This is a genomic window from Rhodococcus shunpengi (genome assembly GCF_048381395.1).
GTDB lineage: Bacteria > Actinomycetota > Actinomycetes > Mycobacteriales > Mycobacteriaceae > Rhodococcus.
This window is the reverse complement of sequence record NZ_JBLWIU010000012.1, coordinates 320,414-377,877: the sequence shown is the minus strand read 5'-3', so window position 1 is coordinate 377,877 and position 57,464 is coordinate 320,414. Positions and strand designations below refer to the sequence as shown.

Annotated in this window: 51 protein-coding genes (2 of these 51 running past the window's edge); 27 read left to right on the top strand and 24 right to left on the bottom strand. The window is 68.5% G+C overall.

Features of this window, described 5'->3' with window-relative positions; all coding sequences use genetic code 11:
- The 4 genes from ACNJ7K_RS06965 to ACNJ7K_RS06950 form a co-directional block, all read left to right on the top strand.
- Nucleotides 1-465, top strand: the 3' portion of a protein-coding gene (locus tag ACNJ7K_RS06965) for a TetR/AcrR family transcriptional regulator (RefSeq protein WP_159417147.1). The gene continues 162 nt to the left of window position 1, outside the view; only the last 465 of its 627 coding nucleotides appear in the window; its start codon lies beyond the left edge, outside the window; the stop codon is at nt 463-465.
- Nucleotides 466-475: 10 nt separating this feature from the next.
- Complete coding sequence (locus ACNJ7K_RS06960) at nt 476-1,270, top strand: LLM class F420-dependent oxidoreductase (RefSeq protein WP_159417146.1); 795 nt, start codon at nt 476-478, stop codon at nt 1,268-1,270.
- Nucleotides 1,271-1,295: 25 nt separating this feature from the next.
- Complete coding sequence (locus ACNJ7K_RS06955; protein ID WP_487041407.1) at nt 1,296-2,528, top strand: alpha/beta fold hydrolase; 1,233 nt, start codon at nt 1,296-1,298, stop codon at nt 2,526-2,528.
- A 129-nt stretch (nt 2,529-2,657) separates the two neighbouring features.
- Complete coding sequence (locus ACNJ7K_RS06950; protein ID WP_487041406.1) at nt 2,658-4,736, top strand: PhoX family protein; 2,079 nt, start codon at nt 2,658-2,660, stop codon at nt 4,734-4,736.
- A 61-nt stretch (nt 4,737-4,797) separates the two neighbouring features.
- Here ACNJ7K_RS06950 and ggh read toward each other — a convergent pair whose 3' ends face one another.
- Together ggh and ACNJ7K_RS06940 are read right to left on the bottom strand one after the other, a co-directional pair.
- The gene (gene ggh / locus ACNJ7K_RS06945; protein ID WP_487041405.1) at nt 4,798-6,135 is read right to left on the bottom strand and encodes a glucosylglycerate hydrolase; all 1,338 of its coding nucleotides are present in this window, start codon (nt 6,133-6,135) and stop codon (nt 4,798-4,800) included.
- Nucleotides 6,136-6,240: 105 nt separating this feature from the next.
- Entirely contained in the window at nt 6,241-7,410 is a 1,170-nt protein-coding gene (locus tag ACNJ7K_RS06940; RefSeq protein ID WP_487041404.1) for an LLM class flavin-dependent oxidoreductase, read from the bottom strand.
- 166 nt (nt 7,411-7,576) lie between these two features.
- Here ACNJ7K_RS06940 and ACNJ7K_RS06935 point away from each other — a divergent pair, with 166 nt between their 5' ends.
- The 3 genes from ACNJ7K_RS06935 to ACNJ7K_RS06925 are packed head-to-tail and all read left to right on the top strand — an operon-like array spanning nt 7,577 to nt 10,867.
- The gene (locus ACNJ7K_RS06935; protein WP_487041403.1) at nt 7,577-8,893 is read left to right on the top strand and encodes an MFS transporter; all 1,317 of its coding nucleotides are present in this window, start codon (nt 7,577-7,579) and stop codon (nt 8,891-8,893) included.
- 34 nt (nt 8,894-8,927) lie between these two features.
- A complete protein-coding gene (locus tag ACNJ7K_RS06930) occupies nt 8,928-9,842 on the top strand; it encodes a spermidine synthase (protein ID WP_120280905.1) in 915 nt (304 codons plus the stop codon).
- Nucleotides 9,843-9,886: 44 nt separating this feature from the next.
- Complete coding sequence (locus ACNJ7K_RS06925) at nt 9,887-10,867, top strand: pirin family protein (protein WP_487041563.1); 981 nt, start codon at nt 9,887-9,889, stop codon at nt 10,865-10,867.
- Between the two features lie 47 nt (nt 10,868-10,914).
- On the opposite strand, the gene ACNJ7K_RS06920 is transcribed toward ACNJ7K_RS06925, so the two are convergent.
- Complete coding sequence (locus ACNJ7K_RS06920) at nt 10,915-11,205, bottom strand: putative quinol monooxygenase (RefSeq protein ID WP_487041402.1); 291 nt, start codon at nt 11,203-11,205, stop codon at nt 10,915-10,917.
- An 87-nt stretch (nt 11,206-11,292) separates the two neighbouring features.
- Here ACNJ7K_RS06920 and ACNJ7K_RS06915 point away from each other — a divergent pair, with 87 nt between their 5' ends.
- Nucleotides 11,293-11,913, top strand: a complete 621-nt coding sequence (locus tag ACNJ7K_RS06915) for a class I SAM-dependent methyltransferase (protein WP_487041401.1) — start codon at nt 11,293-11,295, stop codon at nt 11,911-11,913.
- Nucleotides 11,914-11,916: 3 nt separating this feature from the next.
- Here the strand turns inward: ACNJ7K_RS06915 and ACNJ7K_RS06910 are convergent, their stop codons facing one another.
- Both ACNJ7K_RS06910 and ACNJ7K_RS06905 read right to left on the bottom strand, forming a co-directional pair.
- Nucleotides 11,917-13,359 carry a flavin-containing monooxygenase gene (locus tag ACNJ7K_RS06910; protein ID WP_487041400.1) on the bottom strand — a complete coding sequence of 481 codons (1,443 nt, stop codon included), beginning with the start codon at nt 13,357-13,359 and terminating at the stop codon, nt 11,917-11,919.
- 3 nt (nt 13,360-13,362) lie between these two features.
- The gene (locus tag ACNJ7K_RS06905) at nt 13,363-14,373 is read right to left on the bottom strand and encodes a PHP domain-containing protein (RefSeq protein WP_487041399.1); all 1,011 of its coding nucleotides are present in this window, start codon (nt 14,371-14,373) and stop codon (nt 13,363-13,365) included.
- 40 nt (nt 14,374-14,413) lie between these two features.
- On the opposite strand from ACNJ7K_RS06905, the gene ACNJ7K_RS06900 reads away from it, so the two are divergent.
- Nucleotides 14,414-15,118, top strand: a complete 705-nt coding sequence (locus tag ACNJ7K_RS06900) for a SanA/YdcF family protein (protein WP_230789232.1) — start codon at nt 14,414-14,416, stop codon at nt 15,116-15,118.
- Nucleotides 15,119-15,128: 10 nt separating this feature from the next.
- Entirely contained in the window at nt 15,129-15,800 is a 672-nt protein-coding gene (locus ACNJ7K_RS06895; RefSeq protein ID WP_120283808.1) for an SDR family oxidoreductase, read from the top strand.
- Nucleotides 15,801-15,838: 38 nt separating this feature from the next.
- Here the strand turns inward: ACNJ7K_RS06895 and ACNJ7K_RS06890 are convergent, their stop codons facing one another.
- From ACNJ7K_RS06890 to ACNJ7K_RS06880, 3 genes are read right to left on the bottom strand one after another with little or no spacing between them, the layout of a single operon-like run.
- On the bottom strand, nt 15,839-16,900 hold the full coding sequence (locus ACNJ7K_RS06890) for a DUF6777 domain-containing protein (RefSeq protein ID WP_487041398.1): 1,062 nt from the start codon (nt 16,898-16,900) through the stop codon (nt 15,839-15,841).
- Between the two features lie 9 nt (nt 16,901-16,909).
- Complete coding sequence (locus tag ACNJ7K_RS06885; protein ID WP_487041397.1) at nt 16,910-17,917, bottom strand: alpha/beta fold hydrolase; 1,008 nt, start codon at nt 17,915-17,917, stop codon at nt 16,910-16,912.
- A complete protein-coding gene (locus ACNJ7K_RS06880) occupies nt 17,917-18,300 on the bottom strand; it encodes a nuclear transport factor 2 family protein (RefSeq protein WP_487041396.1) in 384 nt (127 codons plus the stop codon). Before ACNJ7K_RS06880 ends, ACNJ7K_RS06885 begins: the two co-directional genes overlap by 1 nt.
- A gap of 143 nt (nt 18,301-18,443) precedes the next feature.
- Here ACNJ7K_RS06880 and ACNJ7K_RS06875 point away from each other — a divergent pair, with 143 nt between their 5' ends.
- The 3 genes from ACNJ7K_RS06875 (at nt 18,444) to ACNJ7K_RS06865 (ending at nt 20,651) form a co-directional block, all read left to right on the top strand.
- Nucleotides 18,444-19,271: a lysophospholipase gene (locus tag ACNJ7K_RS06875; protein ID WP_487041395.1), complete on the top strand. Its 828-nt coding sequence runs from the start codon at nt 18,444-18,446 to the stop codon at nt 19,269-19,271.
- A gap of 64 nt (nt 19,272-19,335) precedes the next feature.
- Nucleotides 19,336-19,932, top strand: a complete 597-nt coding sequence (locus ACNJ7K_RS06870) for a CsbD family protein (RefSeq protein WP_487041394.1) — start codon at nt 19,336-19,338, stop codon at nt 19,930-19,932.
- Between the two features lie 59 nt (nt 19,933-19,991).
- Nucleotides 19,992-20,651 carry an IF2 family translation initiation factor gene (locus ACNJ7K_RS06865; RefSeq protein ID WP_159417131.1) on the top strand — a complete coding sequence of 220 codons (660 nt, stop codon included), beginning with the start codon at nt 19,992-19,994 and terminating at the stop codon, nt 20,649-20,651.
- Between the two features lie 95 nt (nt 20,652-20,746).
- On the opposite strand, the gene leuS is transcribed toward ACNJ7K_RS06865, so the two are convergent.
- Complete coding sequence (leuS, locus tag ACNJ7K_RS06860; RefSeq protein ID WP_487041393.1) at nt 20,747-23,614, bottom strand: leucine--tRNA ligase; 2,868 nt, start codon at nt 23,612-23,614, stop codon at nt 20,747-20,749.
- Between the two features lie 96 nt (nt 23,615-23,710).
- Here leuS and ACNJ7K_RS06855 point away from each other — a divergent pair, with 96 nt between their 5' ends.
- Nucleotides 23,711-24,115 (top strand): SdpI family protein, encoded by a 405-nt coding sequence (locus tag ACNJ7K_RS06855; protein WP_016691037.1) that lies wholly within the window; start codon nt 23,711-23,713, stop codon nt 24,113-24,115.
- A gap of 21 nt (nt 24,116-24,136) precedes the next feature.
- On the opposite strand, the gene ACNJ7K_RS06850 is transcribed toward ACNJ7K_RS06855, so the two are convergent.
- Nucleotides 24,137-24,790 carry a hemerythrin domain-containing protein gene (locus ACNJ7K_RS06850; protein WP_120280919.1) on the bottom strand — a complete coding sequence of 218 codons (654 nt, stop codon included), beginning with the start codon at nt 24,788-24,790 and terminating at the stop codon, nt 24,137-24,139.
- A gap of 101 nt (nt 24,791-24,891) precedes the next feature.
- Here ACNJ7K_RS06850 and ACNJ7K_RS06845 point away from each other — a divergent pair, with 101 nt between their 5' ends.
- Both ACNJ7K_RS06845 and ACNJ7K_RS06840 read left to right on the top strand, forming a co-directional pair.
- Nucleotides 24,892-26,097 carry a helix-turn-helix transcriptional regulator gene (locus ACNJ7K_RS06845; RefSeq protein ID WP_487041392.1) on the top strand — a complete coding sequence of 402 codons (1,206 nt, stop codon included), beginning with the start codon at nt 24,892-24,894 and terminating at the stop codon, nt 26,095-26,097.
- Between the two features lie 4 nt (nt 26,098-26,101).
- Complete coding sequence (locus tag ACNJ7K_RS06840; protein WP_487041391.1) at nt 26,102-27,055, top strand: DUF1648 domain-containing protein; 954 nt, start codon at nt 26,102-26,104, stop codon at nt 27,053-27,055.
- Nucleotides 27,056-27,079: 24 nt separating this feature from the next.
- On the opposite strand, the gene ACNJ7K_RS06835 is transcribed toward ACNJ7K_RS06840, so the two are convergent.
- Entirely contained in the window at nt 27,080-27,697 is a 618-nt protein-coding gene (locus ACNJ7K_RS06835) for a YqgE/AlgH family protein (protein ID WP_194293793.1), read from the bottom strand.
- Between the two features lie 13 nt (nt 27,698-27,710).
- Nucleotides 27,711-28,379 (bottom strand): TetR/AcrR family transcriptional regulator, encoded by a 669-nt coding sequence (locus ACNJ7K_RS06830; protein WP_487041562.1) that lies wholly within the window; start codon nt 28,377-28,379, stop codon nt 27,711-27,713.
- Between the two features lie 165 nt (nt 28,380-28,544).
- Here ACNJ7K_RS06830 and ACNJ7K_RS06825 point away from each other — a divergent pair, with 165 nt between their 5' ends.
- Both ACNJ7K_RS06825 and ACNJ7K_RS06820 read left to right on the top strand, forming a co-directional pair.
- The gene (locus ACNJ7K_RS06825; RefSeq protein ID WP_230789267.1) at nt 28,545-29,492 is read left to right on the top strand and encodes an NAD-dependent epimerase/dehydratase family protein; all 948 of its coding nucleotides are present in this window, start codon (nt 28,545-28,547) and stop codon (nt 29,490-29,492) included.
- 10 nt (nt 29,493-29,502) lie between these two features.
- On the top strand, nt 29,503-30,795 hold the full coding sequence (locus tag ACNJ7K_RS06820; protein ID WP_120280924.1) for an MFS transporter: 1,293 nt from the start codon (nt 29,503-29,505) through the stop codon (nt 30,793-30,795).
- A 46-nt stretch (nt 30,796-30,841) separates the two neighbouring features.
- Here the strand turns inward: ACNJ7K_RS06820 and ACNJ7K_RS06815 are convergent, their stop codons facing one another.
- The 6 genes from ACNJ7K_RS06815 to ACNJ7K_RS06790 form a co-directional block, all read right to left on the bottom strand.
- Complete coding sequence (locus ACNJ7K_RS06815) at nt 30,842-31,903, bottom strand: sulfate/molybdate ABC transporter ATP-binding protein (RefSeq protein ID WP_487041390.1); 1,062 nt, start codon at nt 31,901-31,903, stop codon at nt 30,842-30,844.
- Entirely contained in the window at nt 31,900-32,685 is a 786-nt protein-coding gene (locus ACNJ7K_RS06810; protein ID WP_159417123.1) for an ABC transporter permease, read from the bottom strand. Before ACNJ7K_RS06810 ends, ACNJ7K_RS06815 begins: the two co-directional genes overlap by 4 nt.
- Nucleotides 32,682-33,437 carry a molybdate ABC transporter substrate-binding protein gene (gene modA, locus ACNJ7K_RS06805; RefSeq protein WP_487041389.1) on the bottom strand — a complete coding sequence of 252 codons (756 nt, stop codon included), beginning with the start codon at nt 33,435-33,437 and terminating at the stop codon, nt 32,682-32,684. The genes ACNJ7K_RS06810 and modA overlap by 4 nt, the downstream gene beginning before the upstream one ends.
- Nucleotides 33,434-33,838 (bottom strand): TOBE domain-containing protein, encoded by a 405-nt coding sequence (locus ACNJ7K_RS06800; protein ID WP_487041388.1) that lies wholly within the window; start codon nt 33,836-33,838, stop codon nt 33,434-33,436. The genes modA and ACNJ7K_RS06800 overlap by 4 nt, the downstream gene beginning before the upstream one ends.
- A gap of 64 nt (nt 33,839-33,902) precedes the next feature.
- Nucleotides 33,903-37,964, bottom strand: a complete 4,062-nt coding sequence (locus tag ACNJ7K_RS06795; protein WP_230789282.1) for a bifunctional nitrate reductase/sulfite reductase flavoprotein subunit alpha — start codon at nt 37,962-37,964, stop codon at nt 33,903-33,905.
- A gap of 141 nt (nt 37,965-38,105) precedes the next feature.
- A complete protein-coding gene (locus ACNJ7K_RS06790; RefSeq protein WP_268654913.1) occupies nt 38,106-39,560 on the bottom strand; it encodes a CCA tRNA nucleotidyltransferase in 1,455 nt (484 codons plus the stop codon).
- Between the two features lie 75 nt (nt 39,561-39,635).
- On the opposite strand from ACNJ7K_RS06790, the gene ACNJ7K_RS06785 reads away from it, so the two are divergent.
- The 5 genes from ACNJ7K_RS06785 (at nt 39,636) to ACNJ7K_RS06765 (ending at nt 47,995) form a co-directional block, all read left to right on the top strand.
- Nucleotides 39,636-40,241: an NUDIX hydrolase gene (locus ACNJ7K_RS06785; RefSeq protein ID WP_033098068.1), complete on the top strand. Its 606-nt coding sequence runs from the start codon at nt 39,636-39,638 to the stop codon at nt 40,239-40,241.
- A complete protein-coding gene (locus ACNJ7K_RS06780) occupies nt 40,238-42,739 on the top strand; it encodes a DUF6049 family protein (RefSeq protein WP_159417119.1) in 2,502 nt (833 codons plus the stop codon). Before ACNJ7K_RS06785 ends, ACNJ7K_RS06780 begins: the two co-directional genes overlap by 4 nt.
- Nucleotides 42,736-46,554 carry a murein biosynthesis integral membrane protein MurJ gene (gene murJ / locus ACNJ7K_RS06775; RefSeq protein WP_159417118.1) on the top strand — a complete coding sequence of 1,273 codons (3,819 nt, stop codon included), beginning with the start codon at nt 42,736-42,738 and terminating at the stop codon, nt 46,552-46,554. Before ACNJ7K_RS06780 ends, murJ begins: the two co-directional genes overlap by 4 nt.
- A 142-nt stretch (nt 46,555-46,696) precedes the next feature.
- The gene (gene sigM / locus ACNJ7K_RS06770) at nt 46,697-47,245 is read left to right on the top strand and encodes an RNA polymerase sigma factor SigM (RefSeq protein ID WP_230789938.1); all 549 of its coding nucleotides are present in this window, start codon (nt 46,697-46,699) and stop codon (nt 47,243-47,245) included.
- A gap of 54 nt (nt 47,246-47,299) precedes the next feature.
- Complete coding sequence (locus ACNJ7K_RS06765) at nt 47,300-47,995, top strand: hypothetical protein (RefSeq protein WP_230789294.1); 696 nt, start codon at nt 47,300-47,302, stop codon at nt 47,993-47,995.
- A 24-nt stretch (nt 47,996-48,019) separates the two neighbouring features.
- Here the strand turns inward: ACNJ7K_RS06765 and ACNJ7K_RS06760 are convergent, their stop codons facing one another.
- Complete coding sequence (locus tag ACNJ7K_RS06760) at nt 48,020-48,571, bottom strand: TetR family transcriptional regulator (RefSeq protein WP_487041387.1); 552 nt, start codon at nt 48,569-48,571, stop codon at nt 48,020-48,022.
- 105 nt (nt 48,572-48,676) lie between these two features.
- On the opposite strand from ACNJ7K_RS06760, the gene ACNJ7K_RS06755 reads away from it, so the two are divergent.
- The 4 genes from ACNJ7K_RS06755 to ACNJ7K_RS06740 all read left to right on the top strand — a co-directional run bounded on the left by ACNJ7K_RS06755 (nt 48,677) and on the right by ACNJ7K_RS06740 (nt 52,732).
- Nucleotides 48,677-49,876: an NADH:flavin oxidoreductase gene (locus ACNJ7K_RS06755; RefSeq protein ID WP_120280934.1), complete on the top strand. Its 1,200-nt coding sequence runs from the start codon at nt 48,677-48,679 to the stop codon at nt 49,874-49,876.
- A 200-nt stretch (nt 49,877-50,076) separates the two neighbouring features.
- The gene (trxB, locus tag ACNJ7K_RS06750; RefSeq protein ID WP_120280935.1) at nt 50,077-51,042 is read left to right on the top strand and encodes a thioredoxin-disulfide reductase; all 966 of its coding nucleotides are present in this window, start codon (nt 50,077-50,079) and stop codon (nt 51,040-51,042) included.
- A 46-nt stretch (nt 51,043-51,088) separates the two neighbouring features.
- The gene (trxA, locus tag ACNJ7K_RS06745) at nt 51,089-51,418 is read left to right on the top strand and encodes a thioredoxin (protein ID WP_006550900.1); all 330 of its coding nucleotides are present in this window, start codon (nt 51,089-51,091) and stop codon (nt 51,416-51,418) included.
- 135 nt (nt 51,419-51,553) lie between these two features.
- Nucleotides 51,554-52,732 carry an N-acetylmuramoyl-L-alanine amidase gene (locus ACNJ7K_RS06740; protein ID WP_060652419.1) on the top strand — a complete coding sequence of 393 codons (1,179 nt, stop codon included), beginning with the start codon at nt 51,554-51,556 and terminating at the stop codon, nt 52,730-52,732.
- Between the two features lie 84 nt (nt 52,733-52,816).
- Here the strand turns inward: ACNJ7K_RS06740 and ACNJ7K_RS06735 are convergent, their stop codons facing one another.
- The 5 genes from ACNJ7K_RS06735 to ACNJ7K_RS06715 form a co-directional block, all read right to left on the bottom strand.
- Nucleotides 52,817-53,506 (bottom strand): GNAT family N-acetyltransferase, encoded by a 690-nt coding sequence (locus ACNJ7K_RS06735; protein ID WP_174246961.1) that lies wholly within the window; start codon nt 53,504-53,506, stop codon nt 52,817-52,819.
- A 58-nt stretch (nt 53,507-53,564) separates the two neighbouring features.
- A complete protein-coding gene (locus ACNJ7K_RS06730) occupies nt 53,565-54,812 on the bottom strand; it encodes a ParB/RepB/Spo0J family partition protein (RefSeq protein WP_487041386.1) in 1,248 nt (415 codons plus the stop codon).
- Nucleotides 54,809-55,780, bottom strand: a complete 972-nt coding sequence (locus ACNJ7K_RS06725) for a ParA family protein (RefSeq protein ID WP_016691064.1) — start codon at nt 55,778-55,780, stop codon at nt 54,809-54,811. The genes ACNJ7K_RS06730 and ACNJ7K_RS06725 overlap by 4 nt, the downstream gene beginning before the upstream one ends.
- A 625-nt stretch (nt 55,781-56,405) precedes the next feature.
- On the bottom strand, nt 56,406-57,086 hold the full coding sequence (gene rsmG / locus ACNJ7K_RS06720; RefSeq protein WP_174246960.1) for a 16S rRNA (guanine(527)-N(7))-methyltransferase RsmG: 681 nt from the start codon (nt 57,084-57,086) through the stop codon (nt 56,406-56,408).
- A 110-nt stretch (nt 57,087-57,196) separates the two neighbouring features.
- A protein-coding gene (locus tag ACNJ7K_RS06715; protein ID WP_120280938.1) for a Jag family protein crosses the window boundary here: on the bottom strand, nt 57,197-57,464 show its end. It continues 281 nt past the right edge of the window; the window shows 268 of its 549 coding nt (coding positions 282-549); the start codon falls outside the window, past its right edge — the gene reads right to left on this strand; its stop codon occupies nt 57,197-57,199.

Genomic DNA, 57,464 nt, shown 5'->3' with positions numbered 1-57,464 from the left:
GAGCTCCTCGACGACATCGCCGACGCCATCGGCGAATCGGTCGACGTCAGCGGGTTCGCCGAGGACGACTGGCAGGAAGCGCTCCGACGTTGGGCCCGCACCTACCGGGACGCGCTCGCCGCGCACCCGAACATGGTGCCCTTCCTCGCCGCGAGCCCCGGCACTCGGCCCGTCTCCCTCCAGGCGTCCGATGCCATCCACGGCGGCCTCACCCGCGCCGGCTGGCCGCCCCGCTTCGCGACGATGATCGGTGCCTCGATCAAGTACATCGTCATCGGCTCCGCGATCACCTCGTTCGCGGGCGGATTCGACGATCACATCGACACCTACAACGAGCGGTATCCGCATCTGTCGCAGGCGCATCGGCTCCGTGAGTACGCGGCCGAGATCGACGCCGAGAGCTTCGACCTCGTTCTCGAGTCCTTCCTGCGGGAACTCGGGCGACGATACGAGATGTTGCCTTAACGTGGATCCCATGACGCGCCCCCTTCGCATCGGACTCCAACTACAGCCCCAGCAGCAACCCGATTACGGGGTCATCCGCGACACCGTGCTCCGCGCCGAGGATGCCGGCGCCGACATCGTGTTCAACTGGGACCACTTCTACCCCCTCTACGGCGATCCCGACGGCGCGCACTTCGAATGCTGGACGATGCTCGGCGCATGGGCCGAACAGACCGAACAGGTGGAGATCGGCGCACTCGTCACCGGCGGCGGGTACCGAAACCCCGATCTGCTCGCCGACATGGCCCGCACCGTCGACCACATCAGCGGCGGGCGGCTCATCCTCGGCATCGGCGCGGGCTGGTTCGAGCGGGACTACGACGAGTACGGTTACGAATTCGGCACCAAGGGCTCCCGGCTCGCCCTGCTTGCCGAGTACATGCCTCGCATCGTCAACCGACTGGGCAAGCTGAACCCGCAGCCCACCCGGCACATTCCCATCCTCATCGGTGGCGGCGGCCCGAAGAAGACACTGCCGATGGTCGCGAAGTACGCCGACATCTGGCACAGCTTCGGTGAGCTGGAGACCCACGCCGAGAAGTCCGGGATCCTCGCGCAGCGCTGCGCCGAGACCGGTCGTCGCCCCGAGGACATCGAACGCTCCACCTCGTGGCCCGGTGCCGAGGCCGCACCGTCCTATGTCGATCTCGGTATCACGCAGTTCACTGTGGGTGTCGGTGGTCCCGACTACGACCTCACCGAACTGCGTGAAGCGATCGCATGGCGCGACGAGAACTCCGCACCGCCGCTGACAGGGCTCAGCTGATCATCGTCAGTATCATCGGTGGTGCATGTCGAACGCACCATGGTTACCGCCCTGCACCGCCGACGACTGGGACGACGGTCGTCGGCGGCGACGTCTCCGCGACACCCGCACCGGTCATCACTGGGTGCGGTTCGGCCGGTTCCGACGAGTCCTCGCGCGCACGGCCGTCGCGGCGCTCCCGCTCGTCGCCCTGTTCACCCAGTACTGGGCGTGGGACGTCGCGCCGGTCCGTGAGCGACTCGCTCTCACGCAGCCGCAACTACATCCGATCCACGACGCGGCGGCGCGGGAGGACCGCGACACGGCGGTCGTCGACCTCGTGGGCCTGGGCAATCTCGACGCGACCGAGACCGCCACGGCACTGCCCGCACTGAGCGAACTCGGGCAGGTGTGGGCGGTCGAGTACGACAACAGCGGTCTCGACACCGCCGTCGTCAGCCGCCTGATCCACGAACGTGCGGTATGGTCCGGGATCGAGAACATCGTGCTCACCGGGCACAGTATGGGTGGGATCATCGCTCTCGAGGTCGCCCAGCACCTGTATCAGGACACCCCACTCGAGGTCACCGGCGTCATTCTGGACTGCACTCCGCTGGACCTGCACGCTGTCCGGGCCGACGCACGTGACGCCGGCGAGGACCTGTTGCGTTGGATCGGCTGGCTGCCCGGCGCGCGGGAGAGCCGCAGCATGCGCATGCTCGTCGAGGTCGTCGCCCGCATGGACCGTTTCGTGCTCCCTTCGGACCGGTGGTACCGCCGTATCGACACCGAAGAGTTGCGCGACGTCGCGGTCGAGGTGCTCAACGACAAGATCTTCTCCACCGACGCCGCGAGCAACGGGCTGATCGAGTCGCAGTTCCGGGCGATCGTCGCCTCCGGTGCGATCGACAACCTGCGGGCGCTCGCCGACGAACGCGACGACAAGATCCGTCCCGCCATAGCGTTCCTCCGGCCACGGAATGCCATGGCCGACAACGTCGTCGACGTCGAGTACAGCCACCGCATCCTGATCGACCAGTCCGGCGGTGTCGACGGCACGCTGCTGGTGTCGAAACTCGATCGCACCGGACACGCCAATCCCATCCAGGCCCCTGCGGAATACAACACGGCGATCACGAACCGGGTGGTGCCCTTCGTCGACGGCAGGCCCGGCCGGGTCGAGGACGACGAGGAGGCGCCACCGGACGACGAGTTCTTCGATGACGACCGTCCCGAGGTCCGGCCGATCGTGGATCTCGACCGCATCGCTCCGGGCTGACCTCGGCCCGTTCTGTGACCGCCGTCTCACGGCCGCCGAATGCTCATCGGGTGTTCACCTTCTCGTTCCGTCCGACTCGCCTGACGCTCCTACGGTTCCGGCGTCGAACCGATTTCCGAGGAGAACGTTGTGGCCCGTAGAGTCCTGCCCTTGTTCGTCACGCACGACGGCATATCGTCGCGCTCGAACATCACGTGCAAGTACAAGTGCGGGGATGCCTGTTCGCACGCCGTCCCGAACACCTCCCGCGGTGAATATTTCGGCGACATCGTGCGCGCGGCCGTCTCGCGTCGCGGGGTCCTGCGGGGCGGTGCCATGGCCGTGCTCGCCGTCGGCGCCGGTGGCGTTCTGACGGCCTGTGCGGACGATTCCGCCGCGGCCGCCGGTAGTGACGCGGGGGCGGCAGGCGACCTCGGGCCGGTGCCCGACGGCACGAACTTCACAGCGGTCGCGCCGAACACCGATGACGCGGTGACGGTTCCGGAAGGATACGAGAACGACGTCGTCATCCGGTGGGGCGATCCGGTGCTGCCCGATGCACCGGCCTTCGACATCGGCAACCAGACGGCGACCGCGCAGGAGAAGCAGTTCGGGTTCAACAACGACTTCGCCGGTCTGCTCCCGGTGGACGGCCGACCCGACACCTACCTGCTCGTCGTCAATCACGAATACACCACCGAGCCCTTCATGTTCGCCGACTACGACGCGGACGACCCCACCGAGGAGCAGATACGCACCGGCATCGCCGGTCACGGACTGTCGGTCGTCCAGGTGAAGGGCGAGACCGGGACCGGCCGCCTGACACCGGAATTCGGCGAGTACAACCGTCGTATCACCGGAACCACCGAGTTCCTCCTCACCGGTCCGGCCGCGGGCAGCGACCTGCTGAAGACCACCGCCGACCCGACGGGCACGCGGGTCGCGGGGACGTTCAACAACTGCGCCGGCGGGCTCACGCCGTGGGGCACCGTGCTGTCGGGCGAGGAGAACTTCAACCAGTACTTCGCCAACGCCGAGAGTGTGACCGACCCCGTCGTCGCCGAACGTCTCGCCCGGTACGGACTCGAGGGCGCGGAAACCGAACGGAAGTGGGAACGATTCGACCGGCGCTTCGACATCGCCGCGGAACCCAACGAGGTCAACCGGTTCGGGTGGATCGTCGAGATCGATCCGTGGGACCCGAATTCGGTGCCCGTCAAGCACACCGCACTGGGACGGTTCAAGCACGAGGCGGCCACCGTCCACATCACCGACGACGGCACTGTCGTGTCGTACAGCGGTGACGACGAACGCTTCGACTACATGTACAAGTTCGTCTCGTCGCGGAAGATGCAACCCGGGAACTCGCGAGCGGCGATGCGGCACAACATGACCCTGCTCGACGCCGGCACGCTCTATGTCGCGAAGCTCAGTGGCGACCATCCGGACGAGATCGACGGATCCGGAACGCTTCCCGAGTCCGGCGAGTTCCGCGGCAGCGGCGAGTGGATCCCGCTGCTGCGCGCGAACGAGGACGGCAGCGCCGAGTCGCTGGTCGACGGCATGAGCGCCGAGGAGGTCGCGGTGTTCACCCGCCTCGCGGGCGACCGGGTGGGGGCGACGAAGATGGATCGCCCCGAGGACTTCGAACCGAATCCGGTCACCGGCAAGGTCTACGTCGCACTCACCAACAACACCAAGCGCGGCGTCGACGGCGCCGCCCCGGCCGACGAGGCGAATCCACGCGAGAACAACAAGAACGGTCAGGTCCTCGAGATCGACGACGACCATGCGGGTACGTCCTTCACGTGGACGCTGCTGCTCGTGTGCGGGGACCCGAACGAGGCCGACACCTATTTCGGCGGCTTCGACAAGTCGCAGGTCAGTCCGATCTCGTGCCCCGACAACCTGGCCTTCGATTCGTACGGCAACCTGTGGATCTCCACCGACGGCAATGCACTCGGCTCCAACGACGGATTGTTCAGCGTCGTCCTCGACGGACCGCGCCGCGGTGAGACGAAGCAGTTCCTCACCGTGCCGATCGGCGCCGAGACGTGCGGGCCGATCGTGCAGGACGGCCGGGTCGTGGTGTGCGTGCAGCATCCCGGGGAGACGGACGACGCGTCGTGGGCATCGCCGGCCTCGCACTGGCCCGACGGCGGCGACTCCCAGCCGCGTCCTGCCGTGGTCGCGGCGTGGAAGTCCGACGGCGGACGTATCGGGGTCTGACACCTCGTGCGTGGTTTCGGTGGCGCTCGCTACGGCGCTCGCTACCGGAACCACGCACAGGTCATCCGAGCCAGTCCAATACCGCTGCGGCGGTCCACGACTGCTGCATGCTGCCGAGCGGGTCGCCGGTGAACGGCTCGTAGTACTCGGCGAAGGTGCCGTCGCTCGCTTGCCGGAGTCCTTCCGCACGAAGCACGTTCGCGCGTTCGGCCCAGCCGCGACGGGCGAACGCCCACGAGAACAGCCACGTCATCACGGGCCACACCGGTCCGCGCCAGTACTCGCGGGGACGGAAGTCGCCCGAGACGGGAGACGTCGACGGCGGTACCGCATAGCGAAGATCCGGATGCCCGCAGAATTTCGGCCCTTCGAAGGTGCGCAGCAGTGCCCGCTCGGTCTGCCGGTCGAGGCCACCGCACAGCAGCGGAGCGAACATCGCGAGAGTGTCGGTGGCGACCCACTTCCCGCTGCGCAGGTCGAAATCCTTCGCCGCGCCCGTCCGCGGATCGGTCGTGGCGATCACGCCCTTCCGGAACCGTTCGGCCCACGAATGCAGCTCGCGCACATCCGCGTTGGGACGGGAATGCTCCTCACCGATGGTCGCGAGCACCTCGCACGACAGCGAGAACACCGCGCTGACGAAGACGTCCTCGACCGCGAAGCTCATGGCCTTCGCGAGCACGCCGTCCTCGTAGCGCGCCGTCTTCATCTCCTCGAGCAACCACAGATAACGCGCGTATTCACGGTCGGTGGGTCGCTGGGTGGCGTCGGCGACGTGCTCGAGATCCTCGCGATGGAAGGGCGGCACCGGACCGGCGATGACGTTGGCGTACGCCGTATCCCAGCGCGGGGAGTTGTCCATGCCCGACTCCCACCCGTGGTACAGCGCGATACGGCCGTTGCCGTCGAGATCGCGCGCGTGCGCGAGCCAGCGGTGCCAGCGCACCAGATCCGCCCACCGGCGATCCAGGAACTCCTCGGCGACAGCACGTGTCGAGCGGCCGTGCCGTCGCGAATGCTCGAGGATGCGCTGCACGGCGATGGCGTGCACGGGAGGCTGGGTAATGCCCGAGGTCTGCACCTGGGCGGGTGCGTGCGCGGCCAGCTCGGAGACCGCCCAGCGCGCCGGGCCGGGGAAGTAGCCGTCGACACCGTTGGCGAAGACGATGTGCGGGATCATCCCGTTCTTCCACTGCGCCGAGAGCAGGGTGTCGAGTTCGACCACCGCCCGTTCGACACTGAGCGGCGCGAGCCCCACGGCGACGAACGCCGCATCCCAACTCCACATGTGTGGATAAAGCTTGGGAGCGGCACTCGTCATGGTGCCCAGGTCGTTCCCACGCAACAGGTACGCCGCGCGTGCGGCGAGCTGTGTGGACGTGAATCCTCGGTCCGGCATGGCCCCCATTCTCTGCGCTGCGGACGGATCCGCACGACGAGGGCCGCAGCTGTAACAGCGCCGACACATTTCGTGCCGGCGCTGTACCGAGCTGACGGATGGTGGTCAGTGAGCCGAGGGCAGGAAGGCCGTCGAACCCGACAGGTCGCCCGCTCGACGGGAGGCCGGTGCGAGCAGGCCACGACGCTCGAGGATCGGGCGCACGCCCTCACCGAAGCGGTAGGCCTCCTCGAGATGCGGGTGGCCCGACAGCACGAAGTGGTCGAGACCGATCTCGGCGTACTCGGCGATACGGTCGGCGACCTCCTCGTGGGAACCCACGAGCGCGGTGCCCGCGCCACCACGGACCAGACCGACACCCGCCCACAGGTTGGGGGCGACCTCGAGGCTGCGGGCGTCCTTGCTCGCGGCGTAGGCGCTGCCGCCACCGTGCAACTCGACCATCCGTCGCTGACCTTCGGAACCGGAACGGGCCAGACTCTGCTGGGCCTTCTCGATCGTCGCGGGGTCGAGCGCGGAGAGCAGGCGATCGGCCTCGGCCCAGGCCTCCTCGGAGGTGTCGCGGCTGATGACGTGCAGGCGGATGCCGTAGTCCAGGGTGCGGCCCTGGATGTCGGCGAGGCCGCGGATCCACGCGATCTTGTCGGCGACGGCAGCCGGCGGCTCACCCCACGTGAGGTAGGTGTCGCAGAACTGCGACGCGACGGTGCCCGCGGCGGGAGAGGACCCGCCGAAGAAGAGCGGCGGCACCGGATCGGGGATGCGCTGGAGTTGGGCGTTCCGAACCTGGATGTACTCGCCCTCGAAGTCGACCGGGCCGTTGCCCGCCCACAGGCGCTTGATCACGTCGAGGTATTCGCCGCAGCGCGCGTAGCGCTGATTCTTGTCGAGGAAGTCGCCGAAGGTGCGCTGTTCGTGGTCCTCTCCGCCGGTGACGACGTTGAGGAGCAGGCGTCCCTGCGACTGCCACTGGAAGGTCGCGGCCATCTGCGCGGCCAGCGTGGGGCTGATGAGCCCGGGGCGCAGTGCGACGAGGAACTTGAGGGTCTCGGTGGTGTCGATGAGCATCGCCGTCGTCAGCCACGCATCCTCGCACCACGCGCCGGTGGGGGTGAGGACCGATTCGAAGCCGCTCGACTCCGCAGCGGCGGCGATCTGGTTCAGGTAGCGCAGCGTCGCCGGACGATCGCCCGACATCGAACTGCCGTGGCCTCCTGCCATGAGGTTTCGCGAGTCGCCGTAAGTAGGCAGGAACCAGTGCATATGCAGAGACAAGACGAAGTCCTCGAGTCGACGACAGGCAAGCGTGATGTCCAGGAGAACAGCCCCGGAGGGTGCCCGGCAACATTTGCGATCAGCATGATCGGAACCCGTGCGTGAAGGCGGCGGGCGTGGTTAGCGTCGCCGGGTTGCACGCTGTCCACCACCGGGAATCGAGTCCATGACCACGCTGTCACAGCCCAGTTCCGCACCCGAGTCCGATCTCGATCGCCGCAAGAGACTACGCACTGTGGTCGCGGCGAGTCTGCTCGGTACGACGGTCGAGTGGTACGACTTCTTCCTGTACGCGACGGCCGCGAGCCTGGTGTTCAACCAGCTGTTCTTCCCCGACCAGAGTTCGTTCGTCGGCACGATGCTGGCCTTCGCGACCTTCGCCGTGGGTTTCGTGGTCCGCCCCATCGGCGGTGTCGTCTTCGGCCACATCGGTGACCGGATCGGACGCAAGAAGACCCTCGCGCTGACGATGTTCATCATGGGCGCCGCCACCGCGCTGATGGGCATCCTGCCCACGTATGCGCAGGTGGGTGTGGTCGCACCGATCCTGCTGCTCCTGCTGCGCATCCTGCAGGGCTTCGCTCTCGGTGGTGAATGGGCCGGGGCCGTCCTGCTCGCCGTCGAGCACAGCCCGGAGAAGAAGCGCGGCCTGTTCGGCAGCATCCCGCAGGTGGGCCTCGCGCTCGGTCTCGCGTTGGGCACCGCGGTCTTCGCGGCCCTGCAGGTGATCTTCGACGAGCAGCAGTTCCTGTCGTACGGCTGGCGGATCGCATTCCTGCTCAGCCTGGTCCTCGTCGCCGTCGGTTTCGTCGTGCGTCTGAAGGTCGACGAGACCCCTGCCTTCCGCGAGGTGCAGGAACTCGCGAAGAAGTCGTCGGCTCCGCTCGTGGACGTCTTCCGACCCGGCGTGCGTCGCAGCACCGTCCTCGGTCTGCTGTCGCGGTGGGGTGAGGGCGCGGCGTTCAACACGTGGGGTGTCTTCGCCATCACCTACGCCACCAACGACCTCGACTTCGCCAAGGTGCCGGTGCTCCTCGTCGTCACCCTCGCCGCGCTGGTCATGGCCGCGCTGCTCCCGGTGTCGGGCACGCTGGTCGACCGGTTCGGCGCGAAGCAGATCTACACCGTCGGCATCGCCGCCTACGGCATCGCGGTGTTCCCGACCTTCGCCCTGTTCGGCACGAACAACCTGTTCTGGTTCGCCGCCGCGATGATCCTCGTGTTCGGCGTCGTCCACGCCCTGTTCTACGGCGCGCAGGGAACGTTGTACGCGAGCCTGTACCCGGCGGAGATCCGCTACACGGGCCTGTCGGTCGTCTACCAGTTCTCCGGCGTCTACGCGTCGGGCATCACCCCGATGATCCTCACCGCGCTCATCGCCGTGGCCGGCGGTCCCTGGCTCGCCTGCGGTTATCTCGTCCTCACCTCCGTGATCAGCGTCGTGGCCACCTCGATGATGCGCAAGGAGGACCTCCGCCTCTGATCGGACACCGGGTGGCCGGTACTAGGCTCGTCGTATGAGCAGGCAACGAGGTGGCCGCGCCGCATCGTCGCCGCGCAAGGAGAAGACGGGTGCACCGGGCGGCCCGGTCGAGGGGTTGTACGACATCGACACGGGTACGTGCGAGCTCGTCAAGGACCGCTATCTCGCCGACGGATGGGTACTCGAGATCAACGGGGTGCCCAGTTCGCACATCGACCTGAGCGATCCGGCCCTGCTCGAGTTCGAGTACATGCGGTGGATCGCGATGCTCGTCGAGAGCAGGTTCGAACGCGACTCGAGATTGCGCGTGCTGCACCTCGGTGGGGGTGCGTGCACGATGGCGCGCTACTTCGCCGCGGTCTACCCCGACGCTCGGCAGGTCGTCGTCGAGATCGACGGCCGCCTCGCCGAACTCGTCCGCCACTGGTTCGATCTGCCCCGCGCCCCGTTGCTGCGCATCCGGGTGGGGGAGGCCCGCCAGGTCCTCACCTCGCTCTCCGACGCGAGCCGCGACGTGATCGTGCGGGATGTCTTCGCCTACAACCGCACTCCCGTCGCACTCACGACCCTCCAGTTCACTCAGCACGCCCGGCGCGTGCTCGCACCCGGTGGTGTCTACGTCGTCAACTGCGGCGACTTCCGCGACCTGACCGTCGCGAAACGCGAGGCCGCGACGATCGGTGAGGTCTTCGAACACACCGTGATCATCGCCGACCCCGCGATGCTCAAGGGACGTCGCTACGGCAACGTCGTCATCGCCGGCAGCGACCTGCCGCTCGGTGACTCCCCGGCCCTGGCCCGCGACCTGCTCGGCGGGGCCGTCCCCGCGCAGATCCGACTGGGTGACCAGGTCGAGAAGTTCGCCGCCGGGGCGCGCGTGCTCGACGACAGCGAGGCCATCACACCGCCCGGAACAAAGAGCACGGGCACGGAGTTGCACGGGTCATGACGTCAGCAGCCCCTACTCCGGTACTCCAGGTCTTCCGGCTCGGTATGCCCTGGCAGACGATCGATCCCTTCCTGTTCGTCGCACACCACGTCGACGCGTATCCGGCGGGCAACGACGAACTCGGACCCGACGCGTCGCTCGACGGCCGCCCGCTCGGCCAGGACTTCGGCAACCCTGCGGGCTGGAGCATGTACCACGGCACCACCGTCCCGGGATTCCCCGGCCACCCGCACCGCGGCTTCGAGACGGTCACCTTCGTCCGCTCGGGGTTCGTCGACCACTCCGATTCGGTGGGTGCGGCGGCGCGTTTCGGTGAGGGCGACACGCAGTGGCTCACCGCCGGCAACGGAATTGTCCACAGCGAGATGTTCCCTCTGCTGAACGAGGATTCGGACAATCCCCTCGAACTGTTCCAGATCTGGCTGAACCTGCCCGCCGAGTCGAAGACCGTCGACCCGCACTTCTCGATGCTGTGGAACGAGGACACCCCCACCGTGACGGTCGCGGACGAGGACGGGCACACCGCCTCCGTCCGCGTCATCGCCGGTGAACTCGACGACGCGACTCCGCCGCCGCCCCCGCCGAATTCGTGGGCGTCCCGACCCGGCACCGACGTGGCGATCTGGAACATCGACCTGTCGTCCGGTGCGCGCTGGGAACTGCCGGTCGCGCGCGGTGAGCAGACGCAGCGGGTCCTCTACGTGTACAACGGTTCCCCCGTGCGGATCGGCGATCGGACGATCGAGTCCGGGCACGGGGTCGTCGTCGACGCGTCGGTACCGGTGCACCTCACCGGCGGCGACGAGGGCACGCAGATCCTGATGCTGCAGGGTCGCCCGATCGGCGAACCCGTCGTCTCGTACGGCCCGTTCGTGCTCAACGACGAGGCGGGCGTCCGGCAGGCGTTCGAGGACTACCGCCGCACCGGATTCGGTGGATGGCCCTGGGACAGCGACGGTCCCGTGCACGAGCGCGACGCCGGCCGGTTCGCGCGGTATCCCGACGAGAAGCTCGAGCAACGCTGACCGCGTGCGCAGATCCTGTCGAGCTCCGGCGGGATCTGCGACGAGAACTACTCGTTCGACGGCAGCACATCCGGGACGAGGTATTCGGAGACCTCCATCGACCGAATCTCCCGGGTCTGATCGTCGCCGGGTCCGCTACCGCGGAAGTCGTCGAGCTGTGCCCGTGACTCCCACCGTTCGTAGATGCAGACGCGGTCGGGTTCGATCAGGTCTGCAGTGACGGCGAAGTCGAGGCAGCCCGGCGCTCTGCGGGCGGCCTCGACGACGGACCTGCAGGTCGCCAGATAGAACTCACGCCTGTCGGCGTCGACGGTGAGATGTCCTGCGACGATGATCATGAATCCCCTCCCGTGGTCACTGCCTCGTGGTGGGTAGGACCTGCGAACGGGGTCGAACTCATCGCGACACCGTCGTACCATGCCGAAGTGACCCAGCCCGGATACGATGCCCTCGCGGATCTGTACGTCGAGCTGTTCCCCGATCCGTACCTGACGCCCCTCGAACGCCACACCGTCGCCGCCTTCGCCGAGATGGTGCGGCAGAGCCCGGTGCAGGGTGTCGTGCTGGATGTGGGCTGCGGACCCGGATACGTGGCCGCGGACCTCGCCGAACGCGGACTCGACGTGATCGGCCTCGATCCCAGCACCGAGATGCTGCGCATCGCGCGAGGCGCACACTCCGCGCTGCGATTCGTCCGGGACGATGCACGACTCGGGTCCGACGAACTCCGCGAAGTGGTTCCGAGCGCGATCATCGCGCGGTGCAGCCTCATCCATGTTCCGCCGTCCGAGATCCCCGGGATCCTCGACGGGTGGGCGGAGAGGATTCCGTCCGGGGGCGTGGCGCTCGTCGCGGGCCAGACCACCGACACCCCCGGCGAAGTGATCGAGTTCGATCACGCGGTGGCGCCGGCGTGGCAGTGGCACCCTGATCGTCTCGCCGCGGTGTTGTCCGACGCCGGTTTCGACGAGGTGTGGCGGACGGTCAGCCGTCCCGACGCCGACCATCGCTTCCCCGACGTCCACCTGGCGGCGCGCCGACGCTGACGGTCAGGGCGTGAACTGCATCGATTCGTCGATACGCCCGAACCGCATGGTGGGCAGGTCGAGGAGATAGTTCTGCCGCATCAGCCACGGGCTGCGCGAACCCTGCTTGGGAAGAGCACTTTCCGCCCGGTGGATGTACCCGGCGTCGAGACCGAGCAGCGGACGGGTGCGACCGTCGCCCGAATATCTCGGCACCGCCGAGCGGTAGCCGTTGCGGCGCATGTACCGCAGTAACCGGCACACGTAGAGGGACGCGAGATCGGCACGCAGGGTCCACGAGGCGTTGGTGTAGCCGAGGCACATCGCGGCATTGGGCAGACCGTCGAGCATCATGCCGCGGTAGATGAACCGGGTCGAGAGGTCGATCTTCTCCCCGTCGACGACGAACTCGATTCCGCCGGCAGGAACCAGTTGCAGACCCGTTGCGGGGATCAGGATCTCGGCCTCGAGTTCGCGACCGGACTCGAGGCGGACGCTCTTCTCGGTGACGGTGTCGATCCGGTCGGTGACGATCTCGGCCTTCTCCGCACGCAGGGTGCGGAACAGGTCGGAGTCGGGGACCACGCACAGTCGCTGATCCCACGGGTCGTAGCGCGGTGAGAAGTGGGGATCGACCGGGATCCTGCCGCGCAGGCGACGTTCGGTGAGGGTGCGCAGCACGCCTTTCGCGGCCGAAGGGAACCGCTGACAGAACTGGTAGAAGCCGAGATTGACCACGACGTTCTTCGTCCGCACCGCGCGATGGGCCACCTTGTCCGGCAACAGGCGTCGTATCCGCGTCGCGATCGGGTCGCGCGCGGGCAGTGACATCACGTAGGTGGGGGAGCGCTGCAGCATCGTCACGTGCTCGGCCTTCTCCGCCAGGGCGGGCACGAGCGTGACGGCCGTGGCGCCGCTGCCGATCACCACGATCTTCTTCCCCTCGTAGTCGAGGTTCTCGGGCCAGAACTGCGGATGCACGACCGTGCCCGCGAAGTCCTGCAGGCCGGGGATGTCGGGGAGGTAACCGGACTCGTAGCTGTAGTAGCCGCTGCAGAGATAGAGGAAGGAGCAGGACATCTCGACCGTGCCCTGCCCGGTCGAGGCACGCACCGTCCACCGTGCGTCCGCGGACGACCAGGATGCGTCGATCACCTTGTGGCCGAATCGGATACGCTGGTCGATACCGAATTCGGCGGCGGTGTCTCGGATGTACTGCAGGATGTCGGGACCGTCGGCGATGGATTTCTCGCCCCGCCACGGGCGGAACGGGAAGCCGAGCGTGTACATGTCGCTGTCCGACCGGATCCCCGGATAGCGGAACAGATCCCACGTACCACCGATCGCGTCGCGACTCTCGAGGATGGCGTACCCGAGATCCGGGCACTGTGTCTGCAACCGGTAACCGGCATCGATGCCGGACAGTCCGGCTCCCACGATCAGTACGTCGACGTGTTCCACGCGCATCCCCTACCTGTCGGTCCACGCCAGCAGGTCGTCGACCTCCCAGGTGTTGATCACCTGTTCGGGTTCGACACCCCGCTCGACGGCACGTTCGCAACCGTACCCGAGCCAGTCGAGCTGCCCGGGTGCGTGCGCATCGGTGTCGATGGAGAACAGGCAGTCCGTCTCGAGCGCGAGGTCGATGAGACGCGACGGCGGGTCGCGGCGTTCGGGCCGGCAGTTGATCTCGACGGCGGTGTCGTGGTCGCGACACGCGGCGAAGACTTTTTCGGCGTCGAACTTCGACTCGGCACGGCTTCCGCGACCTCCGGCGACGAGCCGGCCGGTGCAGTGCCCGAGGACGTCGACGTGGGGATTCGCCGCCGCACGCAGCATGCGTTTCGTCATCGCCGACCGGTCGGCCCGCAGGTTCGAGTGCACGCTCGCGACGACGACATCGAGTTCGGCGAGCAGCCCTTCGTCCTGGTCGAGCGACCCGTCATCGAGGATGTCGACCTCGATACCCGCGAGAATCCGTGCACCACTGCTGTTCTCGTTGATCTCCGCGACGATGGCGAGCTGCGAGCGCAGCCGCTCCGCGGTGAGGCCGTTCGCGACCTTCAGGCGAGGGGAGTGGTCGGTGAGGGCGAAGTACTCGTGCCCGATCATCGTCGACGCGACACGGTGCATCTCGTCGATGGGGCTGCCGCCGTCGGACCAGTTCGAGTGGGTGTGCAGGTCGCCGCGCAGGGACTCGAGCAGATCGCGGCCGCCGCGTCCGATCGGGTCGGCCTCCTCGCGCAACTGCTCGAGATAGGCGGGTACTCCGTCGAACGACTCGCGGATGACGGTCGCGGTCTTCTTCCCGACGCCCGGCAGATCGGTCCACGAGTCGGTCTTCCGCAGCACCTCCCGCTTGGGGTCGCTCACCTCGGCGAGCACCTCCGCCGCGCGTCGATAGGCCTGCACACGGTAGGTGTCGGCGTGTTCACGTTCGAGCCAGAAGGCGACTTCGCGGAGTGCGTCGACGGGGTCCACCCCTCCATTGTGGCCGCCGGGCGTCCGTAATCTGGGACGCATGCTCGAATCCGTCCGGTCGTCGTCCCCCCTCGGTGCGGTCTCCGCACTGGTCGTCGGTGCGGTGTCCGCGCTGACACTCGTCTCCGCCCGCGTTGCGTCGGAGGCGAAGGACCTCATGTACGAGGTGGACGACGCGCCGCCCGCCCCGGTGGTGATCGTGCCGGGCGCGCGGGTGCACGAGGGCCGTCCGATGCGGGTGCTCCGTAGCCGCCTCGACATCGCGGTCGCGTTGATGGAACGGGGACGGGTGCAGGCCGTGCTCGTCTCGGGCGACGGGGCCGGAACCTCGGGCGACGAGATCGAGGCGATGATCGCGTATCTCGTCGAGCAGGGTGTGAACCGGGAACGGATCGTCGCCGATCCGTACGGTCTCGACACCTACGACACCGCCCGGCGCGCCGTGGCCACCTACGGCGTGCGGCAGGCACTGATCACGACCCAGGGCTTCCACCTTCCGCGCGCGGTGGCGTTGTGCCGGCGGGCGGGCATCGACATCGCCGGAGTCCGCGCCGCGAACGACGTGCGGCTGCGCACGCGGCTGAGGAATCTGGCGCGCGAGTACGTGCTGTCGCGACCCAAGGCGTTCCTCGAACTCCGGTTCCCGCGCGACCCGGCGGTGGAGACCCCACCGGACGACCGGCTCGCCGAGATCCTGGCCGGTCTCGAGCACGGTGCGGTGGCCGCCCCACCGTCTGCTTCCTAGGCTCGTGATCATGCGCCCCACAGCTCTCGTCACCGGAGGGGGTCGCGGTCTCGGCGCCGCGATCGCCCACGAACTCGCTCCCACCCACGATCTGCTCCTCGGCGGCCGACGTCGCGAGTCGCTCGATGCGATCCTCGAGGAACTGCCCGACGCCACACCGTGGCCCGTGGACCTGCTCGATCACGACGCCGTCGCCGCGGCCGCCGCCGACATCGACCGGCTCGACGTCCTCGTCCACAACGCCGGTGTCGCCGAACTGGGCACGATCGCCGACAGCGAGCCCCGGCAGTGGCGCGAGACGTTCGAGGCGAACGTCGTCGCCGTCGTCGCCCTGACGCAGGTGTTGCTGCCGGCCCTACGGGCCGCGAACGGCCACGTGGTGCTCATCAACTCGGGGGCGGGTCTGCGTGTTCGCCCCGGCTGGGGTGCCTATGCCGCGAGCAAGTTCGCACTGCGGGCGTTCGGCGACGCGCTGCGCGAGGAGGAACCCGCGCTGCGGGTCACCTCGATCCACCCGGGCCGGATCGACACCGACATGCAGCGCGCGATCGTCGCGTCGGAAGGTCGTGAGTACGACCCGTCGCAGTTCCTCAGCCCCGGCACAGTGGCGCGTGCGGTGCGGCAGGTCGTCGAGGCGCCGGTCGACGCCCACCCCACCGAGGTCGTTCTGCGTCCTCGCTGACAACTCGAAAGAGCTGACGGCTCGGAACGGCCGACGGCTCAGAAGGGCAGCGGAATCACCACCGGGGGAGCGCCCGGGATCTGGATCTGGATCTGCGGAGGCGGCGGCGCAGGAGCTCGCGGCGCCGGCGGAGGTGCCGGTGCCGGAGCCGGAGCCGGAGCCGGAGCGGGTTCCGGAGCCGGCGGCGGTGGCGGTGGCTCCGGAGCGGGCGGAGGCGGAGGCGGCGGTTCCGGGGGAGGAGGCGGTGGTGGTGCCGCGGCTTCCGGCACCGGAGCACGCCGCGGTGCGGGAACGGGTGCCTGCAGTGCCTCGGTCTCCGGGAGGGTTTCCTCCGTGGTCTCCGGTGCGGCCGGAGCCGTGGTCTTCGGCAGAGCCTCACCCACCGGCACGGGGACCATCGCGCCGGTCGTGATGTCGACGACCTCCAGCTCCCGCACGGCAGTCGCGGCGGGCTGGACGACGAACATCCGCTCGGCGTTCAGACCGGGCCATTTCGGGCCTTCGAGTTCGTCGTTGCCGGTGAGCACCGGCGCGGACAGGGGATTGCCGCGCACGCACCGCACGCGCGGAACACCGAGTTCGTCGACGAGGACGATCGTGCCGCGCTCGAGCAGCGACTGCACGGGCCGTGCCGCACCGTCGCGGTACTCGTGCATGGTCACCCGGGTGTCGGCGCGCAACAGGACCGCCGTGAGGGTGTCGGTGTAGCCACGGATGTCGGGCACGCCGAGGACACCGCGCCACGCTTCGGCCTTGGCCGGATCCTCCTCCAGATGAAGGACGAGTGCTTCGCGGTCGCACAGGGGCCGGTCGAGACTGCCCCCGTAGAGGGCGGGCCGATCGCCGGGAACGGCCGGAGCCCCGGCGGTGGCGGTGACCGGGTCGCCGCCGTCCTCGACGACTTCGGGGGGTGGGGGCGGCACCGCGACCGGCACCTGCGGCGGCACCAGACGCGGCGTCCACGGGTCGTCCTGCGCGGTCGCGACATGCAGTTGCACGGGCGTCGTCGTCTCGACCGAACCGCCCGACGAGCAGGCACCCGCCACCAGTGCCGTCAGGGCGAGTGCCAGACCGAATCCACGAACCGTGTCGCTGGCCACGCCGCCATGCTAGGTCGATGATCGCCGGTGAAAGTGCTGTTCGACGGTTCTCGTCGGTATCCGGATCCCGGAGAGGAAACGCAGGAGAAGGTCGTTCACCTCGTCGCGACGTTCCATCTGCACGAAATGCCCCGCGTCCTCGAGCAGGTGGACACCGCGCAGATCGGGGACGAAGGCACGCATCCGTTCGAGCGCCGACGACCCCGACATCGCGACGACGGGATCCCGGTCGCCCGCCACGAACAGCGTCGGTACCTGCACCTTCGCGCCCTCGTAGGGACGCGACGCCTCCCAGTTGGCGTCGTAGGCGCGGTACCAGGACAGACCTCCACCGAATCCGGTGCGGGCGAACTCGGCCGCGTAGTACGCGAGTTCGTCGTCGCCGAGCCAGTCCCACGGCAGCACGGGAGCGGTGGGCAGCACGTCGAGATATCCGCGTCCCTCGGACGGATGCGACCACACGTCGAGATAACGGTATCCGCCCGACAGCGCGAAGAACAACCGCTGCAGGAATTCGCGCGGGCGGGGATCGAGTTCCGCCTCCGCGACTCCCGGTTCCTGGAAGTAGTGGAGGTGGAGGAAGTGCTTGTCGGCGAGACCGCGGAAGATCTCGCTGGGTCGCGCGGGCATCCGGTCCGGCGAGTAGGGCACGGCGAGCAGGACGAGACCGGCGACGCGATCCGGATGTCGCAGCGCCGTCGTCCACGCGACGGGCGCACCGAAGTCGTGACCGACGACGACCGCGCTGTCGATCCCGAGGACGTCGAGCAGTCGGACGAGGCGATCGGCGACCGCGACGTTCGTGTACTCCTCGACCTTCCGCGGCCGGTCGGTCCGGCCGTAGCCTGGCATGTCGGGGGCGACGGCACGGTAGCCGGCGTCGACGAGCGGCGCGAACTGGTGCCGGTAGCTGTACCCCAGGCCGGGGAATCCGTGGCACATGACGACCGCGGGTCCGTCGCCCCGATCGTCGATGTTCCACGTGAAACCATCGACCTCGACGATGCGGCCGTCCATCAGGAGGCGGGGACGGTCTGCATGTCCTCCTGGCTCCAGAACGCCCTCATGCTCGTGATCCTCGCGTCGTCGTCGAAGGTCATCACGTCGACGACCTCCATGATCAGATCCTGCTCACCCAGGTGCGTGACCAGACGGAACACGAAAGCGGCGTTGCTCGCCGCAATCTTGAGGGTGATCAGCTCACCGGTCTGCGCGAGCGGTTCGACCACGCCGTAGAACTCGCGGATCTCGGCCTCGGTGGCGCGGACCGGCGTGCCGACCGGATCCTCGACCGTCGCGCCCGGCGCGTACAGGGCGAGGACATCGTCGACGGTGCCCGAGGCCACGGACTTCACATAGTTCTCGACGGTGGCGCGGATCGCGTCCCGACTCGGTGCCATGAGATCTCCTTCGTTCGAATCTGGAACACGTTTCAATTCGACGGTAGTGGGCCGGATCCGCGGATGCACTCGCGATTCCCACTCGGAAGACCCCGCGCCGGAGGACGATGACATCGCCATCACCCAGAACGATCGGAGACCCGATGATCGACGCTGTCGCCTTCACCCTCGACGGACACGCCGGCGCCCTCGCTGCCCGCACGTGGGTCGGTGAGACCCCCCGCTACGTGGTGCTGCTGTGCCACGGCTACGGCGAGCACTGCGGACGCTACGAGTACGTGGCCGCGCGCCTCGTCGCCGACGGCGCCGCCGTCTACGCGGTGGACCACATCGGTCACGGTCTCAGCGACGGCGAGCGCGTCCTCATCGACGACTTCGAGAAGGTGGTCGACGACTTCCGTCTGCTCGATCTCACGGCGCGCCGCGAGCATCCCGACCTGCCGGTCGTGCTCGTCGGACACTCGATGGGCGGCATGATCGCCGCCCGGTACGCGCAGCGATACGGCTCGGAACTGGCCGCGGTGGTTCTGTCCGGCCCGGTCCTCGGCAGGTGGGCGGCCGTCGACGCCCTGCTCACGGCCGAAGAGATCCCCGATACCCCCATCGATCCGTCCACCCTCTCCCGCGATCCCGAGGTGGGTCGCGCCTATGTGGCCGACCCGCTCGTCTGGCACGGCCCGTTCAAGCGCACCACCGTGCAGGCACTGAAGACCTGCATCGACACGATCACCGCCGCAGGTGCCATCGACGACGTGCCCGTGCTGTGGTTGCACGGCGAGGACGATCGACTGGTTCCCCTCGACGGCACCGCCACCGGATGGTCGTCGCTGGCAGGTCGCGGGTCGTCGTCGAAGACCTATCCCGAGGCACGGCACGAGATCTTCAACGAGACGAACCGGGACGAGGTCCTGGGCGATGTCGTCGACTTCGTCGGCGCGCACATCCGCCCTCTCGAGACTCCCGAGGATTGAAGCCGACCGCGTCTGGCTACCCCAAGCCATGGGGCCGTCCCCTTCGTGTCCCGTACGGAAGGAGATGACCGTGGTCGAAGACAGCCCATCCGACAGGGCTCGCCCTGGTCCGGCCGACAAGGCACGCCTCGGGTTGAAGCAGACCGTGTTCGGCAAGGCGAAGGAGGTCGCCGGCGCTCTGACCGGCAACGACTCCCTCACCACGGAAGGCCGTCTCGAGCAGGAGCAGGCCCGGCAGACCAGGAAGGCCGACACCCTCTCGCACATGGCCGAGGCCGAGAGCGACGAGGCGGTCGAGCAGCTCGACGCCGTCCGCGAGGCCGGACAGCAGGAACGCGAGGCCGTGCAGCAGCGGACCGACGCCGTCGAGTCGCAGGCCGAGCGGGAGGCACGGGTCCGCAAACAGGCCGCCGAGCTCGAACAAGAGGAGAACATCGTCCGAGGGCGATCCGACGCCGCCCGCGAGGCCACGGCCGCGGAACAGCGGGCACGCCGTGAGGAGAAGGAGCAGGTCACGGATGCCGCCGCAGAGGTCGCGGCCGCCGACGAGGACCACCGACGCGCCTCCCACGACGCCGAACGTGCACGCCTCCAGGCCGAAGAGGAACGTCGCAAGGCCGAAGCCCTCGAACGCACGCTGACCGACGAGCCGGATCACTGACGAACACCACCGACATTCCCTACCGGAGCTGTACCCCCATCGAAGTTGGAGATGCGCCCATGAACCTCGCCACTCTGCCCAAGAGCGTTCTGCGACTGCAGTACAAGATCGCCCGCTTCCCGCTGGGATTGATCGAGCAGCAGTTGCGGTTCCTGCCTACCGACGCCCCGCCGCGCCTGATGTACGAGCGGGGGCTGGGCATGCTGGACGGCATCGTCGGCAGCGTGCTCGACGACCAGGAGATCGCCACGCGCGGGGCACTCGCCACCGAACGTGCCGACGCGGTGAAGCGCGCGGAGAAGCTCGACGCTCAGGCCGCGGCCGAGAAGCGGGCGGCGGACGCCGAACTCCGCCGGACGCGTGAGCGGGCCGAGGCCGAGCAGGAAGCCGCACGACGCGACCGCGAGAAGGAGGTCCAGCAGGCCCGCGAACGCGCGCAGGAACGCGCGAAGCAGGCGGAGAAGGAAGCCGAGCAGAAGAAGGCCGCCGAGACCGCGAAGGCCGATCAGGAGGCCGCCGCGAAGCGCCGTGCCGCCGAGACGGCGAAGAAGAAGGACGAGGAGCGCATCCGCAAGGCCGAGGAGGAGGCCGCCGAGCCCGCCAAGATCTCCCTCAAGGATGCCGTCGCCAAGCAGCTCGAGGCGAAGGAGGCGGAGGAGCGCGCACACGATGCGGGCGAGGTCGCCGAGTTCGAGAAGATCGAACACAAGAACCCCTGAGCGAGAAGCACTCTCGGTGAAATCCGAGCGCACAGCACAGACGACGAGACCCCGGTGCATCCGGTGCACCGGGGTCTCGGCCGTCGGAAGTGTTGCTACTTCACGACATTGACCATCTTGCCGGGAACCACGATCACCTTGCGTGGTGCGGCACCGCCGAGCAGGTCGGCGATCTTCTCGTCCGCGAGCACAGCGGCCTCGATCGCGTCGGGCGTGGCGTCGGCCGGGACGGTGATGCGGCTGCGCACCTTGCCGTTGACCTGGATCGGGTACTCGACGCTGTCCTCGACGAGCCACTTCTCGTCGGCGACCGGGAACGGGCCGTGTGCAAGCGATTCGGTGTGTCCGAGACGCGACCACATCTCCTCGGCGAGGTGCGGGGCGACCGGGCCGAGCATGAGCACGAGCGGTTCGACGGCGCTGCGCGGCGCACCCGACGGGTACTGCTTCGTCAGGTGGTTCGTGTACTCGATGAGCTTGGCGATCGCCGTGTTGTCGCGCAGATGGGTGAAGTCGTCGGACACACCCGCGACCGTCTTGTTGAGCGCCCGCAGCGTGTCGTCGCCGGGGGTGTCGTCGGTGACGCGCAGCGCGCCGCTCTCCTCCTCGACGACCAGACGCCACACGCGCTGCAGGAAGCGGTGCGCGCCGACGACGTCCTTGGTCGCCCACGGACGCGACTGATCGAGCGGACCCATCGACATCTCGTAGACGCGCAGGGTGTCGGCGCCGTACTCGTCGAAGATCTGGTCGGGGCTGACGGAGTTCTTGAGCGACTTGCCCATCTTCCCGTACTCGCGAGCGACCTCCTGCTCACCGTCCGGGCCGGTCCAGTAGAACGTGCCGTCGCGCTCGACGACCTCCTCGGCCGGCACGTACACACCGCGCGAGTCGGTGTAGGCGTAGGCCTGGATGTAGCCCTGGTTGAACAGGCGACGGTACGGCTCCGAGGAGGTGACGTAGCCGAGGTCGAAGAGCACCTTGTGCCAGAACCGCGCGTACAGCAGGTGCAGCACCGCATGCTCGACACCGCCGACGTAGAGATCGACGCCACCCGGGTCGTTCGGACCGTGCAGTTCCGGCCGCGGGCCGGTCCAGTACGCCTCGTTCTCCTTGTCGCAGAAGGCTTCCGAATTGGTGGGGTCGATGTAGCGCAGCTGGTACCACGAGCTGCCGGCCCATTGCGGCATCACGTTGGTGTCGCGCGTGTAGCGCTTCAGGCCGTCGCCGAGATCGAGTTCGACGTTCATCCAGTCGACCGCCTTCGCGAGCGGCGGGGACGGTTCGGAATCGGCATCGTCCGGATCGAACGAGACCGGCGCGTAGTCCTCGACCTCCGGAAGTTCCACGGGCAGAGCGGATTCGGGCAGCGCATGGGCGCGTCCCTGCTCGTCGTAGACGATCGGGAAGGGCTCGCCCCAGTACCGCTGCCGCGCGAACAGCCAGTCGCGCAGCTTGTACTGGATGGTGCCGCGTCCGGCGCCGTCCTCTTCGAGTTTCGCGACGATCGTCTTCTTCGCCTCGGCGACGTCGAGACCGTCGAGCAGGCCGGAGTTCACCAGCACGCCGTCGCCGGTGTACGCCTCGGCGGTGACGTCGCCGCCGGAGATGACCTCGCGGACGGGCAGGCCGAAGGCGGTCGCGAACTCCCAGTCGCGCTGGTCGTGGCCGGGAACGGCCATGATCGCGCCGGTACCGTAGCCGGTGAGGACGTAGTCGGCGATGAAGATCGGCAGTCGCTCACCGTTGACCGGGTTCACGGCGTAGGCGCCGAGGAACACACCGGTCTTCTCCTTCGACTCCTGCCGCTCGAGATCGGACTTCGCGGCGATCGACGCGCGGTAGGCCGCGACCGCGGCAGCCGGATCGGCGGCGCCGCCGGTCCAGCGCTCGTCGACACCCTCGGGCCAGGACGCACCGACGATCCGGTCGACGAGTTCGTGCTCGGGAGCGAGGGTCACGTAGCTGGCACCGAACAGGGTGTCGGGCCGGGTCGTGAACACCTCGATCGCCGAATCGTGGTCGGCGACGGCGAACTTCACCTGAGCGCCGTGCGAGCGCCCGATCCAGTTGCGCTGCATGGACTTGACCTTGTCGGTCCAGTCCAGGTGCTCGAGATCGTCGATCAGGCGGTCGGAGTAGGCGGTGATCCGCATCATCCACTGGCGCAGGTTCTTCCGGAAGACCGGGAAGTTGCCGCGCTCGGAGCGGCCGTCGGCCGTGACCTCCTCGTTGGCGAGCACCGTGCCCAGGCCCGGGCACCAGTTGACGAGCGAATCCGACCGGTAGACCAGGCGGTACGAGTCGATGACGTCGGCGCGCTCACCCTCCGACAGCGACGCCCAGTCGCGTCCGTCCTCGAGCCGACGCGTGCCGTCGGCGAATTCGGCCTCGAGTTCGGAGATGCGACGTGCCCGGCCGGCCTCGCGGTCGTACCAGGCGTTGTAGATCGTCAGGAAGATCCACTGCGTCCAGCGGTAGAAGTCGACGTCGGTCGTCGCGACCGAGCGACGCTCGTCGTGCCCGAGACCGAGCCGGGAGAGCTGCCGCTTCATGTTCCCGATGTTGGCCTCGGTGGTCGTGCGCGGGTGCGTGCCCGTCTGCACGGCGTACTGCTCGGCCGGCAGGCCGAAGGCGTCGTAACCGAGGGTGTGCAGCACGTTGCGGCCCTGCATGCGGTTGAAGCGCGCGTACACGTCGGTGGCGATGTACCCGAGCGGGTGCCCCACGTGCAGGCCCGAACCCGAGGGGTACGGGAACATGTCCTGCACGAACAGCTTGTCGGAGGGCACCTCGCCCGCGAGATCGCCCACCGGATTGGGAGCGTGGAAGGTGCCGCGCTCGCGCCAGAGCTCCTGCCAGCGCTGCTCGATCCGCCCCGCGAGCTCGGCGGTGTACCGATGCTGCGGAGTGCTGCCGGGTTCGTGCTGGGAGGTCTGTTCGGGACGGGTCACGGTGATCACTATCTACTCGGCCGGGCGTGTGAGTGCTCCCACCAGGGTAGAACGTGCCCGCACCCGCGCAGACCGGTGGCACCACCGGCCGCGTATCCTGGTCGGGTGCTCATCGTCGCTGTCCTGCTCTTCGTGCTCGCTCTCGTCGTCGGCGCGGTGGGTGTCGCGGCACTGACCGGCAAGCTCCCGCGCAACCGCTGGGCCGGTGTGCGCACCCCCGACGCACTGCGTGACGACGAGGCGTTCGCCCTCGCCAACAAGGTCGCCGCACCCAGCATGCTCGGGTCCGCGGTGCTCCTCGCCCTCGGTGGAGTCGCGTCGCTGACGCTGCCCACCGTCGCCGGGATCATCGCGGTCGTCGTCACCGTGGTGGCCGCCCTGATCACCGCCGGAGCCGGCGGATCCGTCGCAGCGCGCGTCGCTGCGGCGACCAAGCCGGAGGAGACGGCCGGCTGCGGTACCTCGTGCGGCGCGTGCAGCCTGCGCGGGGCATGCGAGCCGACCGCCTGACGGTCCTCCCACCGGCAGTCCTCACGCCCAGCGGCGCTCCCGTGCGTAGCGCGGTGTCCACCAGAACCGGTTGAGCACCCGCACCGGTACCGGGAGACTCTTCAGCACTGTGGCCACGCTGTCCTTCGGTGCTCCCTCGAAGAGATAGGGCAGCATTTCGGAGACCTCGCGTTTGTCCAGTTGCCCGAACGCCCGCATCGAGATGTCGTGCCATTCCTCCTTGGTGATGGATTGTTCGATCAAGGGGAAAGCGTCCCGCTCCTCGTGCGCGAGATGAGCACCCAGCGACGTCACGAGACCGTCGAGCAGACCGCCGAGCCGCTCGGTCGCCGTCTCCCGGTCGTCGAGCACGGCCTCGATCTCCGCCAACGCCGGATCGATCACGGCGTGTTCGGCCTCCATCGCATCGAGCACCTCCATCGCCCCCGCATCGTGTGCGAGGCGTGGCCGCATGAACGGCCAGACGTAGGCGTCCTCGATGGAGTGGTGCGTGTGCAGTTCGGTGCTGAATCCGTGCCAGCCGAGGAGCAGCGCATCGTGCGTGCCGGGGTCGGCGGTCCGCCACTTCTGCGCGAAGTCGGCGAGACGTTCGGTGTCCCGGCGTAGAGCGGAGTGGATCAGATGCACGACCTCCAGATCCTCGGCGGACAACGGCGTGGCGTGAGTGGTGGTCATGGCGGGTACCTCGACTTCCGTTTGAATGTCCCCGTGTCCATGGAGCCTCGTCGCCGCGCGAAGTGTTCTCAATCCCACATTCGAGGGGGATACTGCGAAATATGCGCTCTGCGCAGCGATTGAGGGCAGGCATCCACGACGCAGTATCCGCGGCTGCGGACGGCACGCAGTTCCGCGAGAACGTGATGGACGTACTCGGCGCCTTCGTTCCGTACGACGGTGGTTGCCTGGCGCCCGTCGACCCTGCCGTCGTGGTCCCCACCGGCTTCACCACCCGTGGTCTCGACGACCCGATCGAGGTCCTCCGGTTGTCGATCGAGATCGAGTACGGCCCGGACCCCGATCCGGACAGTCTCTATGTGCTCCTCCATCGCCCATCCGGGATACGCCGCGTCGGGGAACCGGACGGTGACGGGACAGGACAGGGAAACCGCCGCTATCTCGAACTCGTGTCGCAACTGGGCATGGGACACGAGCTGCAGTTGGTCTTCCGGGACGGCGATCGTCGGTGCTGGGGTGTCGGAGAGCTGATGCGCGAACCGGGACGTGGCTTCACCGACGCCGAACTCGCGATGCTCGACGACGTGCTCGGCGACATCGCGAACGGCTTCCGCACCACACTCATCCGGGATGCATCGGCGCAGGCACTGATGCGGGACGCATCGGCGCAGGCACTGATGCGGGACGCATCGGCGCGGGTGCGACACTCGGAGGTCGCGAATGGGTGTCCGGGTCCGGCCGTGGTCGTGATCGGGGCGGACGACGACTTCGATTCCGTGACCGCCGCTGCGGCGGTCTGGTTCGAGCGGCTCGGCTGGGGCAGTCCCGTCCGGGGCCGTCTCGGGCCGGCGCACGTGGTCGCCCGCCAGGTCCGCAGGACACGACCCACCCCCGCGACGGTGCGCCTGCGCACCCTCGACGGCGAATGGGTGGTGCTGCGCGCCGCGATCTTCGACGGGACCGGTCGCGTCGTCATGACCTTCGAGCGGGCACGCCTGCCCGAGATCGTCACGTTGGTCACCGCCGCCTACGGTCTGACGCCACGCGAATCGGAGGTACTCGTCGAAGTGCTCTCCGGACGGTCGCGCAACGAGATCGCGAGGCGGTTGTTCATCAGCCCGTACACCGTGCAGGACCACCTGAAGAACATCTTCACCAAGACCGGTGTGAACAGCCGGCGCAGCCTCGTCTCGCGACTCGCGTGTACCGAGTACATGCCCCGGTTCGGTGGCGACCTGCGACCCGACGGATGGTTCGACGAGAGCGGAACGAGGACGGCACCGGTGGAGGCCCGCACCCTAGGCTGACCCCATGACGACGCGTCAGGTCGACCCCGTGGGTGCGCTGCTCGGACTGGTCGTTCCGTTGCTGTGTGCCGTGGCCGTACTCGTGCTCACCCGCTCGTGGATCCCACGATTGCCCGGGGAGATCGCCACGCACTGGTCGGGCACGACACCCGACGCGTTCGGATCACCTATGACCTCGGCGTGGACCGCCGCCCTGCTGATCGTGCTCGTCGGGGGCGGATGCTGCGCGATCGCCGCGCTCGCGCAGGCGCAACTGCTCATGCGTCGCTACATGCTCGCGATCGGTCTCGGGGTCACCGGCACGATCACCGCGCTGTTCCTGGCCGGTCTCGCGGGGCAGCTCGACACGACCGACGCCACGCAGGCCGCGTTGGAGGGTTGGCCGGCGGTGCTCGGCATGTGGGCGGGTATCGCGGTGGGCTGGTTCGGGGGACGGCTCCTGCGCGACGGCCGGGAACGGAAGACAGCGACAGTTGCTCCGGATCCGGCGCTGCCGCGCGGTCGCGCCGAGCTGCCCATCGTCGAGCAGGTGGGCACCGGTGCGGGCACGACGGCGGGACTGTCGCTGCTCGTCCTGATCCCCGCGCTCGTCGTGTGCGGTGCGACGCAGAGCTGGTGGCCGTTGGGTTTGATCGCGCCCGTCGCTCTGCTCGTGCTGGGTCTGCTGCGCTACACCGTGGTGGTCGACGCGGACGGGATCCGGGTGTCGAATCTGGCCACCGACGCGCTCGGATACGACCTCGACGAGATCGTCGGCGCGAAGGTCACCGAGACCCGCCCGTTCCAGGACTGGGGTGGCTGGGGGCTGCGGGCCAAGGGTGGCAAGCGGTACGGCCTGGTCACGCGCACCGGACCTGCCGTCGTGGTGACCACCGCCTCGGGACACGAATTCACCGTGACCGCAACGAGGGCCGAGGAGATGGCCGGCGCGCTCAACACTCTCGCCGACGCCCGCTGACCGGTCCCGGTCGCCCGAGGGGGCTCAGTTGCGTTCGACCTCGATGGGGTGGGTCGCGAGCAACGCCATCGGCAGTGGTTGCCGGCGCAGCACCCTCGCCCACACGTCGAGGTGCGCGGGGGCGAGCACATCGGTGGGCAGGGCCGAAACCACCATCCAGTCGTCATTGCGTAGTTCGCCGTCGAGCTGACCTGCGCTCCACCCCGCGTATCCCGCGAAGATCCGCACACCCTCGACGTAGTGGGCGATGTGCCCGGGATCGGCATCGAGGTCGATCATCACCACTCGGCCGTCGACGTGGCGGATGCCGGGGACGTCGGTGATGTCGGCCCCCACCCGCAGCGTGCCGAGGCACAGTGCCGAACTGCGGTGGACGGGACCGCCGACGAACAGGGTCTTCGGTTCGGCGGCGAGCCACGACCATTGCGGCAGCATCGCGTCGACGGAGGTGTCGCTGATGCGATTCAGGACGACACCGAAGCTGCCCGCATCGGTGTGCTCGATGATGTAGACGACGGTGCGGCGGAAGGTCGGCTCGGTGAGATCAGTGGCGGAGACGAGCAGGCTGCCGGCCCGCACCCTGGGTGTCGAGGGTGCGGTGCGGTCCTCGGGTTCGTCCTGATGCTGCGCCACATCAGCCATTCTGTCACCGCCGTCACCGGCGCGTGGGGTGGAACCCGACGGTCTGTGCCAACAAGGCGAGATGATGTTCGAACAGGACCTCGCGGTCCGGAAAAGTGTCGGGGCCGTACTGTCCGAAGACCTCGAAGCTCACGGACCCGAACAACGACGGCCACACCCAGAGACCGCGTGCCAGTACGGAATCCGGGGCGGTGAGGGAGAACTCGTCCCGGATCCGGCCCAGCGGTTCCCCCAGGCTCTCCGGAGGTGAGGCAGCGGCCGTGTCGTCCAATACACCCGCGGCGTAGGCCTCGTCCACGATCCGGGCCAGCCGCAGGACCACGCGGATACCGGGTGCGGTGGTGCGCTCGGCGGGGGCGGCGTAGCCGGGGACCGGGCTGCCGTACAGCAGCCCGTAGCGGGCCGGTTCGGCCAGCGCCCACGAGCGCACGGCACGGCCGAGGGTGAGGAACCGTTCGCGGTGGTCGGAGGGGTCGGCCGCGTCGACGGCACGGTCGACACTGTCGCCGAGTTCGTCGTAGGCGTCGACGACGAGCAGGGTGAGCAGCTCGTCGCGGCTCGAAACGTAGCGGTAGACGGCGGAGGAGACGACGCCCAGATCGCGGGCGACGGCACGCAGCGACAGCGCCGCCGCTCCGTGGGTGCCGAGATGCTCGCGGCCGATCCGGAGGATGTCGGCCATCGTCTGTGCGCGTGCGCGCGCCCGTGGTGTCGTCACCGGGCCATTCTGCCGTCGAACAGAGAGCACCGTCAACAAACGAGAGCACCGCTCTTGACAATCCCGGCTGCGCGGAGGATCGTCGAAGCCATCAGAGAGCAGTGCTCACTCTTTCCGAATCGAGGAATCATGTCGCATCTCCAGGTGGTCGCAGGAGCCGGACCCGTCGGCTGGACCGTCGCCGAACAACTTGCCGCACAAGGACATCGCGTGCGTGTCCTGACCCGATCGGGCAGCGGACCGGAAGGTGCGGGCATCGAACGCCTGCGTGTCGACGTCACGGACCCCGAGGCCGTGGCCGCAGCACTCGTCGACGAAGACGGACTAGTTGCCGACGCGGTGTACATGTGCGTCCACGGGTCGGCCTACCGCGCCGACGTATGGGCACGCGAACTCCCCATCGCCGAGCGGGTCGTTCTCGACGCCGCCGCGAACCTGTCGGAGAAGACGGTCGTCGTCTTCCCCGAGAGCCTCTACTCGTACAGCGAACCCGACCGGGCCATGACCGAGGACTCGCCCCGCGAGGCCGACACCGGCAAGCGCGGCATCCGGCGGCAGCTCCTCGCCGCCCGCGCCGCCCATCGTGCCCCGACGGTGAGCGTCGTGGCATCGGACTTCTTCGGTCCACGGGCACTGAACGCGATGGCCGGCGAACGCATGGTGCCCACCGTGCTCGCCGGCAACAAGGTGCGGGTACTCGGCTCGGCCGACCTCCCGCATTCGTTCACCTACGTTCCCGACCTGGCGGCGGCGATGATCGCGGCGGCGGGGGAGCCGGCCGTGTGGAACACCGTGATCCACGCACCCACCGGACCGGCCGTGACACAGCGTGAGATCGCCACCGCCTTCACGCGGGCTGCCGGCCTGCCCGCGCCCGCGGTGGGGACGATCCCGTCCTGGCTGGTGCGGGCCGGCGGCCACGTGAACCGGGACATGAAGGAACTCGCCGAGATGCTCTACCAGTTCGATGCCCCGTTCGTCATGGACTCGACCCGCACCGAACAGGTACTCGGCCTGTCGCCCACCCCGCTCGACGAGGCGGCCGCCCGCACGGTCGAATGGTGGCGGAGCCGATAGTGTCGTGCTTGTGCGAGACTCCGGGCAGCAGTCCAGGCAGCGGGCGTGGCGATCGACCGCGACCGCCCTGCGGAACTCGCCGGGTCTCGTACGACTGACGGGGGTGCGGTTCGCGAGCCAGTTCGGCGACGGACTGTTCCAGGCCGCACTCGGCGGGGCGATCCTGTTCAACCCCGAACGTCACACCGACCCGGTGACGATCGCGGCAGGCTTCGCGGTGCTGCTGTTGCCGTACTCGGTGATCGGTCCGTTCGCCGGCGCCCTGCTCGACCGGTGGGACCGGCGCCTCGTCCTCGTCTGGGCCAACGTGCTCCGCGGAGTGTTCATCGCGGCAGCCGCGGCCGTGTTGCTCCTCGGGGGACCGCAGACCCCGCTCATGCTGCTCGCGCTCGCCGCCGTCGGCGTGAGCAGATTCGTCCTGGCAGGCGTCTCGGCCTCGCTCCCACACGTGGTGGCCCAGTCGTGGCTCGTCCCGGTCAATTCCGTTCTGGCGACGGTCGGTTCGGGTGTCTCGGCGGTCGGGGCCGCCACGGCGGTCGCGACCATCGGATTCGTGGGCGCGGGCGACACCGGTTCCGGGACGGCCGTCCTTCTCGGCGTGAGCGGCTCGCTCGTCGGCGCGTTCGCCGCAGCGGGATTCGCCGCGAATGCGCTCGGCCCCGAGGGAATACGCCCCCGGACCGTGATCCGCACCGTTCTGGCGGGTCTGCGGACCGGTGCGGGAGCCGTCCTCGAAGCGCCGGGCGTGACGATCGCGATGCTCGGAATCGGCGCGCACCGCATCGTGTTCGGCATCGACACGCTCATCATGGTGCTCGTCCTGCGTGCCGAGGAGAATGGCTCCGACCTGCTCGCGGGATTCTCCGGATTCGGTGTCGCGGTCGCCTGCACCGCCGCCGGCATGCTCCTCGCAGCGGTGCTCGCACCGATCCTGATCCCGCGGCTGGGCCGGCCGCGCACCGTCACCGTCGGGTTGATCGCCGCCGCGATCGTGCAGTTCGCGTTCGTCACTACCGTGTCGGCCGGACCGTTGCTCGTCGCGGCCTTCCTGCTCGGCCTCGCCGGTCAGACCATCAAACTCACCGGCGACGCCGCGATGCAGATCGATATCGACGACGCGCGCCGAGGTCAGGTCTTCGCACTGCAGGACACCGTCTTCAACATCGCCTTCCTCGGCGCGATCGTCGTGGCAGCCTTCGTCATCGACCCGGACGGACGCACGCCCGAACTGGCCGTCGCCGGTGGGGTCGTCTACCTGGTCGGTCTCGTCGCCGTGCTCGCCGTGCGGCGCACACGGTACTGATCACGCACCCACAGCAGTAACGATCACGCGCTCAGCGCGGTAGCGATCACGCACTCAGCGCGGCCGGGTGGATCCCCACCTCCGTGGCCTTGACGACGAACCACACGGAGTCGCCCGGATGGAGGTCGAGGTCGGCGAGTGCCGCCGTCGTGATCTCCGCGGCGATACCCGTATCCGACCGCACGAGCACCGTCGACCCCTGCGCCTCGAGTTCCGCGATCCGCACCCGCAGGGCGTTGCGCGGGCTCCCGTGCGGGGCTTCGGTGTAGACGGCGACCGCCGACGGCGCGAAGACGGCGACGGCGGCCCTGCCCGGGACACAGTTGTCGTGGACCCGGCCGTGGACGAGACCGCCCGCGGATTCCAGCGCCTCCTGCCGCACGGTTCCGGTGACGAGATTGGTCCCCGCGATACGGGCGGCGAAGGCGCTGCGCGGTCGCGTCAGCACCCGGCGTACCGGCCCGTCCTCGACGATCCGACCGGCCTCGATCACGATCACCCGATCTGCGAGTGCGAGCACGTCCAGCGGGTCGTGGGTGACGAGCAGGGCCGTGCGCCCGCTGTCGCGCAGGACGCGTCGCAGCAACGACCGCAGCACCGGTGTCGCGGTGACGTCGAGCGCGGCCATCGGCTCGTCGAGCAGCAGCAGGTGCGGTTCGGCCGCGAGGGCACGCGCGAGTGCGACCCGCTGCGCCTGTCCACCCGATAATTCGTGCGGACGACGATCGGCGAGTTCTGCGGCATCGACCTCCCGCAGCCACCTGTCGGCGCGCGCACGGGCCTCACGCCGGCCCGCACCCGCACTGCGTGGTGCGAACTCGACGTTGCCCGCGACCGTCAGGTGCGGGAAGAGCAGCGCCTGCTGGGCGAGCAGCACCACCGATCGATCGTGCGGAGCCACGGCGACGCCCGTCGCAGTGTCGGTGAGGACGCGACCGGCGAGTTCCACGCGACCCGCATCGGGGCGCAGCAGACCGGACACCACACCCAGCAGCGTCGACTTGCCGGCTCCGTTGGGGCCGAGCACCGCGACGATCTCACCCCGCGCGACCTCGAGATCGACGTCGACGTCGCGTGTGGCGACCCGGGCCCGCACCGTCAGGCTCACAGCGGCCGGTCCTTCCGCCGCGAGTACACGGCCACGACGATCACGACGGCCACCAGGATCAGCACGAGCGACAGCGCGACGGCCGCGTCGGGATCGGTTTCCCGCTGCAGGTAGATCTCGAGCGGCAGCGTGCGCGTCACCCCCTGCAGGCTGCCGGCGAAGGTGAGGGTCGCGCCGAATTCACCCAGGGCACGGGCGAATGCGAGTACCGATCCGGAGACCAGGCCGGGCAGCACGAGGGGCAGGGTGATGCGCCGGAAGACCGTCGTGGGGCGCGCACCGAGTGTCGCCGCAACGTCCTCGTAGCGTGAACCCGCACTGCGCAGCGCGCCTTCGAGACTCGTGACGAGGAAAGGCAGTGCGACGAAGGTCTGCGCGAGCACGACCGCCGTGGTGGTGAAGGCGATGTGGATCCCGAGCGCGTCGAGGTGCTCTCCGATCAGTCCGCGACGGCCGAAGGTGTAGAGCAGGGCGATGCCACCAACGACCGGGGGGAGCACGAGTGGCAGCAGGACGAACCCGCGGACCACCGATATCCACCGGAAGCTACTGCGTGCCAGCACCATTGCGAGCGGTACGCCGAGCAGGATGCACAGGATCGTGGCGGCCGCGGAGGTGCGCAGGCTCAGGACGAGCGCGTCGAGGGACGCCGGGGATGTCACGAGCGAGGGGAAGGTCGTCCAGTCGACGGTGAGCAGCATCGACACCAGGGGCACGACGACGAACAGCAACCCGAGTGCCGCGGGGGCGAACAACCACCGGGGCAGTCCCGTCGCGGTCACGGTGCACCGAATCCTGCGTCGGCCAGGACGGCACGACCGTCCGTACCGGTGACGAAGCGCACGAAGGCGTCGGCGCGATCGGCATCGTAGGAATTCGACAATGCTGCAACGGGATAGATGTTGACGATCTTCGCGGCTTCCGGGACGGGGACGACGGCGACCTTCGCACCGGCCCCCATCGCGTCCGTGACGTAGACCAGACCGGCGTCGGCCTGACCGGAGGTGACCTTGCCGAGCACGTCGGTCACCGACGACTCCTCGGACACCGGCGCGAGTTCGACACCGGCGGTCTCCTCGAGCCGCTCGGTGGCCGCCCCGCACGGCACCTGGGGTGCGCACACGACCACAGTGAGACCGTCGCCGGTGAGATCGTCGAACGAGGTGATGTCCTTCGGGTTCCCCGGTTCGGTGACGATCGTGAGCGTGTTGGTCGCGAACGGGATCGGCTCACCGGCAACGAGTCCGGCGCCGACAGCGGCGTCCATCGTCCGGGTGTCGGCGGAGGCGAAGACGTCGGCCGGTGCACCCTGCTCGAGTTGGGTCTCGAGATCGGACGAACCGGCGAACGAGAATTCCACCGACACTCCGGGGTTCGCCTCCTCGAATCGTTCGGCGATCTCGGTGAACGGCGCCCGGAGCGAGGCCGCCGCATAGACGGTGAGGACATCCGAGTCGCCACCGCCGGTGCCGCACGACGTCAGTGCCGCAGCGGTGAGACCGGCAGCGAGCGCGGCGAGCGCCCGGCGCCTCATTCGATCGCTCCGGGTGTCTCGACGATGACGGTGGTCGCCTTGACGACGGCCACCCCGACACTGCCCGGCTCGAGACCGAGTTCGTTCACGGCCTCGGTGCTCATGAGCGAGACGATGCGGTGGGGACCGCACTGCATCTCCACCTGCGACATGACGGTGTCGGAGACGACGCGCGTGACCAGCCCGACGAAGCGGTTGCGGGCGGAGCTGCCCACGCCGAGCGGATCAGGACCGGCATCGGCCTGAGCGCGGGCGAACTCCGCCAGCTCACGACCGTCGACGGTCTTGCGTCCGGCGGAGTCCTTGCCGGCGCGCAGCAGCCCCTGGTCGATCCAGCGACGGACCGTGTCGTCGCTGACCCCCAGCAACGACGCGGCGTCGCGGATCCGGATCGAGGTCACGCGTGTCTCCGCAGATACGTCATGAACGACACGCTATATCCGCATCTGCGGACCGACAAGCAGATCAGTAGACGTCGCGAACGTATCGCTTGTCGGCGGCCATCTGCTCGACGTACGCCGCGGCGGCGTCGCGGTCGAGCCGTCCGTGCGCCTGCACCACCTCGCGCAGGGCTGCATCGACGTCCTTCGCCATACGTCCGGCGTCACCGCACACGTAGAAATGGGCACCGTTCTGCAGCCACTTCCACACCTGTGCGCCGTGCTCGCGCATCCGGTCCTGCACGTAGATCTTCTGCCGCTGGTCGCGCGAGAAGGCCAGTCCCAGTTCGGTGAGGAAGCCGTCGGCGTGCATCGACTCGATCTCGTCGCGGTAGAGATAGTCGGTCTCGGATCGCTGGTCGCCGAAGAACAACCAGTTGCGGCCCGTGTGCCCGGCCTCGCGACGGTCGTGGAGGAAACCGCGGAACGGTGCGATGCCCGTACCGGGGCCGACCATGATCATGTCGGTCTCGGGTGCCGGTGGCCGGAAGTGCTCGTTGCGCTGCACGAAGATCGGGATGTCCACGCCCTTGCTGTGATCGGCGAGGAACGACGAGCACACACCCGCCCGGGAGCGACCCTCGAATTCGTAGCGCACCACCGACACCGTCAGCTGCACCTCGCGCGGGTTCGTCTTCGGGCTCGACGAGATCGAGTACAGACGCGGACGCAGACGGCCGAGGAGGTCCTTCCATTCGTCCCAGGGCGCCTTGAACGGGTACTCGGCGATGACGTCCATCGCCTGCCGCCCGTACAGCCACTGCTGCAGCTCGATCTTGTTTCCCGGTCGCAGCAACTTCGCGAGTTCGGCACTGCCGCTCTGCTTCTGCACGAACCGGAGCAATTCCGGTGTCACTCGGGTGATGTCGAGGTGCCGGGTCGCGGCCTCGCGCAGCGGCACGGTGGGACGGTCGCCGAGTTCGACGGCGGTCTCCGGGTCGAGAGCGGTGACCTGCAACCATTCGTCGACGGCCTCCGGGCCGTTCGTCGGCATCACCCCGAGCGCGTCGCCGGCCTCGTATTCGAATGCGGGATCGAAGATCTCGAATCCGAACTGGCGCACGTCCTTCGCCGAACCCGCACCGCTCAGCGCGATGTTGCGGGTGATCCGGGTGACGAGCGGCGAGTTGCGGGTGTAGGCGGGGGCCGCGGGGGCCGGCGCGGCCGATGCGACCGGGGTCGTCGAGCCTCCCAACAGCGGTACGAGCGCGTCGAGCCAGCTCTGCGCGCGCTCGTCCTCTCCGGGTTCGCAGTCGACACGTTCGGTCAGGCGGGTTGCGCCGAGAGTGCTCAGACGGTCGTCGACACGGCGCCCGAAGCCGCAGAAATCGTCGTAACTCGAGTCACCGAAAGCCAGTACCGCGTAACGCGTTCCGTGCAGTTCGGGTGCGGTGTCCGCCGCGAGCGACCGCCAGAACGACCCGCCGTTGTCGGGTGGGTCGCCGTCGCCGAAGGTGCTCGTGACGACCACGAGGTCGTCGATGTCGGTCAGGGCGGTGACGTCGAGTTCGTTCAGTCCCGTCAGTCGCACGGCCCGACCGGCATCGCGGAGCCGTTGTGCGCAACTCGCCGCGAAGGATTCGGCATTACCCGTCTGCGATGCCCAGGCCACGACGACGGCCGGCCCGTCCGGCACCGCCTCGGTGGGCGTCGCGCCGGGAACCGGGGCCGAGTGCGCGTACATCCCGGCGAGCAGGCCGTCGACCCATGACCGCTTGTCGGCCGGGAACGGCGCGGTCGGCGGAAGGGTCGGCGCGGCAGTGATGTCCGCCGTCCTGAGTCCGGCGAGAAGGCCTGCGAGATAACCGCGTTCGATGTCGTCGAAGGTGGGTACGGGAATCGTCTCGAGTCCCAGCGCGGACTCGAGACGGTCGAGCACCGAACCGCTCTCGAGCACCGGTTCGACCGCACCCGCGACCTTCTCCACCGACACGGCGCAGACCTTGAATTCGGGCTGCAGGGATGCCGGGTCGACGGCGTCGTTCGTCACGGCGTTGATGGCGAGATCGTCGCCGAAGAGGTCGTTCCAGTGGAAGGGCGCGAAGCAGTTCCCGGGCAGCACCCGGTCGGTGACGACGGCCGGCAGCACGGCCCGGCCGCGCCGCGATGCGATCTCCACCCGGTCGCCGTCGACGATCGACAGTCGCTGTGCATCATCGGGATCGATCTCGACGAACGGTCCGGGATTCAGTTTGGTGAGTTTCTCGACCTTCCCGGTCTTGGTGAGAGTGTGCCACTGGTGCTGGACGCGTCCGGTGTTCAGGACGAAGGGGTGGTCGTCGTCCGGCATCTCCGCGGCAGGCATGTGCGGGCGCGGGAAGAAGCGGGCGCGGCCGTCGGGGGTCGCGAACGCCAGTCGCGGACGGGAACCGTCCTCGCGCGCCACCGGGGTCCGGCTCGTCCCGTCGTTGAGATAGCGGACGGGGTGCCGTGTCTCGGCCGACTCCGGCGGGCACGGCCACTGCACCGGACCTTCGCGCAGTCGGTCGTAGGTCATGCCGCGCAGGTCGTATCCGGTCTGCGGATTCGCGAATCCGGTGATCTCCTCGAAGATCTCCTGGGCACTCGAATAGTCGAAGGCGTCGCCGAAACCCATCCCCTGCGCGACCCGCGCGATGATCTCCCAGTCGGGCAGCGACTCGCCGGCGGGGTCGACGGCCTGCTGCAGGAGGTTGACGGTGCGGTCGGATCCGACGGTGACGTACTCGGATTCAGCCCAGAGGGCAGCGGGGAAAAGGACGTCTGCGTACGAAGCGGTTTCGGTCTCGCGGTAGACGTCCTGCACGATCACCAGCTCGGCCTTCTCGAGTGCCTCGAGAACGGTGGACCGATTCGCGATCGACGCGACGGGATTGGTGCAGATGATCCAGCACGCCTTGATCTCTCCGGCGGCCATCCGCTCGAACATGTCGACAGTGCCGGCGCCACCTTCGGTACGCAGCGTGCCGCGCGGCAGCGACCAGCGATCCTCGACGAACGCGCGGTCGTCGTCGGAGAGGACACTGCGCTGACCGGGCAGACCCGGTCCCATGTATCCCATCTCACGGCCACCCATCGCGTTGGGCTGGCCGGTGAGGGAGAACGGCCCGCTGCCGGTGCGGGAGATCGCCCCGGTCGCGAGGTGCAGATTGCAGATCGCGTTGGTGTTCCACGTGCCGTGGGTGCTCTGGTTGAGCCCCATCGTCCAGCAGCTCATCCACTCGCCGGCCTCGCCGATCCACTGCGCCGCGGTGCGGATGTCGGCCTCGGCCAGGCCGGTGACCTCGGCGACGACATGCGGTGGGTAGTCGGCGAGGAAGGACTCCATGGCGTCCCAGCCGTCGGTGTGCTCCTCGACGAAGACGCGGTCGACGTGCCCGTTCTCGACGATCAGGTGCAGCAGACCGTTGAGCAGTGCCAGGTCGGTGCCCGGAGTGATCTGCAGGAACAGGTCGGCCTTGTCGGCCGTCGCGCTGCGCCGCGGATCGACGACGATCAGCCGCGCTCCCGCCTTGACCCGATCCATCATGCGCAGGAACAGGATGGGATGGCAGTCGGCCATGTTGGAACCCGACACGAAGAAGACGTCGGCGTGGTCGAAGTCCTCGTACGAGCCGGGCGGGCCGTCGGAGCCGAGCGACTGCTTGTAGCCGGTCGCGGCGCCGGCCATGCACAGTCTCGAATTCGACTCCATGTGCGAGGTGCGCAGATATCCCTTCGCGAGTTTCGTCGCGACGTACTGGGCCTCGAGCGACATCTGTCCCGAGACGTAGAGGGCCACCGCGTCGGGGCCGTGGGCCGCGACGATGTCGCTCAGGCGCCGCGCGGTCTCGGCGATCGCCTCGTCGAGGGGGAGCGGGGCGACCTCGGCCGCCCGCTCGGAACGCATCCACGCCGTATCGAGCCGGCCCCCGGCCGCGAGCATCTCGGCGCTCGTCGCGCCCTTCGTGCACAACCGACCCCTGTTGGTCGGATGATCCTTGTCTCCGTATGCCCTCACTACGCGTCGGTCGCCCGTCTCCGGGTCGACGGCGACGTCGAGGAGCATCCCGCATCCCACACCGCAGTAGGAGCAGGTGGATTTCACCGTGGTGATCTCGTCCTGCATCCCGCAACTCCTAGACACCGTCTCGACTACGCCGGTGTCCATGCTGGAGAAGCGGTGTTGCGGTCGCGTCACCCGCGGTGAGCACGCGGTGACATCTGGCTCACGCCGCCGTCACGGCGATGTGAGATCGGACGTTCGGAGTCAGGCCTTCTGCTGCTGCGCCCACCATTCGAGCAACGCGGCCTCGGCCTCGTCGCGGTCGAGCGGGCCACGGTCGAGCCGCAGTTCCTTGAGGAAGTTCCACGCCTTGCCGACCGACGGACCTGCGGGAATACCCAGCAGTTCCATGATCGCGTTGCCGTCGAGGTCGGGCCGGACCTTGGCGAGATCCTCCTCCGCGGCGATCCGCTCGATCCGTTCCTCGAGACCGTCGTAGGTGGCCTGCAGTGCGGCGGCACGACGCTTGTTGCGGGTCGTGCAGTCGGCGCGCACCAGCTTGTGGAGTTTCGGCAGCAGCGGCCCGGCGTCGTGCACGTAACGGCGCACGGCCGAATCCGTCCACTGTCCCTTGCCGTAGCCGTGGAAGCGCAGGTGCAGGAAGACCAGGCGGCTGACGTCCTCGATCATCTGCTTCGAGTACTTGAGCGCGCGCATGCGCTTGCGCACGAGCTTCGCCCCGACCACCTCGTGGTGATGGAAGCTGACGCCGCCCTGCGGCTCGTTGCGTTTGGTGTCGGGCTTGCCGATGTCGTGCAGCAGCGCGGCCCACCGCAGGACGAGATCGGGATCGCCGTCCTCGAGGTCGATGGCCTGCTTCAGGACGGTCAGCGAGTGCCAGTACACGTCCTTGTGCTGGTGGTGCTCGTCGATCTCGAGCTTCATCGCGGGGATCTCGGGGATCACCCGCTGCGCGAGACCGGTCTCGACCATCGTGTCGATGCCCTCGATCGGATAGTCGCCGAGGATCAGCTTGTCGAGCTCGGCCTGCACCCGCTCGGCGCTGATCCGCAGGATCTCGTCGGCCATCGAGACGATCGCGGTGTGTACGCGCTCGGTGAGGGCGAAGCCGAGCTGGGAGACGAACCGCGCCGCGCGCAGCATGCGCAGCGGATCGTCGTGGAAGGAGTCCTCGGGCTTGGCCGGGGTGTCGAGCACGCCGGCGAGCAGGGAGTCCATGCCGCCGAGCGGGTCGACGAACTCGCCCGCACCGTCCGGTCCGATCCGCACGGCCATCGCGTTGACGGTGAAGTCGCGGCGCACGAGATCGTCCTCGAGACTCGTGCCGTACTTCACGATGGGGTGACGCGTGACACGGTCGTAGGCGTCGCTGCGGAAGGTGGTGATCTCGAGTTGCTCGAGTCCCTTCACCGCACTGATCGTCCCGAAGTCGATGCCGGTGTCCCACTGGTGGTCGACGAATCCGCGCAGCAGTTCCTGCACGACCTCCGGACGCGCGTCGGTGGTGAAGTCGAGGTCGGTGCCGAGGCGACCGAGCACCGCGTCGCGCACGCTGCCCCCGACGAGATACAGCTCGTGTCCGGCTTCGGCGAATCGCGCCCCCAGCGGGGCGAGGATGTCGGACAGATCGCGCAGAGTGGCCTCGGCTCCGGCGAGCAGCCGGGTGCGACGGTCGGTGTCCGCGGTGGGGGAGTTCACGTCTTTGCACCTTACCGAGCAGCACGTTCGTGTGGTTGAGCCGGGACCGACCTCGGTCCATCTACTATCTATGAGGTGTCGCCCGCCGAACGTGCCAACCGTAACCGCCGCAGCTCGCGGCGGCGTGGCGCGGGCGCAAAGAAGACCGCGCACGGCGCTTCGCCCGGATCGTCCGCTTCGCCCGGACCTCGCATGCGGACCGTCCGCGAGACCTCCGCGGGAGGTCTGGTGGTCGACGGACTCGGTGGTCCGCCCGAGAAGCTCTGCGCAGCCCTGATCGGCCGCACCGATCGGCGGGGCCGCCTGCTGTGGTCGTTGCCGAAGGGCCACATCGAGCAGGGTGAGACCGCCGAGGAAACCGCGATGCGCGAGGTCCGCGAGGAGACCGGAGTGCGCAGCTCGGTGCTCGCCGAGCTGGGCAGCATCGACTACTGGTTCGTCACCGAGGGCCGCCGGGTCCACAAGACCGTGCACCACTATCTGCTGCGTTATCTCGGCGGAGAACTCTCCGACGCGGACGTCGAGGTCACCGAGGTGGCGTGGGTGCCGCTGCGCGAACTGCGGACCCGCCTGGCGTACGCCGACGAACGCAAGCTCGCCGACATCGCCGATCAGCTCATCGCCGAGATGGACCACACACGACTCCCCGATGCCGACGAACCGGGGGCCCCACGCGGATGACGGTGGTGGTGTCCCGGGCGGGCGCCGCGGTGCTCGCCGTGCTCGTACTCGTCCTCACAACGGCAGGCGTGACGCCTCTTCTGCCGACGACTCTTCTCCAGACGGCCTCGGCGAACCCGGCCGCAGCCCAGACCGACCCCGACGAGCCGCGCTTCCTCGAGCTGAGCATCGACGAGGTGACGCCGCAGACGGTGACCCTCACGAGCGAGTCCGTCGTCACGGTCCGCGGCACGGTGGCGAACATCGGCGATCGGGACGTCGAGGACGTCTGGGTGCGGCTGCAGCGTGCGCCGGTGGTCTCCGACTCCGCAGCGCTGCGCACCTCGCTGTCCCTCGACCAGGCCGGATTCGACACGGTCGGTGAGTTCGAGGAGGTCGCCGACCGGCTGGGGCAGGGCGAACGTGCCGACTTCGAACTCGAACTGCCGCTGCGCTCCGATCTCGTGCCGTCGCTCGACATCGACACTCCCGGCGTCTACCCGCTGCTGGTGAACGTCAACGGTGTCCCCGAGTACGGCGGCGCGGCCCGTCTCGACGACGCACGCTTCCTGCTGCCCGTGCTCGCGCTTCCCGCGAGCGACGAGGTCACCGACGGCACGGAGCTCACCGAGGAAAGCGGGACGGGCAGCGGCGGGTCGCGGGGCACGACCCGCTCGTCCGACGACGGCCTGCTCGACAGCGAGGAGAAGGCGTTCCCCGCCGTAGCGCCCGACGTGTCCCGTCCCGCCGCGGTCACGATGCTGTGGCCGCTGGCCGATCGGCCGAGGCTCGCCGCCGGCGTGGCCGGTTCCGGCACCGAACCGGTCCGCCTGGTCGACGACGACCTCGCGGTCTCGCTCGCCGAGGGCGGGAGGCTGGACGGTCTGCTGCGCGCCGTCGAGGACACCGCCCGCACCGAACCCCGCGTGCTCGAGGGACTGTGCCTGGCGATCGACCCGGATCTGCTCGTGACCGTCGCGAACATGACGCGCGACTATCTCGTCGTCGAGGATCCGAACGAACCGACCGGCGACGCGCGGCCCGGTTCGGGCACCGATGCCGCGGTCGCCTGGCTCGAGCGGTTGCGTGCCCTCGCGGCGACGACCTGCACGATGGCCGTGCCGTTCGCGCAGGTCGACCTGACCGCGCTCGGCGACCTCGCCGACTCGTCCCTGACCGACTCCGCGCTGGAATCACCGGCGGCCATCGTCGACTCCATCCTCGGCGTCACCTCCACCCCGGGCGTGATGTGGCCCGACTCCGGCGTACTCACCGAGAAGACCGGGTCGATGCTCGCCGCCGACGGCCCGGTGACCGCTCTGGTGTCCGACAACGCCGTCGAGGGCGGACGCGCCCTGCTCGCGGGCACGTCGTCGACGCCGTCCACCGCGCCGGGCGGCAACGGCTTCCGGATCTCCGGGGTGTCCGGCCTCACCGCCGCCCTGTTCGACTCGTCCGCGTCCGCGGCATTGGCCGGGATGGGTACCGACCCGCAGACGCCGTCCTTCGTCCCCTCCTCGGCGCGCTACGACCTCTCCCGCGACTCCTCGACGGCCCGCCTGCAGGACGCCCTCGGCGCGCTGGCCTGGCCGGCCATGGTGCCGACGGTCAGCGAGGTCACCGGGTCGGCACTGCCGGCGGCGGGCCGATCGGTACTGTTCGCGCCGCCGCAGAACTGGTCGGCATCGCCCGACGACGCCGCCTCCGTGCTGTCGATGCTCTCCACGCTCGTCCGCTCGGGCCTGACCACGCCGCGACCGCTCACCGCGCTCGTCGATGCGGCCGCGAACACCGCGAACGACCCGACCGCGTCGCTGCTGGTCTATCCCGAACAGGCGATCACCGACGGAGCCTCCGCCGCGGTCGTGTCCGAGGCCGAGGAACAGATCGGCCGCCTCGACGCGATCCAGACGGCGCTGGTCGAGGACCCGCAGGCCCAGCTCACCCCGCAGCAGTTCACCGCCCCGCTGCGCGAGGACCTGCTGCGCGCCATGAGTCTGGCCGGTCGTCGCGGTGCCGACGCCGACGGTGCCTACGCGACCGGAGAACACCGCGCCGCCGAGGTGCGCGAGGCCGTCGACGCCATCTACGACGCCGTGACGGTCATCTCGACCGGCGGTGTCTACACCCTGACGTCCGAACAGAGTCCGCTGCTGCTCACCGCGCGCAACGACCTGCCCGTGGGCATCACCGTGCGACTGCAGGTGGACGCACCCGACACGGTGGACATCACCGACATCGGACCGACCCAGCTCCCGCCGCGCGGCAGCCGCACTCTCACGGTGCCGGCACAGATCAGCGACTCGCGGAACCTCCGGTTGGAGTTCGCACTCACCACCGAGTCCGGCCTGCCTCTCGGCAGCTCGACGACGGTGACGGTACGTTCCAATGCGTACGGCCAGATCCTCGCCGTCGTCACGGGATGTGCAGGAGCACTCCTGCTGTTCCTGGCGGGCAGACGACTTCTGCACCGGTTCCGGGGAGAGCCGGATCCAGCCGACGAAGGGTATGAGAAATGACCGGGAACTCCACACGGGACGACGTGGAGACACACCCGAACCCGGGACCGTCGGACTCTCCCACCACCTCGCCGGACATCACGGGCGTCGCGTCCGGCCGCAGGAAGCCGCAGAGCCTGCTCGCGGCGACCGGCTCCATCGCCGTGGCGACCCTGGTCAGCCGCATCACCGGCTTCCTCAAGCAGCTGCTCATCCTGACCCTGCTCGGTGCGAGCGTCGCATCGTCGTTCACCGTCGCGCACCAGATCCCCAACATGATCTCCGAGCTGGTGCTCGGCGCCGTCCTGACCTCGATCGTCGTCCCGGTGCTGGTGCGAGCCGAGCGGGAGGACCCCGACGGCGGTGAGGCCTTCGTCCGGCGACTGTTCACCGCGGCGCTGGTGCTGCTCGGCACCGCGACCGTTCTCGCGGTCGCCGCGGCCCCGGTCCTGACCACCCACGTCTTCCTCGACGAGTCCGGCAAGGTCTCGACGTCGCTGACCACGGCGCTGTCGTACCTGCTCCTGCCCGCGATCATGTTCTACGGTCTGTCGGGCCTGTTCACGGGCATCCTCAACACCCGTCAGGTGTTCAAGCCGGGCGCCTGGGCCCCGGTGTGCAACAACCTCGTGGTCCTCACCGTGCTGGTGATCTACTACCTGATGCCGGGCGAGATCACCCTCGATCCGGTGCGGATGAGCGATCCGAAACTGCTCGTCCTCGGCATCGGTGTGCTGCTCGGCGTCATCACGCAGGCGATGTGCCTGGTACCGGCCCTGCGCCGCGAGGGCATCAACCTCAGGCCGCTGTGGGGTCTCGACGACCGGCTCCGGCAGTTCGGTGGCATGGCCGCCGCGATCGTGCTGTACGTGCTGATCAGCCAGGCCGGCATGGTCTTCGCCACACGCGTGTCGTCGGGGGCCGACGAGGCCGGACCGGCGATCTACAACAACGCATGGCTGTTGCTGCAGCTGCCCTACGGCGTCCTCGGTGTCACCGTGCTCACCGCGATCATGCCGCGCCTGAGCCGCAACGCCGCCGCGGACGACACCCCGGCCGTCGTCGACGACCTGTCCGTCGCAACCCGCCTGACCATGATCTCGCTCATCCCGATCGTCACCTTCCTGACGATCGCGGGTTCGCAGGTCGGCGCCGCGCTGTACGGCTACGGCAACTTCGGCGGCAGCAACGCCGAACGCCTCGGCCAGGCGGTGAGCTGGTCGGCGTTCACGCTCATCCCGTACGCCCTGGTGCTCATCCACCTGCGCGTGTTCTACGCCCGGGAACAGGCCTGGACGCCCACCTGGATCATCCTCGGCATCACCGCCGTCAAGATCGGCCTGTCCGCGCTGGCGCCCGTCGTCGCGGCGAACGACGAGCAGGTGGTGCTGCTCCTCGGCGCGGCCACCGGTGTCGCGTTCGCCGTCGGAGCGTTCATCGGCGGCTATCTGCTGCACCGCACGCTCGGCAACCTGCAGATGGCGAACGTCGGACGCACCGTCTGGCACGTCGTGCTCGCGTCGCTCGCCGCGGCGGTCGTCGTGCTCGTCACCGACCGTCTCCTGCAACTCGACGTCCTCGCCGACCGCTTCGGGGGCATCGGATCGCTCGTGCGGGTCGGGCTCAACGGTGTGCTGATGGTGCTCGTCGCGCTGGTCGGGATGTACCTGCTCAAGGTGCCCGAGATCCTCGCGATCGAGGCGGCCGTGCGACGGAAGGTCGCGGCACTGCGCGGCACCGCCCCGGTCGAGGAGGCCCCCTCCGAGCCCGAGACCGGAACCACCTCCGCCGCGGCACCGGTTCCCGCCCCCGTCCCACGTCCGCGCTACGCCGAATCGGATGCCGAGAAGACCGTCATCCTGCCGCGTATCGACTACGGCGACTACGGCGTCGGACCTTATGACGCCATCACGGAGGTCATGCCCGCCATCAGGGACGTCCCCGGTCGCAGCAATGCGCACGGACAACTCCCGTACCCTGATCAGCAGCAGGTACGGTCCGGGAGCCGTCGACCACGGTTCTTCGCGGCCCCCAGCGGCGACCCGCGTCTGCACACCGGAAGTGGACGAGTCGACAACGAAGGAGTGAGGGTGAGCGACGACCACGCTGCCGGCAAGTCCACCATCGATGCCGCCGCACGGCAGAAGTCTGCCGACAAGGACGGCAAGCGCCCGCCGCGCGATCCGAACCTCGACACGGGTGTCATCCCGGTCGGATCCCCGCAGCTCCCGCCGGTGCGTGTCGCAGGTCCGGCCTCCCAGCCGCGCCGTCCGATGCGCGGCCCCGATCTCATCGCCGGTGCCTCGGTCGCCGGTGGTCGCTACCGTCTGCTCGCCCCGCACGGTGGCGCGCGCGGCCTGCGTTTCTGGCAAGCGCTCGACGTCAAGCTCGATCGCGAGGTCGCGCTGACCTTCGTCGACGCGGAACAGCGCGCGGCCGATGGCACCGGCCCCGACTCGCCGCAGGCCGTGCTCTCGCGCACCCTGCGCCTCGGTCGTATCAATTCGCCCGGACTCGCCCGCGTCCTCGACGTGGTGCGCGGTAGCTCGGGCGGCATCGTCGTCTCGGAGTGGACCCCCGGCCGGTCGCTGAAGGAGATGTCCACCACCGAGCCGTCGCCGATCGGTGCGGCACGCGCGATCCGCGCGCTCGCGGCCGCGGCCGAGGCGTCGCACCGTGCGGGCAGTGCCCTGTCGATCGACCATCCCGATCGCATCCGCATCAGTGTGGCGGGCGACGCCGTGCTGGCCTTCCCCGCGACGTTCTCCGATTCCGATGCGATGTCCGACGTGCGCGGTCTCGGCGCGAGCCTGTACGGACTCATCACCGGACGGTGGCCGCTGGGCGAGCCGTCGGCTCCGGGCGGTGCTCCCGTCCCGCACCACAGCGGTGCCACCGTCGGCGGGATGCCGGAGCCCGACCGCAAGGACGGTGTGCCGGTGGAGCCGCGCGTCCTGCGTCCCGACGTGCCGTTCGAGATCTCGGCGGTCGCGGTGCGTGCCCTGTCCGAGGACGGCGGTATCCGGACCGCCGCGACCGTGCAGCACATCCTCGACCAGGCGTCGGTCGTCGACCAGAAGACCGAGATGATCCCAGCACTGCGGATCGGGCAGCGCGCTGCTGCCGCGGAGACGCACGCACTCGCGGATCCCGAAGCGCTGGAACAGAAGAAGAAGCATTCGCAGCGGATGCTCATCGCCCTGGCCGCGCTCGGTGCCACGACCGTGCTGCTGCTCGCACTCATCGGATGGTGGATCGCGAACCTGCTCGCCGGCGACGCCAACGATGCCCCGCTGACGAGCCAGGAGTTCGGCCTGACCCCCACTGCCGAGGCACCCGCCGAGGACGGGGCGGGCGACGAGCAGGCCGAGGCCGCGCCGCCACGACCGGCGGCGAGCGCTCCGGTCTCCGCGACCTCCGTGTCGGTGTTCTCGCCTCAGGGCACACCCGATTCGCCCGCCACCGCGTCGCAGGCGATCGACGGTGATCCGTCCACCTCGTGGAGCACCGATGCCTACTTCGATCCGTTCCCGTCGCTGAAGAACGGTGTCGGGCTTCTGTTCACGCTCGCCGACGCGTCGGAGCTGTCCGCGGTGAAGGTCACCACCGACACTCCTGGCACGGTCGTCGAGGTGCGCAGCGCACCGTCCGAGTCGACGTCGCTCGATCAGACGCAGGTGATCGGTTCGGGCACACTGGCTTCCGGCGAGACCACGATCCCGGTCGAGGCGGACGGCCAGACCTCGCACGTGCTGGTGTGGATCACCGATCTGAGCTCGAGTGGCGGAAGCAACAAGAGTTCCCTCTCCGAAGTGGAATTCGAAGCCGCACGCTGACCGCGGACAGCCGGGCGGAATCGTCCGGATCGGCTACCATCCGCGCGTGCGAATTTTCGGGGGGATCGCAAAAATCGCCGTGCCCGACGGGGGTGTCGACGACGGCGGGAGTGTGTCGGACGGGGTGGCGTCCGATGGGGTGGTGTCGGATACCGAGCTGCTCGCAGCACACGTCGCAGGCGATCGGCATGCCTTCTCCGCCTTGCTGGCACGCCACCACGACCATCTGTGGCAGGTCGCGCGGCGGACGAGTTACTCGAACGAGGACGCGGCCGACGCGCTGCAGGAGGCACTGCTCTCGGCGCACCGCAGGGCCTCGGGTTTCCGGGAGGACGCCGCGGTCCGCAGCTGGTTGCACTCGATCGTCGTCAACGCGTGCCTCGATCGCATCCGCCGCAATCGTGTCCGCGTGACCGTCCCACTGTTCGAGGACGATTCGCACGACCTGCGTACCCCGCGCGATCCCATCCACGACACCGAGATCGCCCTCGACATCGAATCCGCCCTGTTCGCACTGCCACCCGGCCAGCGGGCGGCCGTCGTCGCGGTGGATGTGGAAGGTTACTCCGTCCGGGAGGCGGCGCAACGACTCGGTGTTCCGGAGGGAACGGTGAAGAGCCGCTGTGCCCGCGCGCGGAGCAGGCTCGCAGTTCTTCTCGACGACCTTCGCTCCGAGGGGAACCGATCGTGACCCTCCTCCGTCTTACTCTGGTGAGGGATGCCGAGCCGCGGAGGAGAGTCGCGCATGAACGAGGACGAGGTGCGTCCGCCGTACTCTGCGGAGTTGCTCGCCGATCTGCATGCCGGGGCGCTCGACGAGGAGCTCGCCGCCCGGTTGTGGCCGCGCGTGCGCCGCGATCCCGAGGCCGTCGCGTATCTGGCGCGGCTCGATGCGACGCAGGCGCGGTTGTCGGCCCTGCGCGACGCTCCACCGAAGGAATCGATTCCGCCCGAGATCGCCGCACGTATCGGAGCCGCACTCGCGGAGGGTCGGTCCGACCGGTCCGACGTCCGGGCCGTGCCGTCCCCGATCGCACGGCGTCGCCGGTGGGCGGTGGCCGGTGCCGCGGTCGCGGCCGCAGTGGCGGTGATGCTTGTGGTGGTCGTGCGTGGGACGGCTTTCGGTGGCGACGACCCGACCGGTGTTCCCGTCGCGGCAGCGGAGGACGAGGCCCTGCTCGAACCCTCCACCCTGCGGGCGATGATCGGCGATACCGATCCCGGTCTCCTCGGCGGAGCAGATCGTCTCCGGGAATGCCTGGACGCGAACGGTTTCGAGGGACGATCCCCGATCGGCTCACGCGCCGTACGGTACGCCGACGACGATGCCGTCCTCGTCCTGATGAGCGGGCCGGACACACCGGCGCTGACCGCACTGGTGGTCGGAACAGACTGCGACGCAGACGATCCCGCAACACTGGCCCGGAAGACGATCGGCTGACCCTCCGTCGCTCGGGGTTCGTCGCTACGCCACGGTCGACAACAGTTCCAGGATCCGTGCGCGCAGCGCGGGTGTGTCGTCCTCCGCGGCGATGAGGCCGGCGAACAACGCCGACCCCGCTGCCATCACGAGCACCGCCTTGGCGTCGATCTCGACGTCCGAACCGTCGCCGTCGGCGAACAGGGCGGTACTGGGTCCGCTGAATGTGCGCCAGAGCGTGTTGCGGAGGTCGTCGTGGTCCCGCAGTGCCGCGAGGAGGCCCGGGAGCGCAGCGCGGACCTCCGGCCGGGAGAACAACTCGATGCTCCCGGTGACCACCCATTCGATCCAGCCCTTGCGATCGATGCCGTCGTAGGGCGTCAGATCGGGTGCGGACCCGAGCAGTGCGTCGAGCACCAGGTGGGCCTTGGTCGGCCACCGACGCGTGAGTGCGGCGCGGCCGACGCCGGCGCGGGCGGCGACCGACCGCAGGCTCAGCCCGTCCCAGCCGTGGGAGCGGAGCATCTCGCGGGTGGCGGTGAGGACGTCGTTGTCTATTCGGGGGTCGCGGGGGCGCCCCGGAGCGGTGGTGGGCATGGGATCCGTGATGTCGGGACCGAGTGGGAATCGATCTGGCGTGGAGTGTGACGAGCGTTATAGTCGAAGCGCAATTACGGTACCACTGGCATCGAAAGTAGGGGCATGTCTTCGCCGCGACCCACCGTGTTCGAACCGGCCCGACTCGGGCCGCTCACCCTCCGCAACCGCATCGTCAAGGCGGCGACCTTCGAAGGCGTCATGCCAAGGGGAGCCGTCAGCGACGAACTCGTCGAATTCCACGCCGAGGTCGCCCGCGGCGGCACCGCCCTCACCACCGTCGCATACTGCTCGGTCTCACACGACGGCCGCGTCCACCGCGACACCCTCGTGCTCGACGCCGACTCCGTCCCCGGCCTGACCCGGCTCACCGACGCCGTGCACGCCGCCGGTGGTCTGGCATCCGCGCAGATCGGCCACGCCGGACTCGTCGCCAACCAGATCTCCAACAAGATGAAGACGCTCGCGCCGTCCACTCGCATCAGCGCCCCCGCCATGGGGCTCGTCCGCGGCGCGACACTCGAGCAGCTCGATCGGGTGGTCGAGGACTACGCACGCGCCGCGCGCTTCGCCGTCGAGGCCGGATTCGACGCCGTCGAGGTCCACCTCGGTCACAACTATCTGCTCAGCTCCTTCATGAGCCCGAATCTCAACAAGCGCTCCGACAAGTACGGCGGCAGCATCGCCAACCGCACCGCCTTCCCGCGTCGCGTGCTCGAGGCCGTCCGCACGGCAGTGGGGGAGGGGGTGGCCGTCATCGCGAAGTTCAACATGACCGACGGCGTGCCCCAAGGTCTGTGGCTCGACGAGTCGCTACCCATGGCCAAGCTCATCGAGTCCGACGGCACCATCCATGCCATGCAGCTCACCGGCGGGAGCTCGCTGCTGAACGGGATGTACTTCTTCCGCGGCGATGTGCCGATGAAGGAGTTCCAGGCGTCGCAGCCGAAGGTCGTCGGCTGGGGACTGAAGGTCTACGGGCCGAAGATCTTCCCGAAGCTCCCGTTCGAGGAGGCTTTCTTCCTGCCCATGGCACGGCAGTTCCGGGAGGAACTGAAGATCCCGCTGATCCTGCTCGGCGGCATCAACCGGCTCGACACCATCGAGACGGCGCTCGACGAAGGCTTCGAGTTCGTCGCCATGGGTCGCGCGCTGCTGCGTGATCCGTATCTCGTGCGCAAGTTCGAGGAGAAGACCGCACACGAAGGTCTGTGCATCCACTGCAACAAGTGCATGCCGACCATCTACACGGGCACGCGTTGTGTGATCCGCGAGACGCTGCGGGATGTGCCCGGCGCGGTCTGAGACCCTTCCGGTTCGCATCGGGGACGGGCCGGCCGGGCGACCGACCGGTCCGTACAGGGCGTCTGTGGCGGGACGCACGGCGGGAGGGGAACAACACCGTTTACCCTGGTGTTGACAGTATCTGTAGGCTGCCGTCCGGTTTCGGCCGGATCGCCCGCAGTCCTCGCGCCCCCGATCACCCAACCGGAAGGCTCCGCCGCATGACGACCTCGCCCACGATTCACGACCTCATCATCGTCGGTTCGGGACCGGCCGGATACACCGCCGCGATCTACGCGGCCCGCGCCGAACTCACACCGCTCGTCTTCGAGGGAACGCAGTTCGGTGGCGAGCTCATGACCACCACCGAGGTCGAGAACTTCCCGGGGTTCAAGGACGGGATCATGGGCCCGGAGCTCATGGATCAGATGCGCGAGCAGGCACTGCGTTTCGGCGCCGATCTGCGCACCGAGGATGTCGACGAGATGGACCTCACGGGCGCGGTCAAGACGGTCGTCGCCAACGGCGAGACCTACCGCAGCCACGCCGTCATCCTCGCGATGGGCGCCGAGCCGCGTTACCTCGGTGTGCCCGGTGAGTCGCAGCTTCTCGGCCGCGGCGTCTCCGCCTGCGCGACCTGCGACGGCTTCTTCTTCCGCGACCAGGACATCGCCGTCGTCGGCGGTGGCGACTCCGCGATGGAGGAAGCGACCTTCCTGACGCGCTTCGCGCGCAGCGTCACTCTCATCCACCGCCGCGAGGAGTTCCGCGCCTCGAAGATCATGCTCGAGCGCGCCCGTGCCAACGAGAAGATCCGCTTCGTCACCAACGCGAAGGTCGCCGAGGTGCAGGGCGAGAACAGCGTCACCAACCTCGTCCTCGAGGACACCGTCACCGGCGAGCGCAGCGACCTTCCGGTCACCGGCCTGTTCGTCGCCGTCGGCCACGACCCGCGCAGCTCGCTCGTCAAGGGTCAGGTCGACCTCGACGACGAGGGTTACGTGAAGGTCTCGGCGCCGTCCACTGCGACCTCCGTGCCGGGTGTCTTCGCCGCGGGCGACCTCGTCGACCACACCTACCGCCAGGCGATCACCGCCGCCGGCACCGGATGCTCGGCGTCCATCGACGCGGAGCGGTGGCTCGTCGCGAACCGCGAGGTCGAGGCGCCCACGCTCGCCGAGGCCTGATCCACCACCCCGTTCCACATTCCATCCCGAGATTCAGGAGACATCCGTGGCCGACAAGAACACCGTCACCATCACCGACTCGTCGTTCGTCGAGGACGTACTGCAATCCGAGAAGCCCGTCCTCGTCGACTTCTGGGCCACCTGGTGCGGTCCGTGCAAGATGGTGGCTCCGGTTCTCGAGGAGATCGCGGCCGAGCACGGCGACAAGCTGACCGTCGCCAAGCTCGACATCGACGCCAATCCGTCGGCCGCACGCGACTACCAGGTCATGTCGATTCCCACGATGATCCTCTTCTCCGGTGGCAAGCCGACAAAGACGATCGTGGGGGCCAAGGGCAAGGCGGCGTTGCTTCGGGATCTCGCGGACGTCCTGTAGTACCGTCCCAGGATCAACCTCTCGGATGTGCCCGTGAGCCCGTATTCACGGGCACATCCTTCATCCAACCCCCGTTCGATGCTGCCCAGCCCTCACGCCGGGCACCGATCCGGTCAGCACGGAAAGGCCCGATACATGCGCCCTCTTCGTCACGGCGACCACGGTCCGGCGGTCGCCGAGATCCGGAGCACCTTGGCCGGCCTGGGCTTCCTGCACAACGAGCCCGAGGAGTCGGGCGACTGGATGGGATCGGACGTCCCCTTCGATCGTGAACTCGACGGAGCCGTGCGCGCCTTCCAGCAGCAGCGCGGTCTGCTCGTCGACGGGATCGTAGGCCCCGCGACCTACCGTTCCCTGAAGGAAGCGTCGTACAAGCTCGGTGCGCGCACCCTGATGTATCAGCTCTCCGCTCCGCTCTACGGCGACGACGTCGCGGCCCTGCAGACCCGTCTGCAGGATCTCGGCTTCTACGTCGACCGCGTGGACGGCTACTTCGGTCCGAAGACCCACGAGGGTCTGTGCTCCTTCCAGCGCGAGATCGGACTCGCCTCCGACGGCATCTGCGGTGCCGAGACACTGCGCTCGCTCGAACTGCTCGGCACGCGTGTGTCGGGCGGGTCGCCCCACGCGATCTCCGAGGAGGAGATCGTGCGCCGCTCCGGTCCGCAGCTCAGCGGCAAGCGCATCGTCATCGACCCGGGTCTCGGCGGCAACACCCACGGCATCATCGTGCCGAGCCCCCACGGCCCGATCTCCGAGGCCGACATCCTGTGGGATCTCGCGCGCCGGCTCGAGGGCCGGATGGCGGCGACGGGCATGGAGACCTTCCTGTCGCGGCCGTACCACGTGAATCCGACCGACGTCGAACGCGCGGGTACGTCCAACGCGTTCGGTGCCGACCTCATGATCTCGCTGCGGTGCGACGCGAGCCGCAGCCCCGCCGCGAACGGCATCGCGAGCTTCCACTACGGCAACTCGCACGGCTCCGAGTCGATGATCGGTCAAGTGCTCTCCGGCTACATCCAGCGCGAGATCGTCGCCCGCACGAACCTGCAGGACTGCCGTAGCCACGGCCGCACCTGGGACCTGCTGCGCCTGACGAACATGCCCACGGTGCAGATCGATCTCGGTTACCTCACCAACGAGCAGGACGCCGCGCTGCTCGCCGATCCGCGCAGCCGCGACATCATCGCCGAGGCGATCCTCATCGCGGTGAAGCGGCTGTACCTGCTCGGCCAGGACGACCAGCCGACCGGCACGTACACCTTCGCCGAGTTGCTCGCCGAGGAGCTGTCCATCTCCGACAGCCGCTAACCGGCCCGTAGACGAGAAAAGGACCGCCCCCGCAGAGTCTGCGGGGGCGGTCCTTTTTCGTCGGTGTCCGGTGGACGTATCGGTTCAGTGAGCGCCGACGGCCGAACCCGCGGTCAGGTCCGCGACGGTGAGAGAGGACTCCTCGAGAAGCCGGTCGAGTGCGGCCTCCACGGCGAGCTTCCACTCGTGGTCGCGGTCGAGCTCGAGACGCAGGCGCGGGTACCGGTAGTGCGGTGCGACGACCTCGAAACCCATGTCCTCGAGGAAGTCGGCGTCGATCATGCACTCCGTGTCGGAGCATCCGAGTGCGGCCGTCGCGTGCGGCACATCGCTCACCTCCGACTCGGCGGTGCGCCGAATCCCGAAGGCCTCGATGGCACGGACGTTGCGGCGGACGAGGTCGGCGACGACACCGCGGATGAGGTCCGCTCCGACGTCCAGATCGACCGCGTGGGGTTCCGTCCGCATGGACGTCAGCAGGATCGCGTCGGCGCTGACGGGTGCGGTGGGGAAGGCCAGCGCGCGGGGCACCATGCCCGGGGGAGCGTAGAGCGCGCACCCGGCGGCCTTGTCGCCGATCGTCGCGATCTGGCCGCACGACCCCCATTCGAGAAGGACCATGGAGAGCCATGCTTCCTTCTCGAACTCGGGGTCGGCGAACTGCTGAACGTCGGGCGCCGCGGTGGGATCCAACTCCCAGAACACGCACCGTCGCGCATGAGCAGGCAACTGCTCGATCCCACTCAGCGTGAGCGGTGATACTCGAGTCGACACGGGATAGCTCGCCTCCACGTCTTTCGTCTACAGACTGTTGTCCTGCTCCGACGAGGAGTCAAGAAAGGTCCGTCTGAGACTCCATCATCTTCACGATGCGTTCGAGATCGTCGACCGAACCGAACTCCACCACGATCTTGCCCTTGCGCTTGCCGAGGCTCACGGTCACGCGCGTGTCGAAGGAGTTCGACAGGCGCTCCGCGACGTCCTGCAGCCCGGGCATCTGGATGGGCTTCCGACGCTTCTGCTGCGGAGCGTCGGGCGTGTCGTTGCGGTTGGCGAGCACGACGGCTTCTTCCGTCGCCCGCACGGACAGGCCCTCGGCGACGATGCGTGCGGCGAGTGCCTCCTGAGCGTCGGCACCGGCCTCGAGCGCCAACAGGGCACGCGCGTGCCCGGCCGACAGCACTCCGGCCGCCACGCGTCGTTGCACCGCGACCGGCAACTTGAGCAGCCGGATCATGTTCGTGATGACCGGCCGCGACCGTCCGAGCCGACTCGCGAGTTCCTCGTGGGTGACCTCGAACTCTTCGAGCAACTGCTGATAGGCCGCTGCCTCTTCGAGGGGGTTGAGCTGCACCCGGTGGATGTTCTCGAGCAGCGCGTCGCGCAGCAGCGATTCGTCCTCGGTGTCGCGAACGATCGCGGGGATCGTGTCGAGGCCCGCCTCCTGGACGGCACGCCAGCGACGCTCACCCATCACGAGCTGGAAGCGGTCGCCGTCGAGACGGCGGACCACGACCGGCTGCATGAGCCCGAACTCGCGGACGGAGTGGACGAGCTCGGCGAGCGCTTCCTCGTCGAAGACCTGACGCGGCTGCTTCGGGTTGGGCTCGATCCGGCCGATCGGGATCTCGAGGTACACCGCTCCGGTGGGGGAGGGGAGGGGTTCGCTCTCGGGCGTCGATCCGGACGCCCGTGCCGCTTCGTCTTCGACAGGCTCCGCCGGGGACGCGGGCGTCGGCGTCCGGCCGTCGCCGATGATGAGGTCGGCGGCTGCCGTGCCCAGACCGGAGGACGGGAGGTTCAGGACCGACGAGCCCGGGCGACGCGACGTGGCCGACTTGGACTGCCCGCCCGAAGCCGGCTTCGACGGTGCACCCGCGGCCGGTGCGGACTTGGCCGGCGCAGGAGCGGCCGGAGCCGCGGACTTCGTAGGAGCGGTGGCCGTGGGAGCGGTAGCTGTGGGAGCGGTGGCCGTGGAACTCGGGGCGGTCGCAGGCTTCTGCTCTGCGTCCACCGGAGGGCCGGTGGGGATGAGTGCTGCCAGACCTCGACCGAGCCCGCCTTTACGTGTCGCGCTCATCCGTTCCCCTGATTCTCGTGTACCCCGCGTGCCGCCAACTCGCGCCCCGCGTCGAGATAGCTCATCGCGCCGCGCGATCCAGGATCGTAGTCGAGAACCGTCATCCCGTAACCGGGAGCTTCGGAAACCTTCACGCTGCGGGGGATGACCGAACGCAGCACCGCGCTGCCGAAGTGCGCACGCACTTCTGCGGCGACCTGATCGGCCAGCTTGGTGCGACCGTCGTACATCGTCAGGAGGACGGTCGAGACGTGCAGTTCGGGGTTGAGATGCGACTGGACGAGCTCGATGTTGCGCAGGAGCTGCCCGACACCTTCGAGTGCGTAGTACTCGCACTGGATGGGGATGAGGACTTCCTTCGCCGCGACGAGGGCGTTGACCGTGAGCAGACCGAGCGACGGCGGGCAGTCGATGATCACGTAGTCGAACTCGCGGTCGCCGAGCGCCTCCTTGGTGAGGGCGTTCCGGAGGCGGTTCTCGCGCGCGACCATCGAGACGAGTTCGATCTCGGCACCCGCGAGATCGATCGTGGCGGGGATGCAGAAGAGACGCTCGTTGTGCGGGCTCTGCTGCACGGCCTCGGCGGCGTTGATCTCGCCGAGGAGGATCTCGTAGCTCGAGGGCACACCGGAGTAGTGCGGCACACCCAGGGCGGTGCTCGCGTTGCCCTGCGGGTCGAGGTCGACCACGAGGACCGACAATCCCTGCACGGCGAGCGCGGAGGCGATGTTCACCGCCGTGGTGGTCTTACCGACCCCACCCTTCTGGTTGGCGATCGTGAAGACGCGGCGCTCGCGCGGCTTGGGCAGCGCGTTGGCGTCGCTCGGATGCAGAACCTGGGTGGCGCGATGAGCAGCCGCGCCGATCGGGGTGTCGACAGTGGAGAAACCGTCGAAGGGCACGGGGGAGAAGTCGTCCTCGACGCCTCCGGTTTCACGTGAAACAGCGGATTCAGATCCACCCGTCATAGAACACTCCTTACACGTAGATCCGCTCGGTTCGCACGCTACATCCTCGTCGCTTCCCGGTCGCGACTTCGAAGACCGGGTCGAGGCGCCGAAGGGAGAATGCGAGTCCCGGGCCCGGAGTTGTCCCCGGTCTCCCGACCACGCGCACGCATTCTCGGTTGGTTCAGTATCCCATCCGCATTCTAGGTTCCGTCGGCGACATGGCCGGGTGACGTTTCACGTGAAACGACGCGCGAAGTTGTTTCACGTGAAACAGGCACATGAGAGATCTCAGCGGTTTCACGTGAAACAATGCCGACCCGCAAGAGGGTTCACTCGAGGACAGCAAATGTTCAGACAGAAATGCTCTGCACCACAATTGAATTCACATGTTGAGCTTCCAATTTCATTGCACAGGAATGCAATTCACGATACCCAGATATCATGACGCCTGAATCATCACAGTGACGAAACTCTCTGGGGTGATTGGGTCTGGTGTGACAACGCCCGAATCAACCGTTTCGAACCGGAAAAGTACTCGAGTAGATTCCTCGAGTCGAAAAAGATGTCTCGGAAACGACAACACCCTCCCGACCCGGCGGGGGAGGGGAGGGTGTCAGGGCGATCGTCGCGCCAGGCGATTCGGTCAGCGCTTCTTGCGACGCCGTGCCGGCCGCGGAATCCGCTCGGCCTTCACGACGATCGTGGGCGTCGGAAGGAGATCGCCTCCGCACTCGAGCACCTCGAGATTGCCGGCACCGAGGCGGGCGAGTTCGTCGTGATCGCGGTCGATCTCTTCTCGAGCGGACGTACCCTTCAACGCCAGCATCCGGCCTCCCTCGTGGACGAGGGGGAGCGACCACTTGGCGAGCTTGGCGAGAGGTGCGACGGCACGGGAGGTCACGACGTCTGCGCCGCCCGCCTCCTGCAGGACGCTCGGCTGCTCGGCACGGCCCCGGACCACGAGAATGTTCTCAATCCCGTGGGATTCGACGAACTCCGCCAGATAGACGGTGCGGCGCAGTAGCGGCTCGACGAGCGTGACCTGGAGGTCGGGGCGGGCAAGTGCGAGAGGAATACCCGGCAGACCGGCGCCGCTGCCCACGTCGACGACCGTCTCACCCTCCTGGATGAGTTCGCCCACCACGGCGCAATTGAGAATGTGTCGCTCCCACAGGCGCGGCACCTCACGCGGTCCGATGAGCCCCCGCTCGACACCTGCCGTCGACAACGAATGGTGGTACCGCTCGGCAAGTTCGGTCCGATCCCCGAATACCCGCTGCGCGACCGCCGACAGTTCCGCCTCGTGCTGTTCCACGTGAAACATCCTTTCCTGTCGGCTCACCCGAAACAACATCGGGACCCACAGCATCAGTTACGAAAAGGCGAAGAGGGACCCTGACGACGCAGAGTCCCTCTTCGGTCGGCACGGCCGACTCAATCCTTGACGATCACCACACGGCGGTGCGGCTCCGCGCCCTCGCTCTCGCTGGACACACCGTCGATCTTCGCGACGGCGTCGTGCACGATCTTGCGCTCGAACGGCGTCATCGGCTCGAGTTCTTCGCGCTTGCCGGTCTCGAGCACGCGCTTCGCGGCCGACGTGCCGAGCGAGGAGAGCTCGGCGCGCTTGCCCGCACGCCACCCGGCGATGTCGAGCATGAGCTTGCTACGCTCGCCGGTCGCCTGCTGCACGGCAAGGCGG

Coding starts and splice junctions, on each gene's coding strand:
- ACNJ7K_RS06910 (WP_487041400.1), bottom strand. CDS start 13,359: ATGCGCGTGGAACACGTCGACGTACTGATCGTGGGAGCCGGACTGTCC.
- ACNJ7K_RS06955 (WP_487041407.1), top strand. CDS start 1,296: ATGTCGAACGCACCATGGTTACCGCCCTGCACCGCCGACGACTGGGAC.
- ACNJ7K_RS06895 (WP_120283808.1), top strand. CDS start 15,129: ATGCGCCCCACAGCTCTCGTCACCGGAGGGGGTCGCGGTCTCGGCGCC.
- ACNJ7K_RS06835 (WP_194293793.1), bottom strand. CDS start 27,697: ATGGCTGATGTGGCGCAGCATCAGGACGAACCCGAGGACCGCACCGCA.
- ACNJ7K_RS06850 (WP_120280919.1), bottom strand. CDS start 24,790: ATGACCACCACTCACGCCACGCCGTTGTCCGCCGAGGATCTGGAGGTC.
- ACNJ7K_RS06830 (WP_487041562.1), bottom strand. CDS start 28,379: ATGGCCGACATCCTCCGGATCGGCCGCGAGCATCTCGGCACCCACGGA.
- ACNJ7K_RS06725 (WP_016691064.1), bottom strand. CDS start 55,780: ATGACGGGTGGATCTGAATCCGCTGTTTCACGTGAAACCGGAGGCGTC.
- murJ (WP_159417118.1), top strand. CDS start 42,736: ATGACCGGGAACTCCACACGGGACGACGTGGAGACACACCCGAACCCG.
- ACNJ7K_RS06825 (WP_230789267.1), top strand. CDS start 28,545: ATGTCGCATCTCCAGGTGGTCGCAGGAGCCGGACCCGTCGGCTGGACC.
- ACNJ7K_RS06880 (WP_487041396.1), bottom strand. CDS start 18,300: ATGGCACCGAGTCGGGACGCGATCCGCGCCACCGTCGAGAACTATGTG.
- ACNJ7K_RS06865 (WP_159417131.1), top strand. CDS start 19,992: ATGAACCTCGCCACTCTGCCCAAGAGCGTTCTGCGACTGCAGTACAAG.
- ggh (WP_487041405.1), bottom strand. CDS start 6,135: ATGCCGGACCGAGGATTCACGTCCACACAGCTCGCCGCACGCGCGGCG.
- ACNJ7K_RS06760 (WP_487041387.1), bottom strand. CDS start 48,571: ATGCCCACCACCGCTCCGGGGCGCCCCCGCGACCCCCGAATAGACAAC.
- ACNJ7K_RS06870 (WP_487041394.1), top strand. CDS start 19,336: ATGACCGTGGTCGAAGACAGCCCATCCGACAGGGCTCGCCCTGGTCCG.
- ACNJ7K_RS06730 (WP_487041386.1), bottom strand. CDS start 54,812: ATGAGCGCGACACGTAAAGGCGGGCTCGGTCGAGGTCTGGCAGCACTC.
- ACNJ7K_RS06900 (WP_230789232.1), top strand. CDS start 14,414: ATGCTCGAATCCGTCCGGTCGTCGTCCCCCCTCGGTGCGGTCTCCGCA.
- modA (WP_487041389.1), bottom strand. CDS start 33,437: ATGAGGCGCCGGGCGCTCGCCGCGCTCGCTGCCGGTCTCACCGCTGCG.
- ACNJ7K_RS06845 (WP_487041392.1), top strand. CDS start 24,892: ATGCGCTCTGCGCAGCGATTGAGGGCAGGCATCCACGACGCAGTATCC.
- ACNJ7K_RS06875 (WP_487041395.1), top strand. CDS start 18,444: ATGATCGACGCTGTCGCCTTCACCCTCGACGGACACGCCGGCGCCCTC.
- ACNJ7K_RS06935 (WP_487041403.1), top strand. CDS start 7,577: ATGACCACGCTGTCACAGCCCAGTTCCGCACCCGAGTCCGATCTCGAT.
- ACNJ7K_RS06755 (WP_120280934.1), top strand. CDS start 48,677: ATGTCTTCGCCGCGACCCACCGTGTTCGAACCGGCCCGACTCGGGCCG.
- ACNJ7K_RS06885 (WP_487041397.1), bottom strand. CDS start 17,917: ATGGACGGCCGCATCGTCGAGGTCGATGGTTTCACGTGGAACATCGAC.
- rsmG (WP_174246960.1), bottom strand. CDS start 57,086: ATGTTTCACGTGGAACAGCACGAGGCGGAACTGTCGGCGGTCGCGCAG.
- ACNJ7K_RS06930 (WP_120280905.1), top strand. CDS start 8,928: ATGAGCAGGCAACGAGGTGGCCGCGCCGCATCGTCGCCGCGCAAGGAG.
- ACNJ7K_RS06780 (WP_159417119.1), top strand. CDS start 40,238: ATGACGGTGGTGGTGTCCCGGGCGGGCGCCGCGGTGCTCGCCGTGCTC.
- ACNJ7K_RS06740 (WP_060652419.1), top strand. CDS start 51,554: ATGCGCCCTCTTCGTCACGGCGACCACGGTCCGGCGGTCGCCGAGATC.
- ACNJ7K_RS06765 (WP_230789294.1), top strand. CDS start 47,300: ATGAACGAGGACGAGGTGCGTCCGCCGTACTCTGCGGAGTTGCTCGCC.
- ACNJ7K_RS06925 (WP_487041563.1), top strand. CDS start 9,887: ATGCCCTGGCAGACGATCGATCCCTTCCTGTTCGTCGCACACCACGTC.
- ACNJ7K_RS06920 (WP_487041402.1), bottom strand. CDS start 11,205: ATGATCATCGTCGCAGGACATCTCACCGTCGACGCCGACAGGCGTGAG.
- ACNJ7K_RS06840 (WP_487041391.1), top strand. CDS start 26,102: ATGACGACGCGTCAGGTCGACCCCGTGGGTGCGCTGCTCGGACTGGTC.
- ACNJ7K_RS06960 (WP_159417146.1), top strand. CDS start 476: ATGACGCGCCCCCTTCGCATCGGACTCCAACTACAGCCCCAGCAGCAA.
- trxB (WP_120280935.1), top strand. CDS start 50,077: ATGACGACCTCGCCCACGATTCACGACCTCATCATCGTCGGTTCGGGA.
- ACNJ7K_RS06795 (WP_230789282.1), bottom strand. CDS start 37,964: ATGCAGGACGAGATCACCACGGTGAAATCCACCTGCTCCTACTGCGGT.